The following is a 57,671-nucleotide window of genomic DNA, read 5'->3' as shown; positions in this document are numbered from 1 at the left end:
CCTCGAAGCGTCCTTCCTCGACCGCCCGGGCGGCGCGCTCGGCTAGCGAGTCGGAGGCGGCCCGGTCTCGGGCGTCCAGGTCCTCGGGGCGCAGCGGCGTTGCCGTCAGGATTTCGCGGTGAGCGTCGAGGTACTCCTTCATCCAACGGCGTTCCGCCTCGCTGACCCGCTCCTCAATGTGCCCGTCGATGACATAGCGCACGACTGACCCGTCGCCGAGGTAACCCTTGGTTGTGGTGCTGGTGTAGCGGGGGCCGAAGTCGTCGAGCGCCTTCGCCAGGCGGGCCTGGCGAGCAGCGCTGACCTCTTCGTCCGGCGCCGTAGGCTCGTTGGTCAGACTCGCCTCCGTCCCGGCATCGTCGGCCAGGGCAGCCGACGGCTCGGTGGCCTGAGATTCGTGTTCTGCCGTGCTCTGAGCCGCTGACGCTGACCAATCGGCGGCCAGGCGGCCGGCGGCGATGGCCTCGTCGATCCGTCGCTGCTGGAAGACTGGCCGGGCCCTGCCTTCCCAGGATCCGTAGCGGCCGCCGAACAGCCACCACGCGACCTCTCCCCCGATCTGCTCCGGGCATCCCTCGACTCGCCACAGTTCGTTGTGCGGCCCGTCGATGACCTGGACCGCGAGCCCGAGCACCGATCGGGCGGCGAGGATCTGCTGTTCCTGGCGCATCCGCGTCCATGGCTCGGCCTCGCCGGCCGGTTTGCCTTCCGGCGGCTGCAGGACGATCAACCGGCCGTCCACATCGGTCTGGACAGTGGTCGCCTCGGGGCCGTCGGGAAGGTCAGCCAGCCGCACCACTACGGCCCGGTCGTCGCCCCGGCCGCGGATGCCGCCGCGCCAGGGCTTAGCGTCCAGCACGTATCCTTCGCCGGTGATCGGCTGGCCGTTGCCGTCGACGCCGTGCACCTGGCCGTAGGTGCCGGTCGCCACGGCGGTGAGCAGCACTGCCGGCTGGTTGTCGTCTGTTCGGGTGACGGGGTTCGCGGGCATCCGGGCGGCGACGCGTTGCAGGAGGCGGGCCTCCGCGCTGCTGTCGAACAGCGACTCCTGAGTTGCCGCGGCGGCGGGTGCGGCCGGGCTCGGGCGGGGAGCGTTGGCCGGCTGCGGATCAAGGACGTCCGACTCACTGGCCTGGACGATCGGCGCCGCCGCTGCCGCGAGCGGGTTGGATTCTGGGCCCTGACTTGTCGTGGTGGCGGGCACCGTGTGCACCTCGCGGCGCGCCGGTCGCTTGCTGAGGGCATCGGTGAGCTCGGGTGGGAGGTCACGGATCCAGGACAGTCCGCCGAGCTCCACCGTCTCGCGGGCCCTCGTGGCCGCGACGTACGCCAGCCGCAGTTCCTCGGGGTCAGGCAGGCGCACCTTGCCGGTGCTCTGGTCCTCTTCCGGCGCTGGGAAGTCCTCGGCGATCCGAACTCGTGGCCACTCCCGCCCTTTGCTCTTGTGCACCGTCGAGACGATCACGTCGTACGCCGGTGTGCCGTCCGCCCGGGTCGCCTCTTCCGGGACCAGGTCGCCAGCCATCTGGATGAGCTGGGCGGCGCCGCGCCGGTCGATGAGGCGAACGAAAGCTCGCAGCGACTGGGCGTTCTCGTCGTTCTCGACGTACTCCTGGACGGCGTCCCAGTCGGGAAACCGCGACAACTCGGGGTGCGTGGTGCGGCGCCCGTTTTGCAGGTTCTGGGCGGCCTTGGCGATGTCGCGGATCTCGCGGCCGCCGCCGGCGAGGGCGACCTGGCGGCCGTCGTCGAAGGCGTCGAACACCGCGGCGACTGCGCCGGCGTTGGTCCGGGCGAGTACCGCGTCGGGCTGGTCGACGAACCCGACCGTGCTGGTCATGCCAGGGTTGCCGGTCAGCAGGTACGGCGACTTGAGCAGCCGGAGGAAGTCGTTGCCGACTGCGGCGATCTGCGGGCCGAAGCGCCAACTCTGAGTCAGTGGCAGCGTGATGTCGCCGGGCCAGCGGCTCAGCGCGTCGATCGCGCCTCTAAACCCGTAGATCGACTGGTTGGAGTCGCCCACCACGACGGTCGGAACCGGCTGGTCCTGGATGACCTTGCGCAGTACGTCGTTGATGTCCTGGGCCTCGTCGAAGAAGATCACCTCGTAGGGCATCCGGGGGTTGCCCAGTGCCCAGATCTTCAGGTAGTCGTCGTGCTCGAACAGCAGCTCGCCGTCGGGATCGGTGATGTCCGCCCAGGCGCGACGCGCGTACTCGAGGATCCTGTCGCCGAGCGGGCCGGCGCCCGGTTCACGCAGGTTCCCCGGCAGGTGCTGAGGGCCGAGGGTGCCGGCCGCGCTCTCCCGGAAATTCTTGATGGTGGCCATCACCATGTGGGCCTGTGATTCGGCCTCGACCACGTCGTCGCCCTGTGGGATGTCCCGGATGTCGAGGATCCGCGCCCAGTCCTCCGGCCAACGAGCGCCCTGGTTGACGCGCGCCACCTTGTTCCGCAGCGGGCTGGTTCGCAGGCCTGCGCGGGCGAACCCGTGGCTGGTGTCGGCGACCACGTTGCCCGGGAATTTCGCGGCGGCCTCGTCGGCGATGGGCCGGTTGAACGCGATGTACGCGATGCGCGCGGGCCGGGCGGCGGCGAGCATCTGCAGGGTGCTGGTCTTGCCAGTGCCGGCCAGAGCCTGGACCACGATGTTCTGTCCGGCAAGGTAGGCGTCGATGATGCGCTGTTGCTGGGCTGTGGGCGGAAACTTGGCCGCGGTCGCCAGCTTGACGGCGCCTGATTCGGTCTTGGCCCTGGCGGCCAGCCAGCGCTGGACGTCGGCGACCGCGGCGTCACGGTCGGCCCAGCGACCGGTGTAACGCCACTGACCGCCCCGGTACTGGAAACGGTGCTGTTTCAGTAGGCCGCGCAGGCCTTCCTCGCGGGGGTGCCCGGTGGTGCCGGTGACGACCGTGGGAGGCCCGACCTTGATCTTGATTTGGTCGACCCACGTGGGCGTCGGACTCGGCGGGGACGGCTCGGCTTCGTCGCCGGGCATCACAGACTCGGCCGCCAGGTCGCCAGGAGCAGGAGGTTCGACTGGGGTGGCCGGCTCGACCGCGACGGCCGGCGGGATGACGGCCGGGTCGAGCGCGAAGCCCTTCTCACGTGCGACCTCCGCGGCGAGGTCGACGCTCGCGGCGTAACGACCGCCCTCGTGCTCCCGGGCCGGGCCGTCGGTCTTGTGCAGCTCGCCGCGCTCGACCGTGACCGCGACCGGCCAGGCAGCCAGCACGAACCCGACGACACCCTCCGACTCGATCACCAGGACGTCGCCGTCTCTGATGTCCTCGCGGCGCTGCGAGTTCGTGTCGTCGTACGCCTCGATGGTCGTGGCGAAGGTGTGAACGGCCGGGCCGGTGGCCGGCTCCTCAACCACCGGAGCAGCTGTCTCGACCGGCCCGTCGCTCACACGGGTCGGCTCGGCGTCCATCGCCGGTTCTCGCCCGTCGGCGGCTACCGCGTCGGCGTTGTGCTCAGTTCGTGGCGCCGGCGGCGGTGCTTCTGGGGTGGGTGTCGATTCCTCCGGCGCGTCCGCGGGTTCGTCAGCAGGCGTGAGGGTCGGCTCGGTGTCAGCTCGCCACCCGGGAAGGTTCAGTTCACGCGCTGGTCTGGGGGTCCAGTGGAGGTCGCGCTCGATAATGAGCAGGCCCTTGTTGATCCGCTCGAGTTCAGGCAGGTCGATGTAGCCCCATTCGGCCATGTCAGTGTCGCCGCCGACGCAGGAGTACCCGAAGCCCTCCCCTGTGGCCGGGTCGTATTCGACGAGCCAGAAGTCGTTGCTGCCACCGAAGTAGTGCAGGTGGACGACCTTGTCGCCGTCGGCCAGCTTCTCGGTGGCGTACAGCGGCGGAATGGTGGCCGCGAGTTTGGCGGGCGGGTAGAAGGGGTGCCCTCGGCGCCGCCGATGCGTCTCTTCCAGTGCCGGCGCGCTCGTCTGCGGCGGTGTTGGCCGGGCTGCGGCCCTGCCGACCGGCACGCTTTCAGACGCTGCGGTCGGCTGCGGGTCCGAGGGGGCGCCTGAGTGTTCGGCCCGGATCTCGCCGGCAGGTGGCGCCGATGCGGGCGTTGCCCGGGTATCCGCTGCGGGAGCGGTGGGCGGCGTGGCGCGAACTCGGTCGTAGAGCGCCCTCCCGGCGGTGGCCAGGAAGGCCGGCCGGAACGGCGCGTCGTCGCTGGGGGACGCGAAGTACAGCCGTCCCAGATCGGTCATGCCGCTGTCGACGGCATCCATCATCAGATCGTCGAGATGGGTTTTCACGACCAGCGCGAAGTTGTCGTACGCGTTGGCTCGGGCCGCGTCCACGACCTGTTGGTTGGTGACGACCTGGTCGAGCTTTTCGGTGATCCACTCCCGATCCGCATCGGTCAGGACGGGGTCGGCCAGAACCTGCGGCAGCGACGGTGGGGCGCTGGCCGCTGCCTCGGTGTTCGCGTGGCTGGCGTTCTCGCCCGACCGGTCCATGCCCGGCCCGGTTCTCGGTGCCGTCGGCTGGTGGCGGGGGCCTGGCGATGTGCCCGGCCCGCCTCCGCGGCCATACACCGCCGATCCGCGGGCGCCGACACCTGGCCCGTAAGCGCGCCCGGCATCCTCCGCAGGTTCCTCGGATGCCTGTTCCTCGCCGTCGCTGTCATCGTCGCTGTCGTCGCCTGGAGCCGAGTTGGCCTCTGCCTCCGACGCGGCCGCGAAGGCGACGACCTCGATGTCGAGTTGGCGGAACCGGGCTCGCGCCTCATCCAGCGCGGCCGCGTGCCGGAACGGCTTGGCCAGGTCGTCCTCGGCGCGGCGGATCTCGGCTTCGTACCGCGTGATGTTGGCCTCGGCGTCAGACCGCACCGCTTCCAGTCTGCCCAGCCGGTTCTCGAGTCGGGCGACGATGTCGCCCTTCTTGAGGGCATCCTGTGTGATGTTCATGCCGGAGGAAGGGACGTCGGTGAGCTGCAGATATACCGCGTCCTCGTAATGGATGAGTTCCTTGCGGCCATCCCCAACGACAATCTTCGTCACGGTCGCGGTGATGGCGAAACCGCTGATCTCTCCGATCTCGACTGCCGGTCCCGACCGGCTGCGGGGATCGGCGAGGACCAGTCCCAGCACGTTCCTGAGCCGCTCGTTGGCCTCGCCTCGCTTCGTGTATCGGGTGCCGCGCACGGTGATGGCGAACGCGTCGCCGCGGGTGTCTACTCGCCGTTCGATCGCCGCGTCGACCTCGGTGATCGTCGCTCGACTGATGACGATGTCCTGCCGGTTCTTGGTGATAGTCCAGCGGAGTTGGGACTGGGAGCGGTGGTAGCCGCGCTCGAGGCGGTCGAGCCGTGTCAGTTCGACCTTCGCCTTGGCGTGGTCGACCAGGAGCGGGTTGCCGGTGGAGGCGGCCTTCATTTCCTCGTAGGACAGGGTGACGTCGCCGATGTCCTCGGTGCGGGGGCCGGCGCGCCCGGTCAGGACGCGCTCGGCGAGGGTGGCCTTGTAGGCGACCTTCTGCCATTTGAAGGCGTCCAGGGACCGCTCGGTGACGTACCGCTCGATGCGGATTTCCTCGTTCTGGTTACCCCGCCGGTCGATGCGGCCCTCACGCTGCTCGAGATCACATGGCCGGTACGGGGTGTCCAGGTGGTGCAGGACGAGCATCCGGTCCTGAGCGTTGACGCCGGTGCCGCCCTTCTCTGTGGACGAGATGAGCACGGCGGTGCGGCCGTCGCGGCAACTCGCGAACAGCTCGGCCCGGGCCCGGTCGTCCTCCGCCTCGTGGATGAACCGGATTGCCTCACGGGGGACGCCGCGGTCAACGAGCTTCTGCCGCAGCGCGCCGTACGCCGTCCACCGCGTGGGGTCTTTCTTGCTCGGGGTTCCGAGGTCGCAGAAGACCTGCTGCAGGGCGCCGGGGTTCGGGTGCGGCTCACCGTCGGGCCCGAGGTAGATCCGGTCCTTGTTGGCGTGGTAGTAGCCGGCCACCCGGTCGGCGGCCACGTCGAGTTTCTGAATCTCGTCGGTGGTCAGTCCGACCAGCCGTAGGTCAAGAGCCGCCGCCGACCCTTCGGCGACGATCTTCAGGATGTTGTCGTCGCCTTTTTCCGGTCGCTTGCCCTTGAGCTTGGCCGCGCGGTCGACCAGCTCGGCGACCTTCTCCAGCAGTGCGTCGCTGGGCGGCACGACCACCATCTCAGGCAGCCGCTGCCCGTCGGCGCGCAACGCCAGTGGCGGGCGCGCCAGGTTGAGGTCGTCCTTGGTCTTGACGTCGGCGAACACGTGCAGCGACGTGACCAGCTTGTCGAGGTTGACGAAGTCCAGGCGGGTCTTGTTGCGTAGTCCACCGCCGTCCGGCGTGACCTCGATGATCACCTTGCCTTCGGCGTAGGTGGCCAGCCACGAGTCGACGTCGATGATGCCCTGCTGTTCCATCAGGTCCGGGCGCAGGAAACGGAACTCGGTGTACATCTCGACGATCGAGTTTGCCAGCGGAGTACCGGTGGCCCGGGTGCCCCAGCGCGGGTTGTGGTCGCGCAGCCACCCGAGCTTCATGTCCATCTGGGTGGCCCGCTGGCTTCCCTTGATCGACATCCCGGGGACGTTGGAGACGGTCCGCAGGTTTTTGTCGCGGTGGGACTCGTCTCGGAAGATGTAGTCGATGCCGGTGAGCTCCCACCAGATCCCGGCGTCCTTGTCGTTGTCGAGCCGCTCCTCCAGTCGCTGCTCGCGGTTGGCCTTCTTGGTTTCCAGCCGCTTGAGGGTGAGCTCTTGGCCGTTCTCGCGGGCCTCGCTGATCTGCGCGTCGAGTTGGGCCATCTGCTCATCGATGTACGCCTGTTCGGCTTCCGCGCTCATCGGCAGCATCTCGAAGGCGCTCTCGGTGAGGATCACCGCGTCCCAGTCGCCGGTGGCCATCCGCGCGACCATCAGCCGGCGGCGGTCCTTCTCCAGATCCTCGGTCGATGCGGCGAGGATCTTGGCCTGGGGGTACAGGCGCAGGAACTCGCGAGTCCACTGGTCGAGCAGCTGGTTGGGCACGACCACCACGGGCTTGCGGACCAAGCCGAGGCGACGTAGCTCCATCGCGCCCATGATCATGGTGGCGGTCTTGCCGGCGCCGACGGCGTGGTAGAGGCCTACGGCCGGCTCGTGGATGATGCGGGCGACGCCGGCGACCTGGTGCGCGTCGGGCTTGAACGCGTGCGCCAGTCCGGGCAGGGACAGCTTCAGGTCGTCGTAGTTGCGCAGGACGTACCGCTGGAAGATGTCGTTGTAGCGGGCTACGAGCGTGGCGGCCCGGGTCGGGTCCTCCCAGACCCAGTCGGCGAACCGCTCCCGCATCTCGACGGCTTTCTCCGTGGCCGCCATGACCGCGTCGAGGTTGACCACGGTCCGCTTGGGATTGCGGCTGACGGTGTCCTTGATGACGAACTCGCGCTGCTCCAGGATGTGTTGGGCGATCTCGGCGGCCGATCTGCGGTCGGTGCCCCAGGTGGAGCGGGCCAGCACCGAGTTGTTGTTGTCGGAGTGGACGGTCCACATCCCGCCGCCGCCGTGCTCGACCTTGACGGTCAGGTCTTCGAGGATCTCCTGCAGGAACTGCTGGACGTACTCGTCACCGATCCAGGGGGCGCCCATCTTGACCGCGCCGGTGTCACTGATCTCCCCCGCGGTCAGGTCGGGCGGCACGACGTCGGTCAAAGCCTGGACGTTGACCGCGTACCGCTCGTCCTCGTCGGCGGCGTTGCGCGCGGTGGCGAGTTTGGTCTTGACGTCGCCGGACAGGTACGCCGCGGCCGGCTCGAGCCGGTTGGTGGCCGGATCGTCGTAGACCAGGGTCCCGAGGGCGCGGCGGGCCTCGTCCTCGTCGACGCCGAGCAGCCATGCCACCGTCGCCAGCCGCACCTCGCCGTACTCATCGAGGCAGATCGCCAAGGCGTCCGCCGGGGTGTCGGCGCCCAGGCGCGGCGGCCGCGGCGACACCACGCGCTGGCGGAAGATGTCGGCCTTCTCGCCGGTCTGCGTCTCCTCGTTGAAGACCTCCAACGCCCGCACGACCGGCGCGAACGGGTCATGCCGAAAGCCGCCCTGCGGAGGCCGCTTGCGGTTCATCAGCTGCTCGCCGGTCTCCTCGTCGAGCGCCGGCACCATCTTCCCGGTGTCTTTGTCCTTGCGCCGTCGCGGCGAGTCTGTGAACCGGTTGATCGGCCCGAACCTGGCCTGGTAGACGTCGTAGCGGTAGTTGAGGAGGCCCCGGAGCCGGTCGATCTGCGGGGTGTCGTCCAGCGACGCGGCTTCGGCTTCGAGCAGGCTCACGGCGGTGTCGCGCAGCCCGATCAGGGCCCGCAGTTCAGCGGACTGGGTCTTCGCCGGGGCGTAGGACTCCCACGCGCCGTCGTCGAGCCGGCTGAAGGTGCCGTCGTCGTTGGCGCGCAGGTAGCCGTCGGGACGGGTAACGGAGTCGGGAAGCTGGGCGGCGGCGCGCACCTCTACGGGCGCGCTGGAGCCAGGGCTCATGGTCAGGTCGGTGTCGCTGGCCTGCTCGGCGATCTGCGCCAGCGCGTCGCGCAGTTGGAACGGTGCCGTCGCCGGGTCGCCGCTAACGGCAACCTCGTCGCGCCGGTACAGGCCGTCGCCGACCACGATGCGACCCAGGATTCGCTCGGGGTGGTCAGTGAAGTACGAATTGATGCGCACGGTGGTGCCGTCGACGTCGAGCGGGTTGGTGTATTCCCAGTCGAATGGCGCCGCTGACCGGTCGGCTTCCCGGCGACGGAACACCAGCACGTCGGTCAGCGCGTCGGTGCCGGCGGCCCGAGCGTGGGCTTTGCTCGGCAGCCGGACGGCGCCGACCAGATCGCCCATCTGCTGCATCTCCCGGCGGGCGCCTGGGTTTGCGGCGTCCATGGTGTACGCCGAGGTGATCACCGCGACGAGACCACCCGGGCGGGTGGCCCTGAGCGCCTTGAGGATGAAGTGGTTGTGGATGGAGTGGTTGCCGAGGTTGTCGCGCTTGTCGTGCAGCCGCACGTCGCCGAACGGCACGTTGCCCACCACGGCGTCGAAGCTGCCGGTGGTCACGCGGGTGTCGGCGAAACTCTCGGCCAGGACGCGGGCCCGCGGGTGGAGCGCGGCGGCGATCGCCGCGGTGGTCGGATCGAGCTCAACGCCGGTGATCTCGGCCGCGTCCGGGGCGGCGGCGATGAAGTTGCCGGCGCCGCAGCCGGGTTCGAGCACCTGACCGCCTGCGAAGCCGAGGCGGGCCATGCCGTCCCAGACGGCTTGGACCAGGGCAAGGTCGGTGTAGTGGGCGTTGATGACGGTGCGTCGGGCAGCGGCGAGCTCACGCTCGTCGAGGAACTCACCCAACGTTTCGCGGACCCACGCGAACTTCTCGTTGTCCGGATCGAGCGCGGCGGGAACGGCGCCCCATCCCGACCAGCGGCCCAACACCGACTGCTCCTCGGCGGTGGCCGGCCGCTGATCGGCCTGAATGGCCCGCAGGGTCCGCAGGGCGGCGAGATTGGCTCGAATACGAGCCATCTCGCCCGACGGGGCTAGGTCGTCTTGGCTCCTGGGCCGGAACCGGGGGACGGCTGCAGGGACATGCTGGTCTGCGACGAGGCCTGGCGCCGGGGCGCCGCTCGAGGGCCCCATGCCCGCCCCCGCGTCGGGCGCGAGTCTGATGGCCGGATCGGTCCAGTCGGCGATCGTGGGTTCGGGGCTGGGGAGTAACGCCGGCGTGAGCGCGGAGTCGATGGCCGGTGAGGTGAGCGGCGCGACCGCCGGGTCGACGCGATAGAGCCTGGCGTGTGGCCGGCACACGGTGACCTGGTCGCCCGTGGGCAGGGTGAGCTGCAGCGTGGCCCGGTTGGTGCAGTGCGTACAGGAATGCGGGTTGGGATGAGGCAGTCGCTGTTCCGCGACAGCCGCGATTAACTCACGGTCGCTTCGTCCGTCTGAGCTGCCGTCGTCTCCGGCTGGGGCAGCATCTCCCGGAGCACCTCCATCTCGGCTTCCTGCCTGGCTCCGTTCAGCCGGCCGAGGTTGGCCATGAAGTCCCCTGTCGACGGGGTCCGGTTGGCGATCGCGTCCGCCAATTCGTCGATCTGCTGGGCTAGCGCCTCCCCCATCTCCTCGAAGAAACTCGTCGGGTTCGCGATCTGGGCGTACTGGGTCGGCAGGTGCTGCTGCCAGTACGTCTGCGCCCTGCGGCCGTACTGATTCATCCGGTTCTGGTTTCCTCTCCGCTCGGTGCAGTTGCTCGGGTTCGGCTCCCCACAGGAAGTCCAGTGAGAGCTGGTTCGGATTCTCCTCCCGGCGGCGCCGTGCCATTACAGAGCGCCCTTCATACTCGTGGTCTTCGACGCCCGTGTCGGGTCGGCTCGCCGACTGGACTTCAGGGGGTTGGTGGCGCCGGCGATCCAGGGCGTGGACGCGGCGGTCCGATTGGCGTCGATGAGGACGGCGGCCGCCCATTCAGCGGCGGTCAGGTCCGCCACGCGGACCCGGCCCAGGGCGCGGAGTCCGACGCCGATCCTGAAGTCAATGAGGATGTCGGTGGCGGCGGTGGCGATGCCCGCAAGAGCGCCGGCACGCAGCGCCTGTGTCCACACGACGCTGCTGCACGAGGACAATGCCGGGTTCGGATGGGGGTCGGTGGTGGCCTCGGCTGCGGCAAGGATGGCGGCTGGCGTGGGCGCGATGAGCGGGGTGCACCGCTCGGCCACCTCGGCTGCAGCGTCGACGAGTGCGGCGGCGCAACGGCGTGGGTCGCCGGCCGGGGTTTGCGGGGCAGCCGCGCGGGCGGATGTGTGAACGTGCCGGGTGACGCAGTGGTGTCCGGCGCGGTAGCCGGTGGTGTAGCCCACCGCCCAGATCGTGTCGACGGCCAGGATGAACCGGTCCGATGGCGCGAGGTACGAACGGCGTGACCAGTTGCCGGCCGCCACGGCGCGGGCGGTGGCGTATGCCGTGGGGAAGGTTTGCGTTGCCGTCATTGGTGTCACTCCTGCCGGCGTAGCTAGGGACAACGGGGTGGTCGTCATGGCCGCAGTCCGGCCTTGCGGAGGAAGGTGATCGGGTTTTCGGCGTTGTCGTTGCTCGCCGGTGGTGCGCTGTGGTGGACCTCGAAATGCAGATGTGGTCCCGATGAGTGGCCGGTGGAGCCGACCCAGGCGATGATTTGCCCGGCGGCGACCCGCTGGCCCTCGCGGACGTTGAGCCGCACGGCGTGGCAGTAGCGGGTGACGATCCGGCCGGCGTGGCCGAGGTTGATGCGCAGCCCGCAGCCGGGCAGGTTGAGGCTGCCGGGACGGTCGCAGTAGGCGCTGGTGCAGCCGGCGTCGAGAACGGTGCCGGCGGCGGCGGCGTAGATCGGGGTGCCGGTCTTGGCCATCAGGTCGACGCCGGCGTGCAGCCTGCCCCAGCGGTTGCCGAAGCCGCTGCCGACGCTGTAGGTGCCGGGCTTGAGGGGAAGGGTCCAGCCGCCCGGGCCGACCGGTACTCCACCAGCGTTGGGCGCGCCGTATTTCGCGAGTCGCTCACGGACCTTGCCCGGGTAGTCGTGAGCGAGGCCGGCGGCAGGCACGCCCCCGGCGGCGAGCACGCAGCCGCGGCCGCAGAAGTAGCTGGCCCAGGCCAAGTCGAGAAGGTCCCCGCGCAGGTGCTGCGCCTCCACGTTCTGGCTGGCCCATTCGGCCAGGTCGCACATGAGGTGCCCCATCGCGAGGATCGCGTCCTCGGCGTCGAAGGGGGAGTTTCGTCCGTCCTGGTCCCGGTCCCCGCCCCAGCTGGCCCAGGTGCCTTGCTGGAACTGCGCGATGCCCATGGCGTCGCCGCCGCGGCTGGCCGGGTTGTGGGCGACGGCGTCGCGGTTCCAGCCGGACTCGAGGTCAATCTGCGCGGCGATCTCGGCCGGGCCGAGCTCTGGGCACAGCGCGCCCGCCTTCAGCACCCAGCTCAGGTACTGAGGTGGGACCGGGGCGTCCGGTCGTAGGGGCGTGCCCTGGGTTGGCGGTGGTGTGGCCGTCAGGCCGCCACCGACCGCGCCGCCGATGACGAGCAGGCCCGAGCTGCAGACCATGACCACCACCAGCGCGCTGATGGCGAGGAGCATCAGGCCCCGCGGTGGGCCGGCCTCGCGGTCGCCGCTCATTGAACTGCCTGACCGAGGTCGTCAAGGTCGTAGTGGGCGACCCGCCAGCCGCCCTCGTCACGGTGCAACACGCAGAAGACGACCCAGGTCTCGGCGGGGCCGTACCATCCGTCGGCGCCGACCGGGGTGAAGGTGACCCGGGCCGCTCGGTAGGCGTCGACGGGCCCGTCTGCGGGTTGCTCATCGGCGTCGATCACGTTTGCGGCCGTCGGGTCGGTCACGGCGCGGTGGCTCTGCCAGGTCGACCACTGGGCGTCGGATCGGTCCGGCTGGGCATCGACGGCGGAGGCCAGCCGTCCTGTCGCGTACGCCATGGCCCGCTGCTGCGCGGCCCGGGCGCTCGCGTCGATACCGGTGTCGTGGCGGTACAACGCGCCCGCGAACCGCAGGCACACCTGCGTCGGGTCGCCGTAGTCGGCGCCGGGGTCGGTCGGTGGACTTACTAACGGCGTTGGCGACGGCTCGGTCGCGGCCGTTGGCGGACGGTCGTCGACGCCGCCGGGACCGAGCACCAGCGCCATCGCCGCGACGACGACCACCACCGCGGTCGCGACCGCGGCCGTGCGGGGCAGCGCGCGCATACCTACCTCCTTGCAAGGTCGTGATCGCCTCACGAAACCCGGCAAGGGTGGGCGGCAGCGCTACCCGCAACGCCATCAGCGCCAGCACCTACGTCGTCGCCAACTCCCCCGCTATCGACCAGCGGACATCGTCCAGGTCACGGGCTCGCCGCAGGACGGGCCAGCTACCCGGATTGAAGGAGTGCGAGATGCTGATCGCCCACATTGTCGACGCGGCACAGGCCTATCTGGCCGCGCCGGACCCCGGCGAGGCCCCCAACCCAGCGCCCGCCGAGATTCCAGGGCTGGGTCCGGTCGCCGACATGTTCCTCGGCTGGGGCAAATGGGCGCTGCTCGTCGGTGGCGTGCTGGGCATGTTCATCTGCGGCGGCATGATGATCCTCGGCCGACGTAACCGGTCCGCCACGGCGGTGGACGGCGCCACCGGCATCCCCTGGGTCCTCGGCGGGCTGACCATCGCCGCGATCGGGGCGACCGTCGTATCCACAGTGCTGTGACGCGATGACCGACGACATCGCACTGCGTGCCCGCCGCCGCACCCGCGCCATCGGGGTCGTGGCCAGCACCGTGCTGCTGGCCATCACCGCCGGCGTGACCGGGCTGGTTGTCGCGCTGAATGGTCAGACCGGGGCGACGGCCACGGGTCAGGGCGGTCCCGGCACGGCCGGCCCCGGCGCCCTGCACGTCACGACGGAACCGGCGGACCCGGCGCCGCTGTCGACGGCACCGTCCAGCACGGTGGCCTGGACCACGGTCGCGGGGGCCGGCGTGCCGGTCTCCGCGACCGCCGGCCCGGCCGACAGCGCGGGCGGCCGTGCGCGCGGCTTCGCCCGGACACCATTTGGCGCGGTCCTCGCCGCAGCGCACATCAGCGTGCGGCTGAGCCCGCAGGCCGGCCCCGCGGTGTTCGAGCCGACCCTGCGCGACCAGGTCGTCGGCCCGGATGCCGCAGCCCTCGCGGACCGGGTAGAGGACGACTACCAGCAGGCGCGGGCCCAGCTCGGGCTGCCACACGGCGAGCCAGCCGGCCGGCTCTACTCCACGATCCGCGGTTACCAGGTCGACGTCGAGTCCATCGACAGACCCACCGTACGGCTGCTCATCGAGGGCCCGGGCGCATCTGGCGGCTCCGTCTTGGTCTCTCTGGTCTCCGAACTGCAGTGGGTCGACGGCGACTGGGCGTTGGTCGCTCCGGCTGACGGCGACTGGTCGACGGAGACTTCGGTGGTCACCGACGGCGCAGGGTTCAAACGATTCGCGGACGGAGGCTGACATGTGCACCCCGTGGGACACGACGTGCATCGCCGCCGAGGTCGCCAACACCGTCGCCAACGGCATGTTCGGACAGGTGGGGCAGATGCTCGTCGCTGCGGCGCAGTGGCTGATCAACCTTTCCGCGAGCTGGTGGGTGATGGTGCCTTCGATCAGCTTGTACCCGGATCGCGGCAACACCGACCCCTACGCGGCCACGATCAGTTCGGTCGCGAACCTGCGGGCGCTCATCCTGCCGATCACCGTCATCATCGCGACCGGCGGCATGCTCTGGAACGGCCTGCTGATGGTGCTCTCACGCAAGCCAGCCCCGCTGGTCAACGTGCTGCGCGGCTTGTGGAACACCGCACTGTGGTCGGCCGTTGGGGTGTTCGGCACGAACCTGCTGCTTGCCGGCACCGATGGGTTCGCGACCTATGTGATCAACCTCGCGCTCGGCTCGGTCGGCGAGCCGAGTCTCGGCAAGCGACTCGGAGGTCTGCTCCTACCGGCGTTTCTCCCCGGCGGCCTGCCAGCCGGTGGCATGCCGATCGGGCTCGTCATCCTGATCAGCTTCATCGCGATGATCTGCGCCTTCATCCAGGCAATCCTCATGCTCTTCCGCGACGGCGCGGTCCTGATCCTCGCCGCGCTGACTCCGCTGGCCGCCTCCGGCAGCTTCACCAACGCCACAAACGGCTGGTTGCCCAAGGTCATGGCCTGGATGCTCACCTTGATCTTCTACAAGGACTTCGCCGCCGTCACCTACGCGGTGATGATCTGGATGACGGGCGAGAACAACTCCAATGACCCGCGCATTCTCCTGTTCGGCTTGGCGATGATGGTCGCCGCCCTGGTGGCGCTCCCGGTGCTGCTCAGGTTCTTCAACTGGACTGTCGGATCGCTCCAGAGCGGGGGCGGCGGACTGGGCATGCTTGCCACTGCCGGCGCGGCCGGTATGCACGCCGCCGCCTCAATGCGCGGCTCTGGTGGTGGCTCGGGCGTCAATGAGCACGCCCGCTACCTCAGCGACACCTTCGACCGGGGCAATGGCTCGGGTCTCGGTCCGCCATCTGCCCCGAGCCCTGGCCCGGGGCCAATCTCTGGCACCGGCGGCGGGGCGAGACCGCCGGTGTTCCAGGGGGATGTCAGCTCCGGCAAGGTCGCCAGCGTTACGTCTGCCAGCGGCTCAGGCACCGCAGCCACGACCGGGGCCACGACGGGCGCCGCGGCGGCCGGCGCCGGCGCGGGAGCGACCACTGGCGCCGCGACCAGCGCGGGTGTCGCGGCTTCCGCCGCGACGGGCCCGGCGGCCCCCATCGTCGCCGGCGCGGTCGTCGCGGTCGGCGCGGCCGCCAAGACATCTCGCGCCGCCGCCGACAGCGCCGCTGGGGCGATGTCCACCTCCACGAAGGACGGGTGAGGATCCGATGACGTCAACTGACGGCCAGGTACGCACGTACGGCGGGTGGCGGCGCAGCCGGGGTATGGGGCTGATGGGCCTGGGCTCCGGGCAGACATTGCTGGTGCTCATCGCCCTCACCGTACTGATCATCTCCGCCTCGCTGAGTCCGACCGCTCTGGCGATCGCGGCCGGGCCCGCACTGTTGATCATCGGTGGAACCGTTCTTCGCTGGGATGGCGTACCGCTGCTGCATGGAGTGCTGCAGCGGGTCCGATGGGGGTGGGGATCGGCACGTGGCTACACGTCGTATCGATCCGGTGTGACGGTGGCTCATGCCCAGGCTTGGCGGCTACCCGGGCTGCTGGCCCCCACCACGCTGCTCGCCGTCACCGACCCTGCCGGGGACTTCGGGCTCGTCTGGCACAAGCGGGTCGGCACGATGACGGCCACCGTTCGGACGGCGGCGACGTCGACGTGGCTGGTCGACCGCGATCAGGCGACGTCGTGGGTGTCGAACTGGGGTGGGTGGCTGTCCTCGCTCGGATATCTGCCGATCGTGCGGTGGGTGACCATCACGGTGGACACCGCGCCAGCGTCCGGGTCACGGTTGGCTGACTACGTCGCCCGGCGCGTCGCCCCGAACGCTCCAGCATCCGCCCGGCGGGTGCTCGCACAGCTGGTCGAGACGAGCCCGGCGGCGGCCGCCGATGTCGAGACCCGGGTGACGGTCACCTTCGACCCCGCCCACTCCCCTGCCCGGCCCCGCAACCTCGACGAGTCCGTCGCGGAGATCGGCCGGACCCTGCCGGGCCTGATGGACTCACTCGGCAGCTGCGGGGTGACCGTGCTGGGTCGGGCCACCGCCCAAGACCTCACCGCGACCGTGCGCACCGCCTACGACCCGCTGGCGCGTGGCGACGTGGCACGGCTGGTCAGCGGCGGCGACTCGAATCCGGGCCGTTGGCTGGACTGGGACACGGCCGGGCCGGTCGCGGCCGAAGAGCACTACGACCACTACCAGCACGACTCGGGCTGGAGCGTGTCGTGGGCGTGGCACGAGGCCCCGCGGGCGCAGGTACACGCCGACGTACTGTCCCGGCTGCTCGCCCCCGGCCCCTATCCCAAGCGGGTCAGCCTGGTATACCGCCCGTTCTCCGCCGGGCAGGCGGCCACCATCGTCGAGCGGGAGGTCAACGCCGCGGCGTTCCGCGACGCATTGCGAGCGGCCCAGAAGCGCGACGAGAACGCCCGCGACCGCGCGGACAAGGACCGCGCACTGCGCGCGGCCCAGGAGGAAGCCGCCGGCTCAGGCGTCGGGCTGATGTCGATGTTCGTCACGGTCACCGTGACCGACAAGGCCGAGCTCGGTCGAGCCATCGCCGACGTCGAGTCCCGCGCCGAGGTCGCCAAGATCCGACTGCGGCGGCTGTGGGCCAGCCAGGCCGCAGGGTTCGTGACCACCCTTCCGTGCGGAATCTGCCCACCGCAACTGGCCACCCAGTGGCCCCGCTGACCGGTGTGAGGAGCTACCGATGACCACATACGACTCCGCGGTGGACGCGCCCTCCGGCGGGCCGGTCGCCCCGTCATGGGGATTCCGCGTGCCCGGCGCCGGCCGAGTCAGCCACCTCGCGCCGGGAATGGAATACCAGGGAACGACCGTGCAGCTGTGCGGGATGTACCCCTTCGTGGCCGGATCCGGCTCACCCATGCTCGGCGTGCCCATCGGAAGGCACATGTTGTGGGGCGAGGTCCTCTGCCTCGACCCGCTGGCCTGGCTGAACGCCGGTCTGGTGACCAACCCGGGCATGTTCCTCCTCGGCCAACCAGGGGTGGGTAAGAGCTCGTTGGCAAAACGCCTCATCACGGGTCTGGTCGGATACGGCACGCAGGCCCTGGTCCTCGGCGACACCAAACCCGACTACACCCGGCTGGTCAGCCACCTGGGCGGCCAGGTGATCCGGGTCGGCCGCGGCTTGGACCGGATCAACCCGCTGGATTCCGGGCCGCTGGGACGCGCGCTGGCGCGGATGAGTGGACCGGACGCTGACCGGTTGCGCCTGGAGATCCGAGGCCGCCGGCTGTCACTGCTCCTCGCGCTGTGCACCCTGGTGCGCGCCGGCCGGGTCACCAACCCGGAGGAGGTCATTCTCGGCCGCACCGTAGACGTGCTGACCGCCCGGTTGGACCGTGAGCCCACCGTGCCCGACGTTCTCGGGCTCCTCGAGGAAGGACCGGACGAGCTGCGGGCCGCCGCCCGGGCCGGTTCGGCGGAGGAGTACCAGCGGCGGGTCGCTGAGTTGATCCCCACCCTGGCGCTGCTGTGCGAAGGCTCGCTCAAGGGCGTGTTCGACGCCGAGACCACAACCCCGATCGACCTGGACGCACCGGCGGTGTCGGTGGACATTTCCCACGTCGCCGCCGCCGGCGACCAGCTCGTCGCGGCGGCGATGCTGTGCACCTGGGCGTACTCGTTCGGCGTGGTCGATGCGGCCGCCGTGCTTGCCGAGCAGGGCCTCGCGCCACGGCGGCAGTTCTTCGGCGTGATGGACGAGCTCTGGAGAGCACTACGCGGCGCGCCCGGCCTTGTCGACCACGCCGACGCCCTGACCCGGCTCAACCGTCAGCGCGGCATGGCCTCGCTCATGATCACGCACAGTCTCGACGACCTCGAAGCGTTGCCAACAGAGGAGGACCGGGCCAAGGCCAGGGGCTTCTTCGAAAGGGCCGCGATCAAGGTGATGGCGGCGCTGCCGGGGCGGGAGTTGGATCGGATCAACCAGATCACCCGGCTGTCCGCGCCGGAGCGGGAAATGGTGTCCTCCTGGGCCGCACCGGAGGCGCTGTTCGCCGGCAGCGTCCACCCCGGCCGGGGCAAATACCTGATCAAGACCGGGGAGAGGCCAGGGCTTCCGGTCGCGCTGACACTGGTCGGCGACGAGTGGGACCTGTACGACACGGACATGGCGGTACGAGGAACCGATGTGCGGTCGGTGGCCCGGGCGGGTGGTCGGCGATGAGCCTGTCCCAACACCCGGTGCAACCCCGCTCCAGCGCCGGCACCATGCCGCTGACGCCGTTCGTGCTGCTCGCCGCGGCGTGGGGGGCGGTCGCGCTGGCATGGCTGGCGTGGGCCGCCGGTGCGCTGACCTCGGCGATGACGAACCGGCCCGGCGGGCCAGCCTTCGGCGCGGCATTCGTCGACGGGCTGCTCCATGGCCAATGGGCCGTGCTGTATCCGCACGTCAATCACACCGCCGTCGCCGTCGTCTACGGCGCGCTGGTGGCGGCCGCCGCGGCGCCCGTGACGGCCGGCTGGGTCATCTGGGAGCGTCGGCGCACACACGCCGGGGACCCGCTGCCGTCGATGGCCCGTCCTCGCGAGGTTGCCGACCTCACACCCGCCGGGGTGACCAAGCGGGCGTTGCAGCTGCGGCCCAGCCTCGGCGACACCCCGGTCAAGAAGCTCGCCGGCGCCGACCTCGGCGTCGCGCTGGGCACGATGGTGCTCCCCGGCCGACGCGGGCCGACGCTGCGGGCCTCCTGGGAGGACGGGGTGCTCGCGGTGATGGGCCCGCGGGCCGGAAAGACGACCTCGCTGGCGGTGCCGTTGATCCTCGACGCCCCAGGCGCGGTGGTGGCGACCTCCAACCGGGCTGACGTGTGGGCAACGACCCGCGCGGCCCGGGCCCGCGTGGGCCGGAACTGGGTGTTCGACCCACAGGGCATCACCCGCACCGGACAAGGCTGGTGGTGGAATCCGCTGAGCAGCATCAGCTCGGTCGAAGACGCCTCGCGGATGGCATCGCACTTCGTGCAGCCCATCAAGCGGGACAAGGGCGAGGACTTCTGGCTGCTCGCCGCCGAGGACCTGCTGACCAGCTTCTTCCTCGCCGCCGCGGCCAGGGGCGTCGGCATGAGCGACGTGCAGGCGTGGCTGGCCGACGCAGGCGACGACGAACCTGTCGGCCTGCTGTTCGAAGGCGGATTTCCCGAGGTGGCCCGAGCACTGCGGGGCCGGCAGAACGGTGCGCCGGAGACCAGAGACGGCATCTACGAGACCGCCCGTACGGCGGCAAAATGCCTCCAAGACCCCCGCATCATGGCCTGGGTCAACCAACCCGGCACCGAGACAGGCCTCGACCAGTTCAACCCGGACCTGTTCCCCCTCAGCCGCGACACCCTGTACTTGCTGTCCAAGGACGGCGCCGGCTCCAGCGGACCGCTCGTGGCGGCCCTGACCGACCAGGTCATGCGCCACGGTGTGCGTCGCGCCGAAGCACGCGGCGGCCGTCTCGACCCACCCATGCTGTGCATGCTCGACGAGGCGGCGAACATCTGCCCCCTGGCCGACCTGCCGCAGCTCTACAGCCACTACGGCGGCCGCGGCATCATCCTGGTCACCATCCTGCAGACCTATCAACAGGGCACCACGGTGTGGGGCGACCGGGGCATGGGCACCCTGTGGGGAGCCGCAACCGTAAAGCTCATCGGCGCCGGCGCAGACGACCCCCGGTTCGCCGCCGACGTATCCGCTCTGGTCGGCGAGCACGACGTCGCCACGCTATCGATGACCCGCGACGGCTCCGGCACCATGTCGCGCCAAATCAGCGTCCGCCGGCAGCGCATCCTGGGCCCCGAGGACGTTCGGGCGCTCAAACGCGGCCACGCGATCCTGCTCGCCTCCGGCGCACGGCCGGCCATGCTCGAGCTCAGCCCGTGGTACCGCCAGCCCGCCGCGGCCACGCTCACCGCCGAAACCGCCGCCGCGATCGCCGAAATCTCCGACGCCGCCGAGCAGGAACGACTCATCAGCGACCTGTCCGCCCAGGGAGTGAAGCTGCCTGCGCTCGCGTCCCCGACCGTCATCGAGCGCGCACCTCAGCCGAGCACTGGGACCCCGGCCGGCATTGAGCCTGCGCCGTTGCGGGAGAGCTCGGGAGCAGACGGAACCGGCGAGGCCGACAGCTCCGGCGGGCCCGTCGACTCGATCCACTCGACCACGTCGCGGATGCCGCGCTTCCGCGGCTCGGCACGGCGGCCATGAACGGACGCACCGACCCCGACCCGCGGCGACTCATCGCCGCGCACGAAATAGCCACCGAGTTCTACCGCTCCCACCTGACCGACCAACCCCGGGCACTGGCGTACCTTCGCAGCCGCGGAATCGTGGCGGCGACCGCCCAGGACACGCCGTGGACCATCGGCTACGCGCCACGCGGCTGGGTGGTTCTGCGAGAGCACCTTCGGGCTGCCGGGTTCACTGACTCGGAGTTGCTCGACGCCGGGCTGATCACCAAAACCAGCAACGGAAACCTGATCGATGTGTTCCGTGACCGGGTCATGTTCCCGATCCGCGATGCAGACGGCCAGGTCGTCGCCTTCACCGGCCGTGACGTGTCCGGACGGCCCGGCACTCCGAAGTACCGCAACACCACCAGCACAGCGATCTATTCGAAGAAGGCCGTGCTGTACGGACTCGCGGAGCAACTCCGCGACGGAGCTCAGCCCGACCTGGTCATGATCGTGGAAGGTCCCGCGGACGTGGTCGCGGTGGCCGGGCTGCGCCCGTCGCTACCCGACCGCAACCGCCCGTATGTGGCGGTCGCTCCGTGCGGCACCGCGCTGACCGCCGAGCAAGTCGCGCTGCTGGCCGACGCGGTCCCGTCCGGCACCCCGATCGCTGCCGCATTCGACGCCGACGCCGCTGGGCAGGGTGCGATCGACAAGTCCTACGAGTTGCTGCGCGACTGGTCAGGGCCGGTTGAGGCCATGTCGTTTCCGGCCGGGTCGGATCCGGCGTCACTGATCGCCGACGGGTCAATGGCCGCGGTCGCCGCTCTCGCGCTGGCTCGCACGCCGCTGGTCGACGTTGTCGCCGAGCACCGGATGACCCCGCACCTGGACCGGCTCCGTCAACGGCTCGCCGAACTCGCGCGTTTCGGTCGGGACCCGTCCTCGGAGTCGTTTCAGATACGCCTGGACGCACTGCGCGCCGTGGCGCCGCTGCTGGCCGAGGTAGGCGACCGGGATGCGGTGGCTGCGGCGCGGTTGACCCACCAGGTGACGCTACGACTGGACCTCAACCCGTTGACCGTCTTCGAGGCGATCTACCCCCCCGGGGACGACGACCTGATCGGCGATCCGGGGCAGGCCCCTGCGCCGGATGCGGCTGCGGTCGAGTCCGCCGCCGGAGCGGCCACGCCGATGAGCGGCGCCGGGTTTCCCGACCCGGAGGCCGTGGGACACCAGTACGCCCGGACCAGTTCGTCGGGCGCGGCCGCGACCTGGGTCGAACACGACCCGGGCACCGGCCACACCGCCTGGGTGATCGCCGAAGGCGCCGGCGACACCGCCGCTGACCGCGACGCCGCTGCTCTGGCCGGCGAGGTCGCCGGCCGGGTCGCGGTCCTGGTCGGCGCGCGGAGGGCCGTCGAGATCGCCCGCACGGCGGTCAATACCCACTTTGCCGCCCTCGGCGCGGCACACCAGGGCAACGCCAGCATCGTGGTGCTCACCTCGTTCGACGGCGACCGGCCGGTCGCGGGGCGCGAGAGGTTCACCGTCGCGTGGGCCGGAGATGCCCGCGCCTACGCCATGACGCCCCGATGGATAGGCCCGTTGACGATTGACCACACGCTGCGCGGGCGGGCCGGTCCCGGCGCCCCGACCCGCCCGGGGGACGGCGCGTTGACCGCATCGGTACGCGGTGGGGCCATCGGCGTCAACCGCATCGATGTGCCGGTGACGCGGATCGTGTTGTCCGGCCGGTCGCTGTCCGCCGCGACACCGGCGCAGTTGCGGGAGGCGCTGGAGCGCCAGCAGCCCGCCGCCGGTGCGGCCGCCCTCAGCCGGCTCGGGGGCCCGGCGGCGGCCGTGCTGGTGGTGCGGCCTCGCCCGGACCGTGTCCGCGACGCCATGAACGCCGCGCGGCTGGCGCGCCAGGATCAGGGGCCGACGACGGCGCCAGCGTCTGCCAGAGCGGCGTTGCGTGAGCGGCCTCGGCGGGCTGCGCTGCCCGCCGCTGCGGCGGCTCAACGCAACAGCTGAGCCACCATCAGCGGACGTTGTCGGTGGTTCGTTCAGCGTCGCTTGACCTGCGGCGCACCCTGCAGCTGAGCCGCCCGGCTTCGTGTCCGGCTCGCCCGTTCGACCGGCTCGGCCGGGCTCTGCGGGTACCACTGCCCGGCCAGCTTCGCCGGGCTCATCGGAGCACCCAGTGCGGCCGCTGCCCCCACACCGGGCCGTTCCGCCACGTCCGCGCGGGCGGCCAGGGCGCGGGTCGCGGTGCCCGCCGCGCGCAGCCCGCCGAGCAGCTCGGTGAACACAGGGTGCTCCGGGGGCGCGGTCACCCAGTGCGTGGCGCGGATCAGCTGGCCGGGTCGGCGGATCAGGCGCCGCGCTTCGGTGAGCACCCCGCCACGACCGTGAGCGCGCAGTGTCGCGTCGTGGAGTTGGTCGGCCAGATCCGGCATCCGGGAAAGGATCTGCGCCGTGCCGGTGCGCCACGCCGACCGAGCCGCCTCGTCCGCGGCCCACCGGGGCGGATCGGCCCACTGGCCGGCTGGCCGAAGCTGGCCCTGCAGCCATGTCGCCACTCCGGACATGGCAGCGGTCAACGTACTCAGGTTGCCGCGATCCGGCACGGGGCTGCGCAACTCGTTGGCGAACTCGAGTACGCCCCGCCATGGCCGGGCGGTCGTCGCGGCCAACTCGTCGAGCGCGGGTGTCCCAGTCGTGTGCGCTTGCACGTGCCCAACCGACCGGGTGATGCCCACCGCCGCGGTCGCGACGCGGACCACCTGCTGCACCGTCAGGTCGTCGCCGCGGCGGGTCAGCCACGCGCGGGCGGCGTCTACCGCTGCCACGCATTCCTGTAGTGAGGCTGGGGATGCCCACCGGTGCGGGTCGTCGACCGCGGGCCCGATGGCCAGGGCCCGGACCGGCGCCTGAGCTCCGTGACCGAGGCCGACGATGGTGCGCGCATCGTTCCGCAGCGAGCCGTTCTTCGTCTGCCAGGCGTCTTGCTCGGCGGCGGCCAGCACCCTTCCCAGCGGTGCTGGCGCCTCCTCCGGCCACAGCCAGCGGGCCAGGCGCACGTCCATGTCCGCGGCGGCGGCCGCGAGGCGCGCGACAGCGGCGAGGTTGTTCTCGCGGCCGACGCCCGCGAGAAGGGCGATGCCGTCTGCGGTGCTCGGTTGGTGGTCGTCGCCGGGTCCGGTGTATGGCCCGGTGTTGCTGATCAGGATGTCGCCGGCGATCTGTAACGCCTGGTGGGCGCTGTGCAGCGCGACCGCGGCGGGCCCGATGGGTGGGATGTTCCCGACGCCCTCGCTTGCCGTGATCGAGTGTGCGGTCGCGTAGCGCAGCGCCGTCGCCAGGTTCGCCGCTGCCGTCTGGTTGCCGCCGGCCCGCTGCCGGTCCGGGACGACACCGCGTTGCGGCAGGTCGGCCTCCCGCACTCCACCGACGGCCACGACCTGCCGCTCCACACTGCGGTACAGCCGGATCCTGGCCAGGGCGGCGGATGCGCGGACGGCAGGGTCCGGCGGGCGCGGTTGGCGCAGGATGGCATGGGCGCGCGCCAGTTGCGCCGCCGCGGTTTCGAGGTAGTCGCCGTAGTCCATGTCAGGTCAGCTCCGCGACGGCGTCGTCGAGTCGGTGCGCGACCTGGGCCCAGACCAGCCGACGCCACCCCGGGCCGGCCTGGCCGCCGGCGGCGGTGGCGTACAGGTCGGCCAGTCGACGCACGGCTGTGGTGACCCCCTCCCTCAGGCCAGGGTCGCTGGCTGCCGGCAGGACAGGACGGGACGTGAGGGTGACCTGCTCGGAGAGGTCGAGACCCTCCTGGAGCTCGCCGATGGCGTCGGTCATCGCCACGGTGTAGAAGTCCCAGTCGGCGGGCATGGCCGTATCGGGGGCGACACCGGCGTACGCGGCGAGCAGCAGGGCCTGCTGCGCGTCAGGCCCGTCGAGGTTCGTCGTGCTGTTCAGCCGGTCGGTCGCGTCCATCAATGCGATGCGGTAACTGTTCATGGGCGGCACTGTCCGCCTCCTTCCGTGGTTGGGCAAGCCAGGTGTGGTCGTGCTGTGGATAACCGAAGTCGCGTCAAGGCTGTGGATAACCGCGAACGCGGTCCCCGCCGCTCAGTCCCACCAACCGTCCGGGGCCGGATCGATGGCGGCGTCCGCCGGCGATTCGTGTTTGCCGGCTCGGTTGCCCTCCGGGTGGCGGCAGTTGCGGAACGGTCCGTCGATGCCGAGCAGGATCGGCAGGTGGTGGTCCAGATCGAGCCACCATCCGGATTTGGCTGCCGGTTCCCACCGTGCGCCCTCCCAGGTGTTCCACAACAGCGTGAGCCGGGCGATCGCTTCCGCGTGCTGCCACCACTGGGGACACCACCGGATGCGTTGGTTGCCGGGCACTCGGTGCAGGAACATCGGGGTGAAGTAGCCGCCCACCCAGGCTTCCACGCTCGGATACAGCGGCGGCTGAGCCTGCCGCTCCTCGGCCAGTTCGCCGGCGGGCGGGTCCTCGACTACGGAGCGGGTCATCGGGTCCTCCCTGCCGTGCGCGTCGGGCTGGTGGCGGCCGGGCGTTTGCCAGCCACGTGTCCGGGCAGGGCCGCGGGGTGGTTGAGTCCCTCCGGGTACCACTCCGCGGCGAGCTGCGCGGCGTTACGGGTGCCGGCGGCGGCACTGTCACGCTCGCCGTCCGCGGTGGCGCGCTTGTGGTCGACCAGGCCGGTCGTGTGTTCGTTGACGGCGGTCGCCGGGTTGTCGGGCGTGGCCGCGTCGCTGCGGCCGTCGGCGAGGTCCTGCCCGGCTCGGGCGGCGAGGGTTTCACGCAGCGCCTGCGCGGCAGCGGCACCGCCGGCGCCGAGCTGGTCCAGTTGTTCGGCGTAGTCACGCGGGTCGACGCCGGTGGACAACCGGATCTGCTCGTCGGTGACAGCGGCGGCGAAAGCCGCTTCCCCGATCGCTACGTCGCCGGGGTGCAAGGCCGCCGCCCGGCCGCCGCCGTGGGCCCGCATCACCGGAGTGCGGGCCATCTCCTGCGCCGCGGTGCGCATCGCGTCGGCGCGTGGCACACCCGCGCTCACTCTCTGGTCGTAGAGGTCCATCGGCCGCGGATACATCTGCCGCAACCGCTCCTCGACGCGCTCGGCGGCCTCGGCGTACTCGGGCCCTTCATGCTCGCGTGCCCGCGCCGTGCGCCAGACCGTGGCGAGGTCCAACAGGTCCGCTCGAGCCAGCCAATCCGGATCGGCTGCCTGCCCGACCACCCGTTGGTCGTGCTCCACGCGCTGCCGGGCCGCGTACTGGGCCAGCTTGTCGCTCTCGCCCGCCAGCCTCTGCGCATCCCGGTCTCGTCTGTCCTCGTCGGTGTGCTGTTGCTCCTCCCGTCGTGCCCGCCGGCGCATCTCCTCGGCGGCCAGCCGAGCGCTGGCCTCCGTGAGCGTCGAGAGCACGGCGATGCCTTGGCCGACTCGCTGGCCGAGCTCAGCGGCCAGGTCGGCGTGTTGGTCTTGCCCGATCCGATCCATCTACCCCTCCCCGGGGTCGCGTCACCTGCCGCGGCCCGTGTTGGTGGACCGGGCCTGACGTCGACGATCGTGGGCGCCGGTTGGTGGAGGGGTTGACGGTGGCGTTGGCTGCGGCGTTACCCCCGTGTCCGCCACGGCCGGCGACGTCGTGCCCTGCCTGGTGCCAGCGGTGCGCAGCAGCCCGGCGGCGGCGCGGGCGGCGCGGGCCTGGTGCAGGCGTTGTTGGCTTTCGCGCATGTCGGCGAGGGCGTCGGCCAGCAGCGACATCTGCATGACCATGCGGAGTGCTTCGAACACGGCCGCGTTGTCGCTGAGTTGTCCGGCCAGTTTCATCAGCCGCGACATGGACCGCAGGCCCTCGGCGCGGCGGGTCCGCGGCAGCGGACGCCGGTACGGTTCGCGGGTGGCTCGGTCGAGCACGCGGGCCGCGCGATGCAGCGGCCCTCGCGGGTCGTCGCCTTCCATCATTCGAGCGGTGACGGTGAGGGCGTCAGCGGCCGCGTACGCGTCCGCGCCGGCGGCACCCTGGCCACCCGCGGCACGCTGGCGGATGGCCTCGGCGGCGGCGCGCACCTGCTCGGCGGCCTGCCGGTAGACCTCGGCCTGCTCGATCAGTGGCGGGGCCGCCTCGCCGGTCGAGGTCTCGTCCCAGCGGGTCCGCAGCTGGGGCAGGGTCAGGTCGGGCGCCAGCCGGCCGCCGCCGTACCAGACCGGCGTGCCATCGGCGATGGTGTGCCCATCGAGGGCGACCGCGTAGCCGGTGACCTGTCCGGGATCGGTGCTGCTGTGCCGCAGGCGGACCTGCAGGCCCGCCGCCCGAAGCAGGTCGAAGAACTCGGCGCTGGATCCGGCGGCCGCCGCGGCGAAGCGCACCTCCCGGCGCAGCCGGTTACGGGCGGGTTCGCGGCGACCGGTGCGCCGGGCCTTGTTGACCTCGGCCCGGTGGGCGCGGGTGTCGGCGGTGCGGTCGGCGGGCCCGACCCGGTGCAGACCGTAGCGCTCCTCAAGGTCCCGGGCGGTCCGCTGGCATCGCCAGCGGTCGTTGCGTCCCCACTCGGTGCGACGGTCCTGACGGACCAGGGTGGCGACGATGTGGATGTGGTCGTCGGCGTGGCGGACCGCGATCCACCGCACTGCCCGGGTGTCGCCGTGGGGCGCCAGACCGGAGCCGGCGACCATCTCCCTGGCGATGTGCGCCCACTGCTGGTCGCTCAGCGTCCGGTCGGAGGCGTGATTACGCACGGAGGTGTGCCACACCGTGCGCTGCGGTGGGTTGCGGCCCGCCCGGACAGGCTGCTCGAGCAGATCGACCAGTTGGGTGAAATCGAGCTTGCCGCCCGGGCCCGCCACCGGCTCGAGGCGGGACAGCGGTCCGGCGCCGTCCCACGCGGCCACCAACCGGGGGTCGCGGTGTTCTTCTCGACGACCGGGCCCGTACAGGTAGCGGATGAGCCCGCCGACCCGGGTACCGCGCTTGTGGATCGATGGGATCACTGGAGCCGCCGGTCGACCATCGAGATCACCTCATCGAGGGCCTGCATCCTGCGCTCGCACATCGCGACGGCTTGTATCAACCAGTCCGGGGCCGCCCCGGTGGCGTTCAGGGCGGCCACGGCCTGGTTGAGGTTGGTGCCAATCCGACCGACGGCGACACGCGCGTCGAACAACTCGGCCTGCAGCTGCGCCAGGCCCTCGCGGCCGCGGTCGAGCGACGCGGGCGGGGTTCCCCGGGCGGCGGCCAAGCCCGCCTCGGCCAAAAACCCGGTCGGCGTCAGACCGGCGTCTTCCGCCGCCTTCTGGACGTCGGCCATCTCCTGTTCGGTGAAGCTCGGAGCGATCCGCCGCGGCCGGCCCGGATACAGGTGGGTCCGGTCACGGCCACGACCCTCCCGCACTCGAGTGTCGCCATGCGCCATGTCGCCGAGCGTTGTCGTCACCGGTTGCTGCCACCGTTAGCGGACTCGCTGACGGTCCACGAGCGCCACGCTCTTCCAGGCTCCGACCGCGCCCGGTCGGACCAGCTCCTGTTACAGGAGCTATAACTTGCTCCCCGGCCCAGCCGGGTCGATGGATGGGGGCGGCCACCGCAGTAGTGGCCAGTCTGAGAGCTCGCCGGCGGAGCCGGGCCGGTCGCCTGGTTGATCTTGACGCGCCGCGACCGGCCCCAGCCGGTCGAGCCGGGAGACGCTCCAGGCCGCTGGTGCACGGACCACAGGGGACTCACGCAGCTTCCGGATCAGGGAGTCGGCCCTGGACCGCGTGGGCGGGTTGCTCGAAGCGGTGACGCAGCACGTGGTCCTGGGGAGGCATGCCACTGCGGAGCGCTGTGTCCGCCGGGATTGACGACGCGGGAGGCGCCTGGCCTCGCGCGGCCGCGAGCGGGGGGGCCACCAACGCGAGCGGGCCTCAGCGCGCCCGATCCAAGACGTGCTCGCGATCGTCGCCGCGGACCCGGGGTCTGAGAGTCACCGGCACACCGGCATCTGGGAAGCGAGCCGGCATTTTGCGGCTCTTGGAGGGGGTCGACGCAGGCGGCCTATAATGATACCCTTTATGTGAATGGTCGGACGAGCGAAGGAGACGACAGGTGGCGAACCCGAACTTGGCCCAGGACCTACCTCAAGCAGGCCTCGGGGCCGACGAACACAGCGCAGTGGCCCCGAAGCTCGACACCGCCGAGCCGGGAATCGCCCAAGCAGCGGAAGAGATCCGCGAGAGCTGCCTCGGCACCCCACCCCCCATCGGCGCCGAGGTCGCCACAGCGGTCCAGAAGTTGGTCGAGGCGGTCAAGGGTGACGACCGGGTCTGCGAGGACGTGGCCGAAGAGGCGAACGCGCTCTGGGCCGCGATGCAAGAGGCGACCGCAGCCGACGCCGTCTCCCACAACCTGATCCGGCTGGCGAACCTCCTGGACGGCATCTACGAGAACGAGGACCGAGGTACCCCGGTCTTCGACGCGGCCATCACCGTCGCCACGGCGTACCTGCGATGAGCCGGCCCACCACCGCTCAGCGAGAGGCGGCCCGGGCGGTCCTCACCAACGCGGGCACCTTCACCGGCCTTCAGCCGCTCACCCCTGCTGACATCGACGACCTGGTCGACGCCCAGGCACAACGCGCCGACCCCTCGCAGCCGCTATCCGGCGACGAGTTGGACGCGCTCGGCTTTGACTCAACCCTGCGCAACCAGCCACGGCGCCGGCCTACAGCGCGCTGACCGGGCGCCATCCGTGCGGCCCGGACCTTGGATCAGCCAGGGCCCGGACCGTGCGGTGCACGCCCGACCAGCCGACATCGCCCGCGAAGGGGATCTGAGGCATGACCGACCAGCCGACCGTAGCCGTGGCCCTCGTCTTCACGAGCCACTACCGCTTCGTGACGACCGGAGCCACCGAGAAAGAGGCGCGCGACGCCATGATGGCCGCCTGGCAGCGCCACTGCGACCACACCCGCGCCGAACGCGACTTCCTCGACCCTGACGAGGACATCATCGTGCTGGAGGCGCCGATCGGGAGCGCGTTCCGGGACTACTCACCGATCTAGCCGTCCACCCCAGGCACGGCATCCAGGAAGCCCACCGGCACGGAGGAGAACCATGTCCCGGACCGAACGCGTTCGCAGTGGCGCACCGCTGTCGGTGCCTCACGAGTGGGTGAGCCCGGCTGGATGCGAGCTGTGCGGGCGTTTTCATGCCGGCGTGTGCCTCAACCCGGTGACCGCGTCGCCGGCAGGACTGCTCACCGTCAGCGACGCGCTTACCCCGCTCGGGGAGGTTGTGGACGCTGCCGCCGAGCACCTGGCTGTTCGGCACAGCTACCTCGACCCGGAGGCGGACGAGTGGCCGGACTGGGTTCTCGCCGAGCTCATCGTGCTGTGGCGGGCGGGACCGTGCGAAGACTGCCCGGTCTGGAACTGGAAGGAGCTGGCCCATCACTTCATGGGCTGGTGGCAGTGTGAATACGAACGGGCGCTGCCCGTGTGGGCGTGCAGGTGCGGCGCCGTCTTCAAGGTGTGCGCCGCGTGGGATCGCGCCTGGGACCTGTACCGACCGACCGCGGACGGGCTGCTGGGCGACGCAGCCGGCGCGGTCCGGCTCGACAGCAAGGGCCGTGTCAAGCGCAGCGACGCCTGCCCGGACTGCAACCGAAGCTTCGGCGGCACCGTCGCCGAACAGGCTGACCCGCAGGGCTGCCTGTTCTGAAGGAACAAGCACCAGCCGACGACGACCGACAACAAGACGACACGGAAGCCGACGCGGCACGCCGCCGCCTGACCTGACGACGACGGCAAAGACCCGCAGCGCCCCGCAGGATGCCCGGACAGCCCGGGCTCCATCGATGACGAGGAGGACCCTCTTCATGAACGACCCGCACGCGATCATCGGCGAGTTGACGATCGCGCCGCCGATCACACCCGCCGAGATCACTGCCTTGCCCGAGCGTGACATCGACATGTGCGCCGAGGTGCGACCCCGTAGCGACGCGATGCGCAGCGGTGTCTACCTGGCGGTCGCATCCGGCACGGCGAACAACCTAGGCGTCAGCGACGGTCCGGCCGGGCACGGCATCGCGATCGCAGTCGGCACCGACGGGTGGACCGAGGGCGGTTCGGCCGACCTCGCGGCGGCGGTGCAGGAAATTGTCGACGCGTTTGGGACCACTCCCGATGGGCAGCGGCGGACCTTCGACGGGTATCTGCACGGCGAGTACACCGGCAACGGCGACCCGTTCGTCTACCGGATCGCCGTGGTCGACGGCCGCGCCCACGTCTACCTGCCCGCGACCACCTGGCCGGCCGCCGTCGACGCGAACGGCTACGAGCCGCCCCCGGGCCGCACCGATGGACAACGCGCGTTGGCCCGCCTGCCGTTCGCCGTGCGGCTGCGCATGCTGGACCGGGTCTACATGGCGATGGAGTTCGGCGACATCGACGGCGAAGGCGAGCCTGGCACCGAGTGGAACCCGGACCGCTGGCAGGACCTCGACAGGGTCTTCGCCGGCGCCGGCGTGACCTTCACCTCGACCAACAACAAGGAGGACTGATCACCGTGCCCTACCAGCCCAAGCCCGCCCGAACCGACGCCCAGCGCTCGCTGCGCGCGCTGAGGGTCGATGCCCGCACCCACCTGACCGAGCGGATCCTCGACATTGTCGAGCAGGCCCTCGACGACGACGACCCGAACCCCGGCCACGCCGCCGCGCGAGGCTGGGAGGAAATTCTCGCCGCGTTCGCTACGGCAGGCGTGCGGCTCCCGAAGCCACGCGAGGAAGGCGAGGACGAGGAGCCCTGGCGGGAGTAACCGAGCCGACCGGCTACCGCGACACCCAACCGAACGCCGCCCCCGATTGGGCGGCGTTCGGCCGTTTCTTGGCAACCGTTTTCGCAGGTTGCGTGCCGGGCCCGACTACCGTCCACAATAGATTAGGGGTATCATTATTGATGCACGGTCTGGTCGGCAACCGGACCCGCTGCACCCAGAAGTCCCTACGTGGAAGGAGCGCCATGCCCCAACTCGACACCGTCCCCGGAGTCGACCCGGTCGACGCCCTCGACTTGGCAATCGCCCGTGAGCACACCACGATCGCCCACGCGACGGACCGGGCGTTCACCCTCGCCGCCGGCCGGGCCGCGCGCCTGGTCGCGCAGGCCGTGCCGGGCGCGCAGACCATATTCTTTGCGTGGGACCTCGACGGCGACCGGCTGGGCGTGAGCCTTGAGGCGGTACGCGGCCCGGCCGGCGAGCTGCTGTGGTTCGGCGACCTGCTCGCCGACACGCCCGAGGCCCTAGCGCTGGACGCCGTGGGCGGCTCGGCCACGCGCAACCTCGGCGACCGCATCGAGATCGCCCTCGACCAGGTGATCCTGGTTCCCGCCGACCTCGACCGCTCCGCGTTCCGGCACTCCACCATGGACCCTCGCGATACTGACGATCCGCCCGCGCGCCTGGTCGCGCTGGATATTGCCTCGGCGGTCAACGCCGCGCTCGCGTACACCCCTTCACCGGGCATCGGGCGGGAGGTAGTCATCGAGGTGCCCGGGCGGCAACCCGATCGGCTCGTGGTGGTCGGCGATGACACCCTGACCGTGCTGGTCGACGGCCGCCCCGCCGTCGGGGTCGACGCCAGCGGGCCTGGACACTGGCCCGACGGTGAGACCTGGGAGCGCCTGCCGATCGGGGGTGTCACGACCGAGCGCGGCCTGCTGGTCCTGGGCATGAGCGAGGACCAGTTCCGGGGGTTGGGTCCGCTGCTCGGCCTGCGGGCGTCCTGGTTCGGGCGATGGAAGGGCGCACCCGGCGAGCTGCGTGACATCAGCCTGGACAACGGCCAATGGAGCTGCGTCACCGACGCAGGCCTCGACCAGGTGATCCAGCACGTCCGCGACCTCGGTCTGAGCTACGAGGAGACCCGCACCACCCGGTACGCCGCCGCGGCCGCCGCGCCGCACGCGGAGCTGGCCCGATGACCGCCGATCGCCAGGACGGGGCCAGCGGCCTCTACTGCTTCAGTTGGGGCAACCAGTTCTACGAGCGGTGGCGCGACGGGCGACCGGTCAGCCTGGCCGACTGCCTCGACGCCTGCTACGGCGTCTTCGCTGCCCGGATCTGGCGGATCAACACCGACGAGACACTCACCCTGGTGGTCGAGGACGCCGGCAGCGCCACCGAGATCACCCACGTGCCCACCGGCCGGCCCATCCGGCGCCGCCGACCATACGGAGCACAGCGGCCCAGCGCCCGCGCCGCTTAAGCCACGCGCGCCGAACGCCGCCCGACCGACCGCGGTCCGGGCGGCGTTTCGGCGTTCTGACGTGCCGCCTCTCCAAGTCTGAGCTGCTTCCGGCTACCGTCCACACAGGACAAGAGGTATCATTATAGGCAGGGGTTAGGGGCGGCACCCGACCTCCCGACCGGAAGTCCGCGAGCCAAGGAGTGTGCATGTCCAACCAATCCAACCCACCCGTCACCGGGGAAGCGACCGCGCCGGGGGACGCTCAACCGGCCGGCGTCGCCGTTGGCGCCACGGTCATCTCGTGGTACGACGACAGCCCCGTCATCTACGGCGGCCCGGGTGACAACCCGACGTTCACCCAGTTGAAGTTCGGGGTCGGTACGGGCGGTCTCCCCGTCCGGTATTGCGGCCCGGAGCGGGTCGCACCGGCCGAGACGCCTATCCCCGAGCGCGACAGCCGGATCGGTGTGGAGAAGCGGCCTCGGGCTGAGATGCCGTACGGGGAGTCGGGCGTCTGGCGCCTGACCCTGCCGGACATCGTGTACCCGTCCTGGCACCGGATCAAGCGTGACGCCGTCAGCGTCGGCCTGCGCCGGCTGGCCATCCTGGACTGGCACGCGGGCCGGGTCCAGACCGGACCGATCGTGCTGCCGCACACCGGCATGACCGTGCCGCACGCCCGGATGACGCTGCGCAAGCTCAAGGCGATGAACACCTCCGATGGCGAGGCGTACACGGCGGAACTGCTCTGGGACGGCACGCCGGCCGGCTCGATCGAGAACGGCGGCCAGGGCGGCCCCACCGTTTGGTACGGGTACGACCGCGACGTTCTCAACCGCGCCCAGATGGACGCGTTCGTCGCCGCCTGCCGAGACGAGCACGGCGAGACGATGCACGAGGAGTTCGTGCTCGCGTGGCTTTTCGAAGAGGCGCGCGCCGCGGGCGACGTCGCCCGGTTCGTGCGGGCCGGCACGCTGCCGGTCCGCACCTTCGCGGCCATCATCGGCGGGGATGACGAGGTGGTGGACACGTTCGCCAGCGCGTACTACGGCGTGCCCGGCGCCACGGCGGACGACCGTGCGGCGGTCGCGGCTCGGATGTGGCGGCAGTGCCCGGACGCGCACGCGATCCAGGTCTGGACCGGCGAGCGGTGGGAGGCGCTGCCGCGACCGGCTGGGGCTCCGGGCCTGACCCGGGTCACTTTGCCGACCACCGGCTACATCGTGCTCCAGACCGCGCGGCGCGACGGCGGGCAGCCGACGGAGGCGACGACCTTCATCGACTCGGCTGGGCGCATGGACGACGCCGCCGCGATCGCCCACGTCACGGCGGAGGTGGCCGCACTGGCCGCCCACGCCCCGTCGAACGTCCTGCACACCGTGCGACTGGTGCACCGCACCGCTGACGGCGACCGGGAGCTGCTGGCGCCGGACCCGGTGCGCGGTGCGGGTCAACCGTTGGTCGACGAACCGACCCGCTGACCACGAGCCGCCATCGACGTTGGCGGCAGGTCACCCACGGCGACTAGCACAGCCCGCCCGGGCCGCCTCCTGGCGGTTCCGGGCGGCTTCGCCCTACCCGGCGGGCCGATACCGGGTCATCCCCTCGCGGCAGGCGGGGGATCACGGAGCCAGGGACGGCAATCCGAGCTCCGGCCACAAGCCCGCACGCGGAGACGAGGACGTCCCATGCCCGGTGGCAGACCGGTAACCCTGACCGCGGCGGCCCGCGCCGCCCTCGACGGCGCCACCGTCGATGGCAACGCCGTGCTGCTGACCCAGCGCATCGCCGCCCCGGCCTGGGCGGCGACGAAACAGGTGCTGGAAACCGCTGGGGGCACCTACATCCCACGCAAGTCCGGATGGCTGTTTCCCGGTCCGGCCGCCCCCGTCGTGCGGCGCATCCTCGCCGATGGCCAGGCGATCGCCAACCGGCACAGCGAGGGCTACGTGCCGACCCCGGCGGCGCTCGCCAGACGAGTCTGCGGGCCGGAGTTCGCAGACCTGGCGTCGCTACCGGCCGGCGCCCGGATACTCGAGCCCTCAGCCGGCGACGGCTCGCTCGTGCGCGAAATCCGGCGGGCAGGCCGCGAGCTGGACGTCCTGGCGCTGGAGCCGGACGCAGCCCGCTACGAGACGCTGCTCGACACCGGCGCAAGCTGCCGACGGACCACGCTGGAGGAGTACGCGGAGCAGCGTCCCATCCGGTTCGACGCCGTGGTGATGAACCCGCCGTTCAACATCACTGGCGCAGACTCGATCTGGATCGAGCACGTCACACTGGCCTACGGGCTGCTGGCGCCGGGCGCCCGGCTGGTCGCGATCGTCCCCGCCGGATTCACCGACCGACGGGGCCCACGGTTCCGGGCGGTGCGCGCGCTCGCCGCCGACCACGGCGGCTTCCGCCCGCTGACCTCCACGGACTTTCCCGGGATCGGAATCGGCGTGGGTGTTCTGTGGCTGGACAAGCCCCCGGCCGACGACAACCGGCCAACCTGGCTGCTGCGCCGCTACACCGGCGACGAGGTGCCGGCGCGGGTGCAGCAGCCGCAGACCAGCCTGGGCGCGGGCCGGGCCATGCCGGTGCAGGTGCGCTACGACGCGTGGCACGGCTCGGACCGGCTCGTGCGGTTCGCCGGCCGGTGCATGCTCTGCCCCCGCCTGGTCTGGGGCTACGCCGACGGCGACAACGACGCCCGGGGTGTGTTCGGGCTACACACCTACTGCTGGCCGCTGCTCCCGGACAGCCACGGCATGGAGGGCGACCCGGCTGTCCTGTGCGTGGAGTGCGGCAACGACGGCGACCTGGTCGACAAGGCGCTCCCGGTGGCGCGCCGGGCATGGACGCCGCCGGCCGCCGAGGCCGATACCGACGACTCCGTCGTCGACGCGCTGCCCGCCGCCACGACGCACGAGGCCGTTCCCGCTGCGCCCCGCGCCGTCCAGCTCGATCTGCTGGACCTGATCGTTGACCAACTTGGCCCTGGCTCAACAAATCCTCGCCGTCGAGAGCTACCTTCAGACCCCTAAAAGGGGTATCATTATAGAGGAGGGGCGGACGGCATCCGGCCTCTTCACCAGAGGTCCGAGCTTGGAGGCACCCGTGCCCGTTGATGCGGCAACCCGGCAGACGCGCTTCACCCACATCCGACCGACCCTGCTGGCGCTGCGTCAGCAGATCCGCGACGCGATCGACGTGGTTCACCCTGACGCGGCGGCCTGCCTGCCGCTGCCCGACTTCGAGCTGCCCGAGCGATACACCCTCGCCGCGCTCGCCCCGGCCCTGCATCGCGGGCTGTTCAACCGCCGCGGCGGGGTCTCCGACGCGTGGCGGCGGGCGTTCGACGCCTGCCCGCACGCCGGGCGGGAGAACGCGATCGCCGCGCGCGAGCTGACCTACCTCTGGTACCAGGTCGTCTGCCGGGCCAGGTACTACGCGGAGTCCACGCCCGGCCGGACCGACGACTTCCACTACGAGAAGACCCGGATCCCGAAGCGGATCGCCGCAGAACTCAGCCGCGTCGCCGCCGCGCCACGGGCAGGCGCGACCACCTAGACCGCTCGGAAGCCGTCCGGCGGCGTGCCGACAGGGCCGCCGCCGGACGCGCAGCGTTCCGCCGACCGAACCCACGCGTCGTGCGCGACCCGGCACCGGGCTCGTACTCGACGTAGCAGCCCACACCGAATCGGCCGCCTCATCGGCCCGTACCGCCGCGTCCAAGGCCACTCGAGTCAGGGCCAGAGTTCGACGACTGGAAGGACCCCGATCGTGCACACGACCAACCACCGAGGGCCGGGCGCGTCATCGCCGCTACCACCCGGCAGCGACCGGGTCGCCGGCTGGACCAGGTCCCCGCTGGGCCTGCTCGTCCCGCCGCGACCGCGCCGGCGCTACGAGCTGCCGGTGGCGGTCGAGTTGTTCGCCGGGGCCGGTGGTTTCGGCTGCGGCCTGCACCAGGCTGGCTTCCACGTGGCCGCCGCGGTGGAGATGGACCTCATCGCGGCCACCACCTACATGGTCAACCTCGCCGTGCCCGGGGTAAAGGTGCACTTCGACGGCCCCGAGCGGGAAGAGGCATTCGAGCGGCACCTGGCCAAGGCGATGGGCCTCAAGCTCGACGGCGACGGCAATCTCGTCGCTCCCGAGGGATACGTTCACCGTGGCCCGCTGGCCGGAAGCGGCTGGATCTCCGGGTACGGCCGGCCACACGACCCGGGCAGCTACCCGAACGACTACCTCGCCGACACGAACCGTCCGCCGGCCCACCCGTACGGCTGCGAGCAGTTCTTCGTCGCCGACGTGCGGAACCTGACCGGCGCGCAGGTCCTCGACGCGCTCGGCCTGGACGTCGGCGACGTCGCGCTGGTCACCGGCGGGCCGCCGTGCCAGGGCTTCTCGATGGCCGGCGCGCGCGACGTCATGGACCCCCGCAACTCGTTGGTCTTCGAGTTCGCCCGGCTGATCTGCGAGATCAGGCCACGGGCGTTCGTCATGGAGAACGTCCCCGGCCTCGCGAGCATGGTGACACCGGAGGGAATCCCGGTCGTCGACGCCTTCAGCAAGGCCCTGGACGACGGCGGCTACGGCGAGTACGAGGCGCTGCGCCGCTCGCTGGGCATCACCCCCGGCGTGCGCGCCGGCGTCCGCGGCGCGAAGCGCGTCCGGCATGCCTCCCCCGACGGCGCCGAGCCGACCCATGGCTCCCCCGACGAGGAGCAGCAGTTGGACCTGTTCGGCCCGGACCTCGCAGTCCGGTGACGCAGCCGGCCAGGCGCAGACACGGCAACGCCCGACATCTCCGCCTGGCCCGCCCGCTATCGGTTGGTTAACAACGAAAGCACGGGCCGTGGGAGTCCGTCCACAGTAGACGAATGAAACCTAGAAGGGGTATCATTATATGCAGAGGTTGGGTCGGCACCCGCCTCGACGTTCCAGAAGTCCGTCGACAGAAGGCAGCGATGATCACCCACTATTCCGAGTTCTCCGGCCTCGGTGGCACCGACCACGGCGTCCACTTCATCGGCGACGGGTTCGGCGATCGGTTCCGCACGTGGATCGAGACGACCGACGCCGCGAACCACGACGCGGACGCCTGTGAACAGCACGAGCTGAACTTCCCCAACGCTCGGCACTACCAGCAGGACGTCACCAAGCTCGACATGACGACCATGCCGCGGGTCGACCTGTTCACCAGCTCCCCCGCTTGCCCTGGCTGGACCGATTCGAGGGGCATCAAGCGTGACTTCGACAAGGCCAACGCCGAGCAGACCGCGCTGTTCGAGATGCCCGGTGCCAAACAGGACGACCCGCAGTTGCAGCGCCGGATCAAGCAGTACAAGCGGTCGCGGCTGCTGATGAACGAGATCCCGCGCTACCTGCGCGCCATGATCGAACGCAACCCACGCGAGCCGGTGCTCATCGGCATGATGGAGAACGTCGTCCAGTGCCGTCTGTGGGCCGAGTGGGACCGCTGGATCCTCGAACTGCGCAACCTGGGCTACTACGTGCGGCTCATCGCGTTCAACGCGATGCACGCCCGCCCGGTCCGCGCGCCGTGGGCCGGACAGTCCCGCAACCGGCTGTTCGTCGGCTTCTGGCACCGCTCGCTGGGCCGCCACCCCGACTGGGACAAGTGGCTGCGGCCCAAAGCCTGGTGCGACAACTGCGTCCAGATCGTCGACGCGGTGCAGGTGTTCAAGAAGCCGGGCGTGGACATGGGCAGCTACGGCCGCCAGTACATCTACCAGTGCCCGCAACTGCGCTGCCGGGGCCGGGAGGTCTTCCCCGAGGTCGTGCCCGCGCTGAGCGCGATCGACCTGTCCAACCCGGGCGTGCGCATCGGCGACCGCGAGGCCCGAGGGATGAAGGCTCTGCAACCCGCCACCACTTCACGCATCGAGGCCGGAAAGGTCCGCCACTGGGGTCCGCTACTCGTGCCGACCGGCGCCAGCCGGCGCGGGCACGGCGACCAGGGCGCCGTACCGCTGACCACCCCGACACTCCCCCGGACCACCCGCGAGTCCGACAGCGTCGACCTGCCGCCGCTGCTGGTGCCGGTCGAGGGCCGCCCGGACAAGACGGCCGCACCGGCGACCGGCCCGATGCGCACCCAGACCACCCGCGCGGAGACCGGCGTCGCCATGCCGTTCATCACGCCGTTGCGGGGAGGCGGGTCAAAGACCGCGTCGTACCCGGTGACGCAGCCGGCCGGGACGGTCACCGCCTCGGGCAACCACCACGGCCTGGTTCTGCCGCCCGCGTTCCTGATGCGCAACAACACCGGCGGCGCCGAGATGTGCACACCCGTCGACGAACCGGCTCGCACGGTCACCACCGCGGGCCACCAGTCGCTGGTGACCTGGCAGGACGCCCTCCTGGTGCCCTACTACGGCGCCGCCGAGTCGGCGATCCCCGCCGCCGGACCGTCCGGAGCGCTGACCACCCGCGACCGGTACGGCCTGGCCCTGCCGCCACAGGAGGTCCTCACCGAGCTGCCCGACCTCGCCGACATCTACTTCCGGATGCTGCTGGACTACGAGATCGGCAAGCTGATGGGGTTCCACCCCTCCTACCGCAACGAGGCCAAGACGCAGCGCGCCCGGGTCCGCCTGTACGGCAACGCCGTCGTGGCGGCCTGCGCCGAGCTGATCGTCTCCGCGCTCGTCGAGTGCATGACCGGTGCGCAACTCGAACGCGAGTACGCGCTGGCCGCCTGAACCGTTCGACTCGGCCCGCCGACGTGCTCGCAATCGTCGGCGGCTTCGAGGACCTGAACAAGGCGCTGAGCAATTTCGCTCCGCTGTCTGACGCATGGGCTGTCGCCCGCACCGACTGACCGCTGAGCTTCCGGCCGGCACGACCCGCGCGTGCCGGCACGGTGGCCACCCGGCCAGACGAGAGGAGAAGACATTGACCAACCGGATCGATTTCGACGTCCGCTTCGACCGCGCGATCTCGGCGTGGCATTCGGCCGGCGTCGCCTTTGCCGAGGTGAAGACGGAGGAGGCCGCCCGGCTGATCCGGCGGGCGTTCCCGACCGCGCGCCGAGCGGTCATCGACGTCTGGCCCGCCGACGGGAAGATGGCCTTCAACGTGTGGCTGCACCTGGTGCTCGGCCCGGACGACGAGGTTCTGTGGCACTGCGAGTCCACCGAGTTCGAGGACGGTGAGCACGAGTGCCAGACCGACGGTTGCACCCGCGACCTGCTCGACCCCACGCCCGTGCAGGACGCCATCGCCGCAGCCGAGCTGGCCCTCTTCGTCCTCGACGGCGAAAGGCACCTGCCCGCGTGCGATGACGCGCCCGGCAACTTCCCCATCGGCGACGATGACAACTTCGAATGCGCGCGTGAGCTGCACCTAGCCCACGCGCTCGGCGAATGCTTCCAGACCGACGAGCTGATTGACGCACTGACCGGCCACGGCCAGTACGCGGAGGTCGACGAGGGCGACGAGGGCCAGGGTGTCATCAACCTGGGGACGCTGCTCGAGACCGGCCAGCACCGGCTGGTCGCCGGGCCGGTTCACATCAACGACGACAACTGGCTCTGGTACCCCGGCGAGCTGAAGATCATGGCGCCGGACGGCTGGACCTGCCGTGCCGCCGAGCCATGGACCCCGCCTGCGGACATGCAGCCGGAAGCGATCGCGCAGGAGATCGCCGACCGGCTCCGGGCGATGACCTCCTCGGGGCGGCACCAGTGAAGAGATCGTTTTCGCAAGCCCTTGTCTGGGCCTGGATCTTCCTGATCTGGAACACGTTTTGCGGCACGTTGATCGGCCTGTGCCTGTGGCGGCCGCCGAACGGGTGCCGCCTCAGCTGGCAAGAAGGGATCTACTGCGCCGGTGACGCCGCCATCCCCGGCATGGCGCTGTATCTGCTCGCCTCGTTCTGCGCCGCGCTGCTCGCCGTAGCTCTGACCTGGGACCTGATGCACCGCTGGTACCTGCGGCTCCAGCAGGACGACCAGCGGTAAGCACGCCGCGCGGGCAGCGGCCGTTCACCTTCTCCCTGGTGCGCAGGACGCGAGCTGGCTGACCAAGCCGGACGCGCCGCCACTGTCGGTCTCGGCGGCGCGCCTGGCCGCTGCCGCACCGTTCGCCGAGACCGGCGCCCGGTCCTGCTGCACACCCCCACCACCCGGCTCGCCGTCCGCCGAGTTGGTCATCGCCGGCCGAGAAGCACAGGCCACGGCCCGATCCCCGCAACCACCGGGTCTGGGGTTGCACCCATACGCCCTCGCCGCACGCCGGTAACCCGCGAGCGCACCTGTCCACCCCTCCCGAGCCGGAGCCAACGACCCTCGGGCGGGGGTGACCACTTCCGCTACTCAGATCCTCTCAACGCTTCCGTCCACAGTAGACACAAGGTATCATTATACAATGGACTTCGGGCGGGCCGGCCAGGCCAGCGCACCCCGTCGGCTGGACCTGCTCGGAGAGAGCCGGCATGAACCCGAATCCGCGCACCGGTCGGCACGTCACAGGACTGGCAGGTAACCCGATGACCAAGGTTCTTCCCGGGCAACTCTCCCTCTTCGATGACCTGGACGCCGAGGTAGCCCCGCTGCCCGGGCCTCAGACGGCGGCGCCGAGTCTCTACGACTCGCCTTCACGTGGCCTGGTGGCCCGTACGGCCGAGGTCGAGGCGTGGCGCGCCCGCTACGGCAACTGGAGCTCGATCCGCCGCTCGCATGCCTGGGAGGTGCACATCACCTGCCCCGACACGCCGACCGCGCGCTGCCAACCCACCGTGCTGAGCGCGGATCTGCGCTGCGACTGCCTCGACAACTGCTGCTGCGTCGGCGACCTGCTGTATCGCGGGGCGTGCCGCGGGTGCGACTGGGAGGGCGAGCCGCGCAACCAGGAGAACGCGGCCGTCGAGGACGCCTGCGACCACGCGTGGCCGGGCTGGCGCGACCTGCCGGTGGTTCCCCGCGTGCCCGAGGACCGCAAGCGCCACGGCGCCTGGGTGGACCGCGTCGCCACTCACTACCCGACGAAATGGCTCACCGACGGCGGTCCGATCCGCACCCGCCGCAGCGGCCTGGCCACCCGGCACGTGCCGGGCCGGACCCCGTTCGGCGGCTACGACCTAGCCGCCGAGGACCCCGCAGACGCGGCGGCGTCCTCCACCCCTCACGACGGCGACCCGCCCGCGCAGCGCGATAGCTGACCGCCCACCCGCTCACCCCTGCCCGACCTTCGCAGCGACGGAGGTCGGGCAGAGCTGTTTTCCCAGGCAAATTCACGTCTCATCTACCGTCCACAATAGATATAAGGTATCATTATAGGCGGAGCGAGGGTCGGCACCCGGACTCCAGACCAGAAGCCCGACCACCACCTCAGGCCCCGGCTGACCGCGTGCGTGATCACAGATCCCGCGCGGGCCGCCGGCCTCCAAGCCCTCATCGAGGAGCCGGACATGATCCCATCCGCGGCCCACACCCGGGGCGTGGCCCGATGACCGCGTCGCGCTGGTGCCAGCGCTGGCCCGAACGCGACCCATCCCAGCCAGGACAGCCGATGCCGGCCTGGTCGTACGCCGACCCCTCCGAGCGGTTCAGCCCGCGCGGCTACGAGGTCCAGCCGATCGCCGAGGCCGTCGCAAAGCCGTTCGTCACCAGTCGCCACTACCTTCGCTCGTACCCGGCCGCCGTCCACCAGTTCGGCCTGTTCCGCCACGGCGAGCTGATCGGCGTTGCGGTGTACGGAAACCCAGCGCAGGACAAGGTGCTGACCAACCCGCTGCCCGACCTGGAGCCCTACACGCAGTCGCTGGTGCTGCAACGGCTGGTGCTGGGCCCGACCGAGGGCAACGCCGAGACCTGGACGCTCGGGCAGTGTCGGGCCCTGCTGCTCGACGAGGGCCTGCACGCCGTGATCACCTTCGCCGACCCGGCCTGGGGGCACGTCGGCATCATCTACCAGGCGTTCAACTGCATCTACCTCGGCACCAGCAAGACCACGACCACCATCTGGTTGCCCGACGGCACGTGCCTCGACGAGCGCACGATGCAAAAGATCCGCGCGCAGGAGCGCGGACATGCGGCCGCGGAGCGGCGGCTGGTGTCGTTCGGGGCGCGGCCGATGCGGGCCGGAGAAAAGCCGCACGAATGGCTGCGGCAGGCCCTGCTCGACGTGAAGGTGACCCGCCGCCGCACGCCCGGCAAGCACCGCTACGCCATGCCGCTGCGTAAGGACGTCAAGGTCTACAAGCGCGACCGCAACGGCCGGGCGGTGCGGGCCCACCGCGACCCGTCCCGGTACCCCAAGCCCTCGCCGGACCTGTTTGCCGCGATGGGCGTGCCGCTGTGACCAGGCAGCCAGGCACCGGGGTCCGCGAGCTGCGCACGGCGGCGGACCTGCTGCGCACGTTGGAGTCCGGCTGCTACACCCTCCCGGAGCTGTACCAGCTCGCCGAGCGGGCGGGGCTGGCCGACCGGGCCGACGGACGCCGCATCATCCAGGACGGGCAGGAGCAGTACAAGCGGCGGATCCGCTCAGCCCTCCAGTCCCTGCGCCGCCAGGGCCGGGCCCGTCAGGACGACGACCAGAGCGCGGCCTGGCTGATCGAGGGCACCACCGCCCGGCCGCGCCGGGCGCTGCTGCTCTGGCTGCCCGGCGACCCGGGTCAGGCCGAGCTCGTGCTCGGCGCCGCGGCCACCGTGCTGGCCCAGGCCGACGAACCGATCGACCTGATCGTCGCGGACCCGCCGTACGCCCTCGGTCGCGGCGAGCACCGCTCGGCGTACCGGCGCACCTACGGCCGCGACCACTCCCAGGTGCTCGGCGGCTACATCGACGTCGACCCGGCCGCGTACGCCGACTGGACCGCCGAATGGATCGCCGCCGCCGGCGCCGCGCTACGCCCCGGCGGCTACCTCGCCGTGATCACCGGCGGTCAGCAGGCGGCCCGAGTCCAGGTCGCCGCCGAGGACATCGCCGGCCTGACCTACGTCAACTCCATCGCCGTCAAACGGCCGTTCGGGCTCTACAGCACCCGCCGCTACGTCCACGCCCACCACCGGGTCACCCTGATGACCCGCGGCCCGCTCGACTCGCCGCAACGGGTCTTCGACCGACCGACCGAGATGCCGCGCGGCCGGACCGGCCAGATCTACGCCGTCGACGTCTGGACCGACATCCCGGACGAGCGCCGACCCGGCCTGCTGCGCTACGACAACGCCCTGCACCCGGCCCTGGTGTCCCGCCTGGTCCGATCCACCACCCGCCGTGGCGACCTGGTCTGCGACCCCTTCCTCGGATCCGGCACGACGCTGGTCACCTGCCTGTCCGAAGGGCGCCGCTTTCTGGGCGGCGACCTCAATCCCGAGGCCTTGCGCTTCGCGATGGGCCGGGTCCTCGCCGAGATCATCCCGGCCCTTCGCCCGGCGGTCGAGCAGCTCGCGCTCTTCGACGCTCACGAGGTGCCGGCGTGATCGTCAAGGACCTGGACGCGATCCGGCGCCGCACCATCGCCGGGTACGGTGTTGACCCGCAGCGCGCCGCGCGGCTCCTCGAGTTGATGCGCCGCCGGGGCGTGACCGAGTGGCCGCCGCCGACCGTCGAGCAGCGCCGCGCCCGCTGGGACGCGCACGTCGCCCGGTACGGCCTCGGCCCGGACCGCTGGCACACCCAGTGGGGCCCGGTCACCCCCTACACCCGCAGCGAGTTCCACCCCGACCCCGCTCGCCGGATGACCTTCTACCTCGGCGTCGGGCACCCTCACCACCTGCGCCGCTCCCCCGTGCCGCTGTTCATCTCCGCGACCACCCTGGCCCGTTACGTGAGCCGGTACGAGCAGCAGGGCGACGACTGGCCCGTGCAGACGTTCGGGACGCCCTGGGCCGGCGACTCGGGCGCCTACGCGGCCCTGATGCTCAACACTCGCGGCCGCCGCGACCACCCCTGGTACCTGTGGCCCGCCGACTACGGCGCGATGTGGGTCCGCTTCGCCGAGGCGGTCGGTCACTCGTCCCGAGATCTGATGCCCGACTTCGTCGGTGTGCAGGACTGGCCGTGCGAACCCGCCGTGTTGAAGCGGACCGGGAAGACGGTGCGCGAGCACCAGGAGCTCACCGTGGAGTCCTACCTCTACCTCGCCGAAGAGTTCCCGATGATCGCCTGGCTGCCGACGCTGCAGGGCTGGTGGCCGTGGGAATACGTCGAGCACGTCGAGATGTACCAGCGCGCCGGCGTCGACCTCACCGGCCGACGGGCCGGCGTCGGCAGCATCTGCCGACGCGGCTCCCAAAAAGGCGTGGCCCGCGTGCTGGGCACCCTCACCGAACTCGGCCTGGGCATGCGCATGCACGGCTTCGGGGTGTCGATCAACGCGTTGCGGATCGCGGGACACCTACTCGACAGCGCGGACAGCCAGGCATGGTCCAAGTCCGCCCGCGACGAACACCTGATGCTGCCCGGCTGCAACCACCTCAGCCGGCCCGACCCGGTCATCGGCGCCCGGCGCCCGACGGACTGCCGCAACTGCTTCACCTACGCCCTGCACTGGCGCGAGGAGGCCCTGGACGCCGTCCGCGCCTGCGCACGCGACCGCGCCAACGGTCGACACACCGCCGAGCCAGCTCTTCCCGCTCCCGCGCTCCTGCGCCGCGCCAACCGGTCGCGACCGAACCCGGATCAACTCCTGCTGTTCGGCCAGTAATCGACACCGGGCCGGCCGGCCCTATTTCGACGCTCGTAATCAGCACCGCGCACGGCGTCGGCGAGCGGTCTGGCCGCGGCGGCGGCTGCCGTTGCTCGGCCCGCTGCTATCCGTCGACGGAACGCATGCCCCGGAACGGGATGTGGGTGCGGCTTGGTCGCAGCGCTAGTCCGGTGTCGGTCGCCTCGACGTTGGCGTCGCGGTAGACGAGCACCACCTCGCGCAGGTGGTTGCTGAAGTCGCGGCGGAACTGCTGTCGGCCCTGTTTGGTGTCGGCAAGGTTTGACCCGAACTGGACCATGAGGGCGTCCCATGGAATCAGGGTGGGGCGGCGCAGGTAGGACATCCGCCAGGTCAGCCAGGCGTAGATGTCCAGGCGCATCGGTGAGCCGCGCAGCGCGGCGAGCGCGCCCATATTCAACGGGACGGGGTGCGCGACGATCTCGTTGAAGAAGTCCGCCGAGAGTTGGATCGTGGAAGGCAGCAGCGCGTCCTGCCGATCGCCGCGGCCCCAGAACAGGTCCCATTTCAGGGCGACCGAGATCTGCACGGCCCGGTCGCGCTGCGTGCCTTGGCGGACTTCGAGTGTCAACCGCGCCTTGAGGAGGCGTTCCATCTGGTCGCGTAGCCGGGTGATCGAACCGGACTTGCCACCCGTTGGCTTGAGTCCGATGTCGCGCATGAACTCGCTGAGCGACGCGCCCAGGACCAGCGTCGGGGAGCGGGTCTTGACCGCCTGGCTGGACATCCAGATCAGCAGCAGCCGTGGCATGATGCCGTACGGGTAGATCGGCTGGTAGGTGCCGTCAGCGGCGACACGTCGTCCCGGCTCGACGAGCAGGTGCACGTCGCCGTTGTGCCGGCTCCATACAGCGACGTCGCCCGGGTCTTTGTAGGGCAGGTTGGTCTGGGTCAGCAGCTGCGCCAGATAGCCGATGTCGGGCGCGTCGTCGTCCCACACCTCGGCGGCCGCACGCAGCCTTTCAAGGTCGGTGATCTTCTGCCTGGGCACGGGAACAGCGTTCCAGGCCCGACAGACACACCCAAGTCGCAGCACGGCGTGTCGCCGCCTCAGCTTCCTGAGCTTCGCAGGCGGTACGCATATCCTGCCGACCGATAGACGCGCACGCGGTGGCCCGTGCGGCATCCCTCCGCGCTGAAGATCTGAGCTAGCCGTTCAAGCTGGTTGTGGATGACGTGGCGGCCGTCCACGCATATCCCGCCGACCGTCGCTTCGAGGTCGTCTGGCGCGCATATCTTGCCGACCTCGAACCGGGGCATTTCGCTGTGACGCTAGCGGGGCGAGGGCCGGCCGAATCTCGAACCCTTCCTGGGTTGCGGGTTGCACACGCATAGGTTGCCGACCTAGGTTCCGCGAGGAAGGAGGAGACGACGGGCACACGACCCAGGAGCGGGCTTGTCCCCGCATAGCTCGCCGACCATACGGGGGCAGGCTGTGGAAAACGATGTGTGCTGACAGCTGTGCACGCATTTGTTGCCGACCGCGCTGACCTGGTCATGTGCTTGAGGCGACGCATAGCTTGCCGACCAGTGCGCATTTCGCGCCGACCACGGCGGGAAGAATCGCCTGGTCATCACTGCTTTTTCCGGGTGCCCTGTAGTGGTTCCTGTAGTTAAGAACTCTCCTGTAGTCGTTCGCAGCGTTCTGTGGAAACGTTCACGCGCGGCAACTTGGCAGGCGCGCCCCGACGTGCTCCTGGTCAACGACGTTGTTCACCATTGGCGCCCATCTCGATGCCGTCGGCCCCGCACGCTGCACGGCGATGGGCGCGTTGACTAGATCGACGGTTTGACCATCCCGAGCCATCCATGGCGTGAACGACATCAGCCGGACAGATCGCCGTGGTCGGCGCCCGTCTGCGAAAACGGCGTGCCGACGCCACAACAGGAAGCCAAAGGCGAGCCCGTCTCGCGCGGGGGTGCTACTGCGGGCTGAAAATTGCGCCCGGCCCCCGGTGAGGAAAATGAACGCTCGAACCGGGCAGGGTGGCGGGCCCGGCCACGACGGTCGCCAACAACGGGCGGCCTCCCCCTGGCCTGGCGCGGGTGGTGACGAGCTTTCCGCTGACCACCTTGAAACACCCGCCGCCTTGGTATGGCGGTTCGAGCGGCGGGTGTCGTCACAGTCGCGGCCCTCTCACCACAGGCCGACCCTCATCTCAAGGACCAGCGACAAGAACGTTTTTCGACAGGCGGTACAAGGGGCGGCGGAGCCGGCCCTGGCGCAGCCAGGTCCGCCGCCCCTGCCCTACTGGTGAGCCTGGTCGGGTTCGGCTGCGGCCCGGGGAGCGTTGTCGGCCTCGGGCTGGTCCGGTTCGTCTGTGCCCAAGGTGGCGTCAGTCTGCTGTGGCTCGACGGGATTCCTGGGCCGCCTGACCTTCTTGGGTTCGGCCCGCTTGACGAGGATGCGCTCAACATCGGTCAGGACGTATCCCTGCGTCTCGAGGAACCTCAGGTAGCGAACGGTGTACGCCCGCGGGCTGCGCCAAGTGCCGAACTCGCTGCCCTTCTCGTGCGCGCCGAGCACGACGGTCAGCATCAGCATCAGCGCCCGTGCGTCGTTGGCGCCGGCGAGCAGCTTCGAGAGGTCGGAGCTGCGCCCGTACGTGGGGGCTTTGATACCGAGCCACGACAGCGCGTGTGCGTCGCCCTTCTCCATCGCCTCACGGAGCCAGTGGCCCTCGTCGTCGAGCAGCGCCTGGGCGAGGAACATCACGGTGCCTTGCGGCGGGGTCTTCCGCCGGCACAGCTCCTTGACGAAGTCCTGGCGGACCTCGGTCGCGATGGCCCAGGCCTTGTTGTTGGCGATGACCTCGCGCCGCTCCTCGCGCTGCTTCTCGGGGCTCGTGGATCCGCTGAGCCACGAGTAGGCGTACTTGCGGTGCTTGTTGGCCTTCGGGTCAGTGCAGACGTAGACGACGTTGATGCGCCAGTAGTCGTTGACGAGGTAGGCCGCATGGCCGGGGCAGTCGCAGTGGGTCTTCTCGCTGAGCCCGTTGCCGTCCGGCGAGGCCCACTTGCTCAGCACCCGCTTGTCGCCATGGGTGTCCGCCGGCGCGTCGATGACCGTCACACCGGCCTGGGCTAGCGCGGCCAGCGCCTTCTCGGTCTCATCCCGGAGCTGGCGGTTCTTTTGCGCCTGGCGGATCTCGTACTCGACATTCTTGCCCTTTGCTGCCGCCACGCTGATCTGCTTGATCGCGTCGCGGTCCTGCCTGGGGTCGAGTTCGGAGATGGCGGCCGCGACGTCGAGGGTGACTGCGCTGTACCGCGCGACAATCTTGGACGCTGCCGCGTGCCGTGCTACCTGCAGCGCTTGCTCCACGTCCTTCTTGGGTGTCCTGAGTTGCTTGGCGATGTCTCCCGCAGCCAGGCCGAAGGCCGCGAGCTGCTCGGTGGCCTTGACGCGGTCGCCGGCGGTCAGGCCAGCCCGGCGAGCGTTCTCGTCGACCTGACGAACGACGGTTTGTACGCCGGTCCCGGGCCGCGGGACGACCATGACCGGCACCGTCTCGCGGCCGCCGTCGATCGCGGCGAGGGTTCGGCGCTCCCCCATGAGGACGACCAGTTCGTCGCCGTCCTCATAGGCCGTGATCGCTTGGAGTACGCCGTGTTCCTTGACCGAAGCGAGGAAGTCCGGGTCGAGCGACTTCTTCGCATTCACGCGCGAGTAGTTCGCGCGGAGTACCAGGGTGCCCGGGTCGACTTCGACCAGGTGCGGCCGTCGTCCCGTCGCCTCCTCGGCCGCGCTCGTGGTGACGATGTCCTCGGCGAGGTCAGTCACTGGTGTCCCTTCCCGGTCGGGCGCCGGCTGATCCGGCGCGGTCAGATTCAGCCCGGCCGTCGCGTGGCGAAGTCGGTGTGAGGTGCCGGTTTAACGGCAATGGGCGCGGGCTTGCCTATAATGATACCCCTTCAAAGATCGCTAGTCTACTGTGGACGAGTTTGGTCGGCCCCGAAAGCGGAACAGGTCATGGTGGGCGCGCACCGCGTTGCCGTAGCGGTTCCGCGCCTAGACCCTGATGCCCCGTACGGCGGCATCCCGCGCAGCACCCAGAGGGCGCGACCGACGCGGTGTCATCTCCGCGTCGCCGAAGGCCCGGCTGGCCAAGCCGCGTGGCCCATCTCAGCGCGTCAATCCAATGTGGACCTGTTGTCCCCCGACTGGACGGGGTATCATTATAGGCGACGTCGAGGATGCCTCGGCTTCCCTATCAGAAGACCGGTTGGCCCGGCCCGGCCGGGCAGGAAGGACGGACATGGAGATCGAAGACATGAGCCCGGCCCTGGGCGGGCTGGTCCGCCTGTCTTGGTCGGTGCGTGAGTCGTTCAGCGCCGACGTTCCCGAGCACCGCCTGACCGCGCTCGCCGACCTGGGCCCGATCCGGCGGCCCGACGGCAGCCTCGATCTGGCCTCGCTGACCGACAAGGTGCGCGAACGCGGGCTCGACGGCGTGCTCGCCGACCTTGAGTGCCAGGCGACCTCCTGCGGAGTGCAGCAGCGCGACGTCGCCGAGGCGTACCTGCTGACCGCCGAGGACATCGCGACCGGCGACCAAGCGGCGGGCCGTCGATGAGCCGCTCGAAGCGCTCCACCTGCCAGCGGTGTGGCCGGTCGCTGCGGGCCGCACGGAAGGGCTGGCGGCACGTCCCGCCCGGCGACTCGTGCAGCGACGCTGACGCCGCCCCAGTGACTCCTGGTGCGGCACTGCGCACGCTGCTGCTGGCGCTACTAGCGACCGGCGCCTGCCAGGTGGTGCTCTACTCCGACGGCATCGAGGTCGAAGGACCGGACGATACCTCGCTGCTGTTCGTGGGTGGAGACTTCACCGTCGACCAGGTCGCCGCGTTGCTCGGCATCCCGGTAGAAGCGGTCGACGCGAAGCGCAGGCGTCCTCGCCCGGGTCAGCCCGGCGACCACCCGAATTTCACCCGGCACGACTTGACCGACATCGGCGAGTCCGTTGCCTGGCGCTATCAGGGCGTGCCGGGCGACGGTGACCTCTCCGACCATTTCTGGCTCGCCGTACTCGGTGTGGAGGTGATGGTCCGGCGCCGCAACGACGGCGTCTACGTCAGCATCGAGGGCGACGCCATCGATCCCGGCCACGGTCCGCTGCTCGTCGAGGTCGACCAAGGCGGCGCGAACACGTACGGCGAGGACACCCGCGACGAGTGAGCCTGGTCCGCCCGGCGGCCCAGGCGGCCGGGCGGACCCCACCCGATGTGGGCACGAGGCACTCCGCTTAGCAGACCACCCGGTCCTTCCGCGGTGCCGGTAACGCCGATCGCCCCGGGTGAGGCGACTGGCGGCGGCCCACACAGGCGCATATTTCTGCAGCTCAAAACATTGTGGATCTGGCGCGAATCCTTCGGAAAGGGTATCATTATAGGCAACTTGGGGTCTCCCGGGTGTCACCAGAAGTCGTCAAGGAGCGTCCCCCAAATGGGCGCGAGGCGGCCCCTCTCCCCGATCGCGATGACAGCGGAGGTTCGCCAGTGTCCACCACCAACAGAGCCGGCAAGCCGGCTGCCAAGCCGCAGCCGCTGGCGGGTTTCGTGTTCCCGTTCGGGCCGGGTGGCAATCCCGCCGAGGTGGATCTCTGGCTGCTGAATTCCTCGGGCGGCAAGGACTCGCAAGAAATGGTCCGGGCGGCCGCCGACCGGCTGCGGGAGGCCGGGCTCCTGGACAGGCTGATCACCGAGCGCCGGATCTGGGTGCAGCACAACGGCCTGGGTGACGATCCGCACGACGGCGTCGAGTGGGCTGGCACCTGCGAGCTCGCCGCCGAGCAAGCCGCCCGGTACGGGCTGCCGTTCATCGTCACCCGCCGCGACGGCCCGGACCTCATCGACGACATCGCCGCCAGACGGCGCATCGACGGCTCCCCCCGTGGGTTCCCTCGGCTGCAGTTCCGGTTCTGCACCCGCGAGCACAAGACCGCCCCATCGGAACGGTTCATCCGGGCGCAAGGAGCCCAACTCGGCGTAACCGGCCGCCCCATGGTGGTGGTACAGACCTTCGGTTTCCGCGCCGCCGAGTCGCCCCGCCGCGCCAGCCGTCCGGTGTGGTCTTTCAATCCCCGGGCGTCGACTCTGCACACCCGCAAGGTCTACGACTGGCTGCCCATCCACGAGCTCAGTACCGACCAGGTCTGGGCCGGCATTCGGGCGGCTGGAGTCCCGTACCACCCGGCTTACAAGAACCTGGGCATGTCCAGGCTCAGCTGCCGGATGTGCGTGCTCGCCGGCGAGCGCGACTTGCTGATCTCGGCCCGCGCGAACCCGGGCACCGCCCAGCGGATCCTGGCCGTCGAGCAGGCGACCGGGATGCCGTTCCAGGACAACCGGACCATGGCGCAGATCATCGCTAAGGCCGGTCCGGCCAGCCCGTTTCGGGTCACCTGGGTGCCGTGCCCGATCTGCGGCGTGCGTGTGCTCATCCAGGACGGCGATCCGGATCGCCACTGCCCGGCGCACGCGGCGACCGGCCCATGGGATCAGCACCACCGTGACCGGCTCGGCGGCTGCATCGCGCAGGCCACCCTGTTCGACCTGGAGACCGCGTGAACTCCCTTGCGGGTGGCGGCAAGGGCGCCGAGGACCTCGCCCGCCGCGGCCCGTTACCCACGAGACCGACTCGGCCGGTGTCCCGTTCCACGGTGCACACGTCCCGACGCCGCCGTCCGGTTCCGATTCGCTCCAGGAAGGACTGACATGCCTGCCCAGCCGACCCCGGACAGCGACCAGGTCGCGGCCCTCGCCGCCCTGCAGCGGGCGCTCGCCGTGCACGACCGCACCCAGCTTGTGATGGCGTGCGGCACCGGCAAGACCCTGGTGGCCCGCTGGCACGCCCAGGCCGCCGACGCCCAACAGGTACTGGTGTTCCTGCCCAGCCTCGCGCTGGTCGCACAAACGCTGGCGGCCCCGTGAGGAATTCCTTGTCGCCGTGGACGCCCGGGCGATCCCGGCCCGCAGGCGGCTGTTCATGACCGCGACGCCGCGGGTCCTCGACGGCGACGACGTCGTGTCGATGGACGACCACAGCCGATTCGGCCCGGTCGCGCACACGGTCACCTTTGGCCAAGGCATCGCATCGGGCCGGCTCACCGACTACCGGGTCTTGGTGGCCGTCAGCCGCGAAGGCCGGACCGAACCGGGCATGGCGGAGACGGGCATGGCCCCGGGGGCGTTGATCGACGCGATCGACCGTTTCGGCATCCGCAGGATCCTCACCTTCCACTCTCGCGTCGCCGCCGCCCGCAGCTTCGCGCAGACCATGGACCTGGCCCGCACTCCGGGCGGCAAGTTCATCCGAGCCCGGTCGGTCGACGCGTCGGTGCCGCGGGCCGGGCCGAGACGCTGCGCTGGCTCGGCGAGGATCAGGATCAGCAGGTGCGGGTGCTCCCCAGCGCCCGCTGCCTCAACGAGGGTGTCGACGTGCCCGGCGTCGACGGGGTCCTGTTCGACGGGAAATACACCAGCGTTGTCAACATCATCCAGGCCATCGGGCGGGCGTTGCGCGCCGCCGAGGGCAAGCACCTCGGCTACATCATCCTGCCGGTCACGCTGCCTGCGGACCTTGACGACGACACCGGCATGTCGCTGAGCGCGTTCCGGCACGTGTGGGCCGTCCTGCGAGGCCTGCGCGCGCACGACCACCGCCTCGCCGAAGAACTCGACGACGCGGTCCGCGCCGGCCTACGACACGGCGGCCGCCGACGGACCGACGCGGGACGGGTGGAGTTCCTGCTGCCCGACGGATTCGACGAGAACGCGGTCCAGTTGCGCCTGGTCGAAGAGGTCGGGTCCGGGTGGGAGAAGTTCTACACCGCCGCCCTGGACTGGGCACAGCAGAACCCGGGCCGACGCCTGGCCATGACGATCTCGCATCACAGCGTCGGCATCGGCAATTGGGCCGAGGGCCAGCGGCGGGCCCGGACCGGCGGGGTCCTGGCCGCCGAGCAGGTGCACCGGCTCGAGCTGATCCCTGGCTGGTACTGGGACCGTGAGCAGGCCGACTGGGACGACACCTTCGACCTGCTCACCTCCTACGTCGACGTCTACGGCAGCGTCGCCGACCGAACCAGCGGCGATTCCCTCTTCAACAAGACCATCAGCAAGGGCGCCAAGCCGTGGAAGCTCGGCGTCTGGCTCGCGGTACAACGCCAGACCTACCGCGACGGTCTACTCGACCCGGTCCGCGCCGCCCGGCTCGAACAGCTGCCCGGTTGGGACTGGACCGCCGGCCTCCGCGACATCGACATCGCGATGATCCAGGCCCTGCGGGTCTTCGGAACGGGCTCGCCCTGGGCCGCTGGGTCCACGCCCTGCGCCGCACCCACCTCCTCGGCCAGAACCTGCCACCTGCGCTGCTCAACGAGATCGAGGCCGCCTCCCCCGCGACATCAAAGGCGAACCGCTGTGGCGGTGGGAGCAGGCCCACACCCGCTGGGGGGTGACCTACGCCGCGCTGCTGCAGTTCGTGGCCAGAGAGCAGCAACTGCCGACTGGCAAGGTCGTCGAAGAGATCTACGGCGCCACCATCGGGCTCGGTCAGTGGGCCGCCAGGCAGCGGTTCCTGCACCGCCGCGATGAGCTCGACCCCCAGTACGTCGACCTGCTCGCGGCTGTGCCCGGCTGGGAGTGGGAACGCACCCTGGGCAACGCGTTCGGTGAGCCAATCAACCTCGGAGAAGGCCGCGAGCACGGCGGTGGATCCCGCGAGGCGCTCAAGTGCCCGTGCGAGCCGTGCACGCTGCATCGCCGCGCAGCGCAGCGGCATTGGATCGACCGGCGGAACGCTCCGCGGGACCCGGTGTCCGCGAACCGGGCCGGCGGGGATGTGGCCGCGCTGGAGTCGGCTGGCTGCAAGCGAGGAACGATCGTCACCGCCAGCGGCGTTCCGACCGGTGTGATCCGCAAGATCGTCAGCGGCGAGTGGCCGGTCCTCGAACGCGAACACGAGCGCTGTCTGATGGCCACCACGGCGGCCGACTGCAAGAGCCAGGCAACACGGGCCGGTTCCCGCGGCCGGATGTTCACCGAGGACGGCGCCCGCGTCGACGCCGGCCACACCCGAGCGCTGCTCGCCGATCTGGCCCGCCGGGGCTTCGGCAACACTTGGGTCTCTCGTGAACTCGGCTACGTTCGCGGGGGCCTACAGCTGACCGGCGTGCGCGTCACCGGGCGCATCGCCCGCCAAATCGAGGACCTGCACCGGCGGGTCGGTGACCTGACCTACCCGACCCGCGGCAGAACGTCTCCGCCGCCGCTCGACCAACTGCTCTCCGGCCGGGTCGCACAGGTCTACAGAGCGAGCCGGCGGGCCCCAAGCGGGCCGGGGTCACCAGGGTCGACCAACCCCAGGCGACTGCACTCATCCCGCGCTCGCTCCCAGAGGGCCTTCGGTGGGCCAGCCGCGCCGGCGGATCAGCAGCCATCACCCCGTAAACAACCAGCCTCGGGGCACACTGACCAGGACCCCGAGCCAGGTTCGGGGTTACCACAGCAGTCGCAGGCCCTGCGCGAGCTGCTCACGGATGGCGGGGTCTGCTGCTGGCCGCGCCGCCTGGGGGCGCAGCCCGAAGACGGCGAATGCCACCGCGCCGCAGAAGTCCATCGTCGGCCGGCGCGTATTCATCAACGCACCTGCATTGTCGATGTCGTTGGCCAGCTTCTCGCGGGCCGGCCCCTCATCTACCAGCAGCAGAAGCTCGTCACGGTGGTCGATGAGAAGGTCGGCCAGGCCGCGAAGCTCGGCGACGTGCTCGTCTAGCCACGCCTGCGCACGACCCTCATCGCTGACGTGAGCTGACCGGCGCGCAGCCAGAGTGACCCGGCGGTGGTAAACGGCCTGCTTGCTGTGCAGCCCCATCGGCGCGCCGTACACCGTTGGCCGGACGCCGAGCTGCCGACCCGCCTCCAGCACTGCGAGAACACGACGCTCGTGCCTGTCGGTGTCTCGCTGGCGCTGGTACTCCAGCAGCGTGGATCGAAACTCGAGCTCGGCGCCCAGGACCAGGCGGCTAACCTGCCGGTGGCGATGAACGTAATCGATGACCGCGTCAACGTCCTCGTCGTCACGCACCTCCACAGGGAAGCGCACGTCGAGGTCAGGATCGCGCCCCTCGACCCGAAGTTTCCTGATTTGCGCGGCCGCCTGAGCAGCGTTCTGGAGCTTGTATCGCGGCGCTGGTTTGTCAGCCGTACGACTCATGCAAGTCAGTATCCCACGGCGTAAAGATAATCTTTACGCGATTGCCGGGCGCCTGTCGCAGACGTTCCTGGGACCAATGGATCGGGGGCCCACAATGGATGCCGGCGTCCCTCCTAAGAGGGGGCCTGACCGTCGCCGGCCACGCGGAATCGCCGCTCGCGCCCGGCTGGCGACCAGGTCGGACCATGCATCCTGCCTGAGCGGACACCGGAGCTGCTCGGATGAACCCGTACCTTCGCCACCCCACCGAGGGCCGCTCCCGGGCGCTGTGACTCCCCTCCCCCAAGTCGTTCGGGAACTGTTCAGGGCGTTAGCGGAGCGGTTGGCGACTGCGTTGCGGCCACCCTGGACGGAGAGTTGCTGGCCCGCTAATGGTTTGGCAGCCGCGGCCATCATCGCGGCGGTCATCAACGCCCTGACACGCTGCGTGGCGCCCGGGCCGCAAGGGCGACCCCGCCGCCACGACCCCACCCGTCACAGTGCGTGACGGCGGGCGCCGCGTTGGCGGCGTTCCGAGGACCTTGGAATGACCTTGGAACGCCATGGAACATCCGACCGGCACGGGCCGGAACGGCGTTGGTTCTGGGAACTTGGAACCGGTCTCATCCAGGTGGGTTTGGAACGATGGGAGGGCCGGAACGGTCACCAGCCGGAGCGCACCCAGTCGACTGTCCACGCCGACCGGAACGCCCGTCTGTCGGGCTGTTCCGGTATGCCGGAACGGGCGCAGGGAACCGGGATCGGCGAGCGATGGAAGGGCCGGATCGTCCTCGGAGGAGCGCCGGTCCGCGAGCCTGTTGGCGATAGCTCGCGACCCTCTTGATCGCCAGAACCGGGGGCGGCCTTCGGGCGGTTCGGTGCCCGGAGATAGGCGCCGCCCCTCCGACCCTCGAGGCGCGGACCCCGTCGGTCGCCGGGGCATCTGTCGGCGCCCCGCGCTGCCTCTGCAGGATGCCGACAAGGGGTCGGCACCTGGAGCGGTTCGTTCGCCGGGGTCTGCGGTCGTCATCGCAGTCTTCGTCGGGTCTGGGCGTCGGTTAGCCCACCATCTGCGGTAACCAGGAGTCAGATTGTTGCTCTCTCCCGTAACGCTGAGTGAGTGAGGGTTCGTGTGAGGGTTGGTTGCTTATACTCGCGCGCGCGGCCGCGGGCGGGCCCGGGTTACGGTCGCTCCCACTCCCCCACCGGGCGGGAGTGAGGGATGCGGGTGCGGGTTCACAACGTGTGATCAACACACCTGGGTACTTCCCGGGCCGGTGCGTCGACTCCATCGCTGCCCTTCATGCCAGTTGCTATCGCCGCTCACGCTCAGGATTCTGGGGGGCGAAGGGCCTCAACGAGGAAGCCACAGGCGAGGCTCTAAGGGGGGATGTCCCGCCGGACTCTCGTCGTCGGCCAGGCCGGCCGGCCACGCGTCGACGCGCATCCGTCGATCGGCAGTGATCGACGGATGCAAGCCGGGCGCCGCCGCCCCAGCGGCGCCTCGACGCGGACCGACCCGGCTGCCGCCGTCCGACGCGACCGGGTCGAAGATCGACGCGGCGAAACAGGCACCTCCCCGATGCACCGGATTGGAACGCCGATCCTGGAACGACCGCCGCTTGAACGGCAGCGGAGGTCGGAACAAGACGACAGGAACGACCCCGGAAGGATCTTGGAAGGCGTTCCGGAACGGCTCCTTGATCGACTCTCAGGTGCCGTCGGAACGTGCCTTGGAACGCACCGCCGGAACGGGGTGAACGAACCAGGAAGCCGCAGCCTGGAACGGCACCGGGCTCGATCAGCCAAGTTCGACGGATCGTGACGACACGACAGTCCCCCGGCCAGCCGCCCGCGCGATTACCCGAGGTGACCGGAACAGGTTGGCGCGTTCCGGTGGCTACGGCGAACGAGCACCCCACCGGTCGACGGCTCTACACGGAAACACGTCGTGCTCGCCGATGACCGGAGAGCCGGCATGGACGCGGCGGTATGAGACCGGGGCGCCCGCTACGCGAGCAGCCAATGGCCGGCGGAGCGCCTCGTGGCCGGCACGACACGAAATCGCGCTGACGCGGTCGCGACGCGATCGGCGCGCGCTCCCGAGCGGGTCGGCGGCGCGAGGTGATTCCGTCGGTATCAG

The 57,671-nt window shown here is 70.5% G+C and carries 44 protein-coding genes (1 of these 44 running past the window's edge); 32 read left to right on the top strand and 12 right to left on the bottom strand.

All coding sequences use genetic code 11. The annotated features are described in order from the left end of the window. The 4 genes in view from CHC05_RS37375 to CHC05_RS37355 are tightly spaced (each overlapping or abutting the next) and all read right to left on the bottom strand, a layout consistent with a single transcriptional unit that may run on beyond the window. Positions 1 to 10,306, bottom strand: partial view of a UvrD-helicase domain-containing protein gene (locus CHC05_RS37375; RefSeq protein ID WP_144022946.1) — the 5' portion only. 1,733 nt of this gene lie to the left of the window's left edge; the window shows 10,306 of its 12,039 coding nt (coding positions 1–10,306); its start codon is at positions 10,304 to 10,306; the stop codon falls past the left edge of the window. Then, the gene (locus tag CHC05_RS37365) at positions 10,306 to 11,019 is read right to left on the bottom strand and encodes a hypothetical protein (protein WP_179266552.1); all 714 of its coding nucleotides are present in this window, start codon (positions 11,017 to 11,019) and stop codon (positions 10,306 to 10,308) included. The genes CHC05_RS37375 and CHC05_RS37365 overlap by 1 nt, the downstream gene beginning before the upstream one ends. Next, positions 11,016 to 12,128: a peptidoglycan DD-metalloendopeptidase family protein gene (locus CHC05_RS37360; RefSeq protein WP_089255381.1), complete on the bottom strand. Its 1,113-nt coding sequence runs from the start codon at positions 12,126 to 12,128 to the stop codon at positions 11,016 to 11,018. Before CHC05_RS37360 ends, CHC05_RS37365 begins: the two co-directional genes overlap by 4 nt. Beyond that, on the bottom strand, positions 12,125 to 12,709 hold the full coding sequence (locus tag CHC05_RS37355) for a hypothetical protein (RefSeq protein ID WP_089255380.1): 585 nt from the start codon (positions 12,707 to 12,709) through the stop codon (positions 12,125 to 12,127). Before CHC05_RS37355 ends, CHC05_RS37360 begins: the two co-directional genes overlap by 4 nt. Before the next feature lie 188 nt (positions 12,710 to 12,897). Between CHC05_RS37355 and CHC05_RS37350 the strand changes: the two genes are divergently transcribed. The 7 genes from CHC05_RS37350 (at position 12,898) to CHC05_RS37320 (ending at position 22,415) form a co-directional block, all read left to right on the top strand. Then, on the top strand, positions 12,898 to 13,206 hold the full coding sequence (locus CHC05_RS37350; protein ID WP_239126809.1) for a hypothetical protein: 309 nt from the start codon (positions 12,898 to 12,900) through the stop codon (positions 13,204 to 13,206). A gap of 4 nt (positions 13,207 to 13,210) precedes the next feature. Continuing rightward, entirely contained in the window at positions 13,211 to 13,981 is a 771-nt protein-coding gene (locus CHC05_RS37345; RefSeq protein ID WP_089255379.1) for a DUF8175 domain-containg protein, read from the top strand. A gap of 85 nt (positions 13,982 to 14,066) precedes the next feature. Beyond that, the gene (locus CHC05_RS37340) at positions 14,067 to 15,383 is read left to right on the top strand and encodes a hypothetical protein (RefSeq protein WP_144022945.1); all 1,317 of its coding nucleotides are present in this window, start codon (positions 14,067 to 14,069) and stop codon (positions 15,381 to 15,383) included. Positions 15,384 to 15,390: 7 nt separating this feature from the next. Further along, the gene (locus CHC05_RS37335) at positions 15,391 to 16,878 is read left to right on the top strand and encodes an SCO6880 family protein (protein ID WP_089255377.1); all 1,488 of its coding nucleotides are present in this window, start codon (positions 15,391 to 15,393) and stop codon (positions 16,876 to 16,878) included. Positions 16,879 to 16,897: 19 nt separating this feature from the next. Further along, positions 16,898 to 18,385 carry a hypothetical protein gene (locus CHC05_RS37330; protein ID WP_089255376.1) on the top strand — a complete coding sequence of 496 codons (1,488 nt, stop codon included), beginning with the start codon at positions 16,898 to 16,900 and terminating at the stop codon, positions 18,383 to 18,385. Further along, positions 18,382 to 20,412 (top strand): type IV secretory system conjugative DNA transfer family protein, encoded by a 2,031-nt coding sequence (locus CHC05_RS37325; protein ID WP_089255375.1) that lies wholly within the window; start codon positions 18,382 to 18,384, stop codon positions 20,410 to 20,412. The genes CHC05_RS37330 and CHC05_RS37325 overlap by 4 nt, the downstream gene beginning before the upstream one ends. Continuing rightward, positions 20,409 to 22,415 (top strand): toprim domain-containing protein, encoded by a 2,007-nt coding sequence (locus CHC05_RS37320; protein WP_089255374.1) that lies wholly within the window; start codon positions 20,409 to 20,411, stop codon positions 22,413 to 22,415. Before CHC05_RS37325 ends, CHC05_RS37320 begins: the two co-directional genes overlap by 4 nt. Positions 22,416 to 22,447: 32 nt before the next feature. Here CHC05_RS37320 and CHC05_RS37315 read toward each other — a convergent pair whose 3' ends face one another. The 6 genes from CHC05_RS37315 to CHC05_RS37290 all read right to left on the bottom strand — a co-directional run bounded on the left by CHC05_RS37315 (position 22,448) and on the right by CHC05_RS37290 (position 27,849). Next, positions 22,448 to 23,992, bottom strand: coding sequence for a hypothetical protein (locus CHC05_RS37315; protein WP_089255373.1), 1,545 nt, complete (start codon positions 23,990 to 23,992; stop codon positions 22,448 to 22,450). A 1-nt stretch (position 23,993) separates the two neighbouring features. Further along, positions 23,994 to 24,401 (bottom strand): hypothetical protein, encoded by a 408-nt coding sequence (locus tag CHC05_RS37310; RefSeq protein WP_089255372.1) that lies wholly within the window; start codon positions 24,399 to 24,401, stop codon positions 23,994 to 23,996. A 111-nt stretch (positions 24,402 to 24,512) separates the two neighbouring features. After that, entirely contained in the window at positions 24,513 to 24,920 is a 408-nt protein-coding gene (locus CHC05_RS37305; protein WP_089255371.1) for a DUF4913 domain-containing protein, read from the bottom strand. Continuing rightward, entirely contained in the window at positions 24,917 to 25,912 is a 996-nt protein-coding gene (locus CHC05_RS37300; protein WP_089255370.1) for a hypothetical protein, read from the bottom strand. The genes CHC05_RS37305 and CHC05_RS37300 overlap by 4 nt, the downstream gene beginning before the upstream one ends. A gap of 21 nt (positions 25,913 to 25,933) precedes the next feature. After that, a complete protein-coding gene (locus CHC05_RS42905; RefSeq protein WP_089255369.1) occupies positions 25,934 to 27,406 on the bottom strand; it encodes a relaxase/mobilization nuclease domain-containing protein in 1,473 nt (490 codons plus the stop codon). Next, positions 27,403 to 27,849, bottom strand: a complete 447-nt coding sequence (locus CHC05_RS37290; protein ID WP_239126808.1) for a hypothetical protein — start codon at positions 27,847 to 27,849, stop codon at positions 27,403 to 27,405. The genes CHC05_RS42905 and CHC05_RS37290 overlap by 4 nt, the downstream gene beginning before the upstream one ends. A gap of 650 nt (positions 27,850 to 28,499) precedes the next feature. Here CHC05_RS37290 and CHC05_RS37285 point away from each other — a divergent pair. The 19 genes from CHC05_RS37285 (at position 28,500) to CHC05_RS37195 (ending at position 45,309) form a co-directional block, all read left to right on the top strand. Continuing rightward, positions 28,500 to 28,904: a hypothetical protein gene (locus tag CHC05_RS37285; RefSeq protein WP_144022944.1), complete on the top strand. Its 405-nt coding sequence runs from the start codon at positions 28,500 to 28,502 to the stop codon at positions 28,902 to 28,904. Beyond that, positions 28,901 to 29,128, top strand: coding sequence for a hypothetical protein (locus CHC05_RS37280; protein ID WP_089255366.1), 228 nt, complete (start codon positions 28,901 to 28,903; stop codon positions 29,126 to 29,128). The genes CHC05_RS37285 and CHC05_RS37280 overlap by 4 nt, the downstream gene beginning before the upstream one ends. Positions 29,129 to 29,229: 101 nt before the next feature. Beyond that, complete coding sequence (locus CHC05_RS37275) at positions 29,230 to 29,454, top strand: hypothetical protein (protein ID WP_089255365.1); 225 nt, start codon at positions 29,230 to 29,232, stop codon at positions 29,452 to 29,454. Positions 29,455 to 29,506: 52 nt separating this feature from the next. After that, a complete protein-coding gene (locus CHC05_RS37270) occupies positions 29,507 to 30,112 on the top strand; it encodes a hypothetical protein (protein WP_144022943.1) in 606 nt (201 codons plus the stop codon). A gap of 157 nt (positions 30,113 to 30,269) precedes the next feature. After that, positions 30,270 to 30,953: a DUF6205 family protein gene (locus CHC05_RS37265; RefSeq protein ID WP_089255363.1), complete on the top strand. Its 684-nt coding sequence runs from the start codon at positions 30,270 to 30,272 to the stop codon at positions 30,951 to 30,953. Between the two features lie 5 nt (positions 30,954 to 30,958). Beyond that, positions 30,959 to 31,210, top strand: coding sequence for a hypothetical protein (locus CHC05_RS37260; protein WP_089255362.1), 252 nt, complete (start codon positions 30,959 to 30,961; stop codon positions 31,208 to 31,210). Positions 31,211 to 31,413: 203 nt separating this feature from the next. Continuing rightward, the gene (locus CHC05_RS37255) at positions 31,414 to 32,376 is read left to right on the top strand and encodes a hypothetical protein (protein WP_089255361.1); all 963 of its coding nucleotides are present in this window, start codon (positions 31,414 to 31,416) and stop codon (positions 32,374 to 32,376) included. Further along, a complete protein-coding gene (locus CHC05_RS37250; protein ID WP_089255360.1) occupies positions 32,373 to 32,660 on the top strand; it encodes a hypothetical protein in 288 nt (95 codons plus the stop codon). Before CHC05_RS37255 ends, CHC05_RS37250 begins: the two co-directional genes overlap by 4 nt. Before the next feature lie 188 nt (positions 32,661 to 32,848). Continuing rightward, entirely contained in the window at positions 32,849 to 34,123 is a 1,275-nt protein-coding gene (locus CHC05_RS37245) for a hypothetical protein (RefSeq protein ID WP_089255359.1), read from the top strand. Positions 34,124 to 34,330: 207 nt separating this feature from the next. Next, positions 34,331 to 35,671, top strand: coding sequence for a hypothetical protein (locus tag CHC05_RS37240; protein WP_089255358.1), 1,341 nt, complete (start codon positions 34,331 to 34,333; stop codon positions 35,669 to 35,671). 73 nt (positions 35,672 to 35,744) lie between these two features. Further along, positions 35,745 to 36,197: a hypothetical protein gene (locus CHC05_RS37235; protein ID WP_089255357.1), complete on the top strand. Its 453-nt coding sequence runs from the start codon at positions 35,745 to 35,747 to the stop codon at positions 36,195 to 36,197. 213 nt (positions 36,198 to 36,410) lie between these two features. Further along, positions 36,411 to 37,400 carry a DNA cytosine methyltransferase gene (locus CHC05_RS37230; protein ID WP_218824801.1) on the top strand — a complete coding sequence of 330 codons (990 nt, stop codon included), beginning with the start codon at positions 36,411 to 36,413 and terminating at the stop codon, positions 37,398 to 37,400. Between the two features lie 200 nt (positions 37,401 to 37,600). Beyond that, a complete protein-coding gene (locus CHC05_RS37225) occupies positions 37,601 to 39,358 on the top strand; it encodes a DNA cytosine methyltransferase (protein ID WP_089255356.1) in 1,758 nt (585 codons plus the stop codon). Positions 39,359 to 39,551: 193 nt separating this feature from the next. Continuing rightward, positions 39,552 to 40,346, top strand: a complete 795-nt coding sequence (locus CHC05_RS37220) for a hypothetical protein (RefSeq protein WP_089255355.1) — start codon at positions 39,552 to 39,554, stop codon at positions 40,344 to 40,346. Next, on the top strand, positions 40,343 to 40,618 hold the full coding sequence (locus CHC05_RS37215; RefSeq protein WP_089255354.1) for a hypothetical protein: 276 nt from the start codon (positions 40,343 to 40,345) through the stop codon (positions 40,616 to 40,618). The genes CHC05_RS37220 and CHC05_RS37215 overlap by 4 nt, the downstream gene beginning before the upstream one ends. Before the next feature lie 527 nt (positions 40,619 to 41,145). Further along, positions 41,146 to 41,817 (top strand): DUF6349 family protein, encoded by a 672-nt coding sequence (locus tag CHC05_RS37210; protein WP_089255353.1) that lies wholly within the window; start codon positions 41,146 to 41,148, stop codon positions 41,815 to 41,817. Positions 41,818 to 42,104: 287 nt separating this feature from the next. Beyond that, entirely contained in the window at positions 42,105 to 42,959 is an 855-nt protein-coding gene (locus CHC05_RS37205; RefSeq protein ID WP_179266551.1) for a Mom family adenine methylcarbamoylation protein, read from the top strand. Next, a complete protein-coding gene (locus CHC05_RS37200; protein WP_089255351.1) occupies positions 42,956 to 44,083 on the top strand; it encodes a DNA-methyltransferase in 1,128 nt (375 codons plus the stop codon). Before CHC05_RS37205 ends, CHC05_RS37200 begins: the two co-directional genes overlap by 4 nt. Then, positions 44,080 to 45,309 carry a deazapurine DNA modification protein DpdA family protein gene (locus CHC05_RS37195; protein WP_089255350.1) on the top strand — a complete coding sequence of 410 codons (1,230 nt, stop codon included), beginning with the start codon at positions 44,080 to 44,082 and terminating at the stop codon, positions 45,307 to 45,309. The genes CHC05_RS37200 and CHC05_RS37195 overlap by 4 nt, the downstream gene beginning before the upstream one ends. 106 nt (positions 45,310 to 45,415) lie before the next feature. Here CHC05_RS37195 and CHC05_RS37190 read toward each other — a convergent pair whose 3' ends face one another. Both CHC05_RS37190 and CHC05_RS37185 read right to left on the bottom strand, forming a co-directional pair. After that, entirely contained in the window at positions 45,416 to 46,321 is a 906-nt protein-coding gene (locus CHC05_RS37190; RefSeq protein ID WP_179266550.1) for a replication protein RepA, read from the bottom strand. Between the two features lie 1,257 nt (positions 46,322 to 47,578). Further along, the gene (locus CHC05_RS37185) at positions 47,579 to 49,114 is read right to left on the bottom strand and encodes a ParB/RepB/Spo0J family partition protein (protein WP_089255348.1); all 1,536 of its coding nucleotides are present in this window, start codon (positions 49,112 to 49,114) and stop codon (positions 47,579 to 47,581) included. A gap of 475 nt (positions 49,115 to 49,589) precedes the next feature. On the opposite strand from CHC05_RS37185, the gene CHC05_RS37180 reads away from it, so the two are divergent. From CHC05_RS37180 to CHC05_RS41095, 6 genes are all read left to right on the top strand, one after another. Beyond that, a complete protein-coding gene (locus tag CHC05_RS37180) occupies positions 49,590 to 49,907 on the top strand; it encodes a hypothetical protein (RefSeq protein WP_089255347.1) in 318 nt (105 codons plus the stop codon). Beyond that, a complete protein-coding gene (locus tag CHC05_RS37175; protein WP_144022940.1) occupies positions 49,904 to 50,509 on the top strand; it encodes a hypothetical protein in 606 nt (201 codons plus the stop codon). Before CHC05_RS37180 ends, CHC05_RS37175 begins: the two co-directional genes overlap by 4 nt. Before the next feature lie 233 nt (positions 50,510 to 50,742). After that, entirely contained in the window at positions 50,743 to 51,900 is a 1,158-nt protein-coding gene (locus tag CHC05_RS37170) for a phosphoadenosine phosphosulfate reductase domain-containing protein (RefSeq protein ID WP_218824800.1), read from the top strand. A 147-nt stretch (positions 51,901 to 52,047) separates the two neighbouring features. Continuing rightward, entirely contained in the window at positions 52,048 to 52,263 is a 216-nt protein-coding gene (locus CHC05_RS37165; RefSeq protein ID WP_089255344.1) for a DEAD/DEAH box helicase family protein, read from the top strand. Between the two features lie 462 nt (positions 52,264 to 52,725). After that, positions 52,726 to 53,928, top strand: coding sequence for a helicase associated domain-containing protein (locus tag CHC05_RS37160; RefSeq protein ID WP_089255343.1), 1,203 nt, complete (start codon positions 52,726 to 52,728; stop codon positions 53,926 to 53,928). 1,246 nt (positions 53,929 to 55,174) lie between these two features. Further along, positions 55,175 to 55,573 (top strand): hypothetical protein, encoded by a 399-nt coding sequence (locus CHC05_RS41095; protein ID WP_144022939.1) that lies wholly within the window; start codon positions 55,175 to 55,177, stop codon positions 55,571 to 55,573. The last annotated feature ends 2,098 nt before the right edge of the window (positions 55,574 to 57,671 follow it).

This window comes from Asanoa hainanensis (genome assembly GCF_900188485.1).
Classification (GTDB): Bacteria; Actinomycetota; Actinomycetes; order Mycobacteriales; family Micromonosporaceae; genus Asanoa; species Asanoa hainanensis.
The sequence above is the reverse complement of the archived record's forward strand: the minus strand, read 5'-3'. Positions and strand labels throughout refer to the sequence as shown.

Excerpts from the sequence above, each read along its gene's own strand:
- CHC05_RS37365 (WP_179266552.1), bottom strand. The coding sequence starts at position 11,019 with ATGACGACCACCCCGTTGTCCCTAGCTACGCCGGCAGGAGTGACACCA.
- CHC05_RS37360 (WP_089255381.1), bottom strand. The coding sequence starts at position 12,128 with ATGAGCGGCGACCGCGAGGCCGGCCCACCGCGGGGCCTGATGCTCCTC.
- CHC05_RS37355 (WP_089255380.1), bottom strand. The coding sequence starts at position 12,709 with ATGCGCGCGCTGCCCCGCACGGCCGCGGTCGCGACCGCGGTGGTGGTC.
- CHC05_RS37350 (WP_239126809.1), top strand. The coding sequence starts at position 12,898 with ATGCTGATCGCCCACATTGTCGACGCGGCACAGGCCTATCTGGCCGCG.
- CHC05_RS37345 (WP_089255379.1), top strand. The coding sequence starts at position 13,211 with ATGACCGACGACATCGCACTGCGTGCCCGCCGCCGCACCCGCGCCATC.
- CHC05_RS37340 (WP_144022945.1), top strand. The coding sequence starts at position 14,067 with ATGCTCGTCGCTGCGGCGCAGTGGCTGATCAACCTTTCCGCGAGCTGG.
- CHC05_RS37335 (WP_089255377.1), top strand. The coding sequence starts at position 15,391 with ATGACGTCAACTGACGGCCAGGTACGCACGTACGGCGGGTGGCGGCGC.
- CHC05_RS37330 (WP_089255376.1), top strand. The coding sequence starts at position 16,898 with ATGACCACATACGACTCCGCGGTGGACGCGCCCTCCGGCGGGCCGGTC.
- CHC05_RS37325 (WP_089255375.1), top strand. The coding sequence starts at position 18,382 with ATGAGCCTGTCCCAACACCCGGTGCAACCCCGCTCCAGCGCCGGCACC.
- CHC05_RS37320 (WP_089255374.1), top strand. The coding sequence starts at position 20,409 with ATGAACGGACGCACCGACCCCGACCCGCGGCGACTCATCGCCGCGCAC.
- CHC05_RS37315 (WP_089255373.1), bottom strand. The coding sequence starts at position 23,992 with ATGGACTACGGCGACTACCTCGAAACCGCGGCGGCGCAACTGGCGCGC.
- CHC05_RS37310 (WP_089255372.1), bottom strand. The coding sequence starts at position 24,401 with ATGAACAGTTACCGCATCGCATTGATGGACGCGACCGACCGGCTGAAC.
- CHC05_RS37305 (WP_089255371.1), bottom strand. The coding sequence starts at position 24,920 with ATGACCCGCTCCGTAGTCGAGGACCCGCCCGCCGGCGAACTGGCCGAG.
- CHC05_RS37300 (WP_089255370.1), bottom strand. The coding sequence starts at position 25,912 with ATGGATCGGATCGGGCAAGACCAACACGCCGACCTGGCCGCTGAGCTC.
- CHC05_RS37280 (WP_089255366.1), top strand. The coding sequence starts at position 28,901 with ATGAGCCGGCCCACCACCGCTCAGCGAGAGGCGGCCCGGGCGGTCCTC.
- CHC05_RS37275 (WP_089255365.1), top strand. The coding sequence starts at position 29,230 with ATGACCGACCAGCCGACCGTAGCCGTGGCCCTCGTCTTCACGAGCCAC.
- CHC05_RS37270 (WP_144022943.1), top strand. The coding sequence starts at position 29,507 with ATGTCCCGGACCGAACGCGTTCGCAGTGGCGCACCGCTGTCGGTGCCT.
- CHC05_RS37265 (WP_089255363.1), top strand. The coding sequence starts at position 30,270 with ATGAACGACCCGCACGCGATCATCGGCGAGTTGACGATCGCGCCGCCG.
- CHC05_RS37255 (WP_089255361.1), top strand. The coding sequence starts at position 31,414 with ATGCCCCAACTCGACACCGTCCCCGGAGTCGACCCGGTCGACGCCCTC.
- CHC05_RS37250 (WP_089255360.1), top strand. The coding sequence starts at position 32,373 with ATGACCGCCGATCGCCAGGACGGGGCCAGCGGCCTCTACTGCTTCAGT.
- CHC05_RS37245 (WP_089255359.1), top strand. The coding sequence starts at position 32,849 with ATGTCCAACCAATCCAACCCACCCGTCACCGGGGAAGCGACCGCGCCG.
- CHC05_RS37240 (WP_089255358.1), top strand. The coding sequence starts at position 34,331 with ATGCCCGGTGGCAGACCGGTAACCCTGACCGCGGCGGCCCGCGCCGCC.
- CHC05_RS37225 (WP_089255356.1), top strand. The coding sequence starts at position 37,601 with ATGATCACCCACTATTCCGAGTTCTCCGGCCTCGGTGGCACCGACCAC.
- CHC05_RS37210 (WP_089255353.1), top strand. The coding sequence starts at position 41,146 with ATGACCAAGGTTCTTCCCGGGCAACTCTCCCTCTTCGATGACCTGGAC.
- CHC05_RS37205 (WP_179266551.1), top strand. The coding sequence starts at position 42,105 with ATGACCGCGTCGCGCTGGTGCCAGCGCTGGCCCGAACGCGACCCATCC.
- CHC05_RS37180 (WP_089255347.1), top strand. The coding sequence starts at position 49,590 with ATGGAGATCGAAGACATGAGCCCGGCCCTGGGCGGGCTGGTCCGCCTG.
- CHC05_RS37175 (WP_144022940.1), top strand. The coding sequence starts at position 49,904 with ATGAGCCGCTCGAAGCGCTCCACCTGCCAGCGGTGTGGCCGGTCGCTG.
- CHC05_RS37165 (WP_089255344.1), top strand. The coding sequence starts at position 52,048 with ATGCCTGCCCAGCCGACCCCGGACAGCGACCAGGTCGCGGCCCTCGCC.